The sequence below is a fragment of the Peribacillus sp. R9-11 genome, assembly GCF_031345095.1.
Classification (GTDB): Bacteria; Bacillota; Bacilli; order Bacillales; family DSM-1321; genus Peribacillus; species Peribacillus butanolivorans.
Genome location: NZ_CP133763.1, coordinates 147,843 through 205,513, shown reverse-complemented (window position 1 = coordinate 205,513; position 57,671 = coordinate 147,843). Strand labels below are relative to the sequence as shown.

Annotated in this window: 48 protein-coding genes, 9 tRNA genes, 3 rRNA genes and 1 pseudogene (2 of these 61 cut by a window edge); 3 read left to right on the top strand and 58 right to left on the bottom strand. The window is 39.1% G+C overall.

What is annotated here, in order from left to right:
• From RE409_RS01110 to sigW, 10 genes are all read right to left on the bottom strand, one after another.
• On the bottom strand, nt 1-669 hold the 5' end (the start) of the coding sequence (locus RE409_RS01110; protein WP_309558382.1) for a methyl-accepting chemotaxis protein. Its footprint begins 1,026 nt before the window's first position; the window shows 669 of its 1,695 coding nt (coding positions 1-669); its start codon is at nt 667-669; its stop codon lies beyond the left edge, outside the window.
• A gap of 13 nt (nt 670-682) precedes the next feature.
• Nucleotides 683-1,852: an ATP-grasp domain-containing protein gene (locus tag RE409_RS01105; protein WP_201188252.1), complete on the bottom strand. Its 1,170-nt coding sequence runs from the start codon at nt 1,850-1,852 to the stop codon at nt 683-685.
• Nucleotides 1,853-2,477: 625 nt separating this feature from the next.
• Complete coding sequence (locus RE409_RS01100) at nt 2,478-2,849, bottom strand: iron chaperone (protein ID WP_201222435.1); 372 nt, start codon at nt 2,847-2,849, stop codon at nt 2,478-2,480.
• Nucleotide 2,850: 1 nt separating this feature from the next.
• Complete coding sequence (locus tag RE409_RS01095) at nt 2,851-2,997, bottom strand: hypothetical protein (RefSeq protein WP_201222437.1); 147 nt, start codon at nt 2,995-2,997, stop codon at nt 2,851-2,853.
• A 367-nt stretch (nt 2,998-3,364) separates the two neighbouring features.
• Complete coding sequence (gene glmS / locus RE409_RS01090; RefSeq protein WP_201222439.1) at nt 3,365-5,167, bottom strand: glutamine--fructose-6-phosphate transaminase (isomerizing); 1,803 nt, start codon at nt 5,165-5,167, stop codon at nt 3,365-3,367.
• Between the two features lie 449 nt (nt 5,168-5,616).
• Nucleotides 5,617-6,966, bottom strand: coding sequence for a phosphoglucosamine mutase (gene glmM, locus RE409_RS01085; protein ID WP_056525971.1), 1,350 nt, complete (start codon nt 6,964-6,966; stop codon nt 5,617-5,619).
• A 55-nt stretch (nt 6,967-7,021) separates the two neighbouring features.
• Entirely contained in the window at nt 7,022-8,362 is a 1,341-nt protein-coding gene (locus tag RE409_RS01080; protein WP_201250177.1) for a CdaR family protein, read from the bottom strand.
• Nucleotides 8,355-9,179, bottom strand: a complete 825-nt coding sequence (gene cdaA / locus RE409_RS01075; RefSeq protein WP_056525977.1) for a diadenylate cyclase CdaA — start codon at nt 9,177-9,179, stop codon at nt 8,355-8,357. The genes RE409_RS01080 and cdaA overlap by 8 nt, the downstream gene beginning before the upstream one ends.
• Before the next feature lie 211 nt (nt 9,180-9,390).
• Nucleotides 9,391-10,020 (bottom strand): anti-sigma factor family protein, encoded by a 630-nt coding sequence (locus tag RE409_RS01070; protein ID WP_201188245.1) that lies wholly within the window; start codon nt 10,018-10,020, stop codon nt 9,391-9,393.
• A 16-nt stretch (nt 10,021-10,036) separates the two neighbouring features.
• Complete coding sequence (sigW, locus tag RE409_RS01065; protein ID WP_098176663.1) at nt 10,037-10,600, bottom strand: RNA polymerase sigma factor SigW; 564 nt, start codon at nt 10,598-10,600, stop codon at nt 10,037-10,039.
• 172 nt (nt 10,601-10,772) lie between these two features.
• Here sigW and RE409_RS01060 point away from each other — a divergent pair, with 172 nt between their 5' ends.
• Nucleotides 10,773-10,958 carry an aspartyl-phosphate phosphatase Spo0E family protein gene (locus RE409_RS01060; protein WP_098176662.1) on the top strand — a complete coding sequence of 62 codons (186 nt, stop codon included), beginning with the start codon at nt 10,773-10,775 and terminating at the stop codon, nt 10,956-10,958.
• Nucleotides 10,959-11,090: 132 nt separating this feature from the next.
• Here RE409_RS01060 and rocF read toward each other — a convergent pair whose 3' ends face one another.
• The 14 genes from rocF to RE409_RS00990 all read right to left on the bottom strand — a co-directional run bounded on the left by rocF (nt 11,091) and on the right by RE409_RS00990 (nt 18,541).
• Complete coding sequence (gene rocF, locus RE409_RS01055; protein WP_056525989.1) at nt 11,091-11,993, bottom strand: arginase; 903 nt, start codon at nt 11,991-11,993, stop codon at nt 11,091-11,093.
• A gap of 236 nt (nt 11,994-12,229) precedes the next feature.
• Nucleotides 12,230-12,305: transfer RNA gene (locus RE409_RS01050), tRNA-Ala, on the bottom strand.
• A gap of 21 nt (nt 12,306-12,326) precedes the next feature.
• Nucleotides 12,327-12,398, bottom strand: a tRNA-Gly gene (locus tag RE409_RS01045).
• Between the two features lie 3 nt (nt 12,399-12,401).
• Nucleotides 12,402-12,476 (bottom strand) — tRNA-Gln (locus tag RE409_RS01040).
• 103 nt (nt 12,477-12,579) lie between these two features.
• Nucleotides 12,580-12,663, bottom strand: a tRNA-Tyr gene (locus RE409_RS01035).
• A gap of 18 nt (nt 12,664-12,681) precedes the next feature.
• A tRNA-Thr gene (locus RE409_RS01030) sits at nt 12,682-12,757 on the bottom strand.
• Nucleotides 12,758-12,776: 19 nt separating this feature from the next.
• Nucleotides 12,777-12,852 (bottom strand) — tRNA-Val (locus RE409_RS01025).
• An 18-nt stretch (nt 12,853-12,870) separates the two neighbouring features.
• Nucleotides 12,871-12,945, bottom strand: a tRNA-Glu gene (locus RE409_RS01020).
• A gap of 29 nt (nt 12,946-12,974) precedes the next feature.
• Nucleotides 12,975-13,047: transfer RNA gene (locus tag RE409_RS01015), tRNA-Thr, on the bottom strand.
• 3 nt (nt 13,048-13,050) lie between these two features.
• Nucleotides 13,051-13,125 (bottom strand) — tRNA-Asn (locus RE409_RS01010).
• A 46-nt stretch (nt 13,126-13,171) separates the two neighbouring features.
• Nucleotides 13,172-13,287 (bottom strand): 5S ribosomal RNA (rrf, locus tag RE409_RS01005).
• 74 nt (nt 13,288-13,361) lie between these two features.
• Nucleotides 13,362-16,294 (bottom strand): 23S ribosomal RNA (locus RE409_RS01000).
• Nucleotides 16,295-16,469: 175 nt separating this feature from the next.
• Nucleotides 16,470-18,020, bottom strand: a 16S ribosomal RNA gene (locus RE409_RS00995).
• The 16S, 23S and 5S rRNA genes sit together here with 9 tRNA genes alongside, the layout of an rRNA operon.
• A 290-nt stretch (nt 18,021-18,310) precedes the next feature.
• Nucleotides 18,311-18,541 carry a hypothetical protein gene (locus RE409_RS00990; protein WP_201188239.1) on the bottom strand — a complete coding sequence of 77 codons (231 nt, stop codon included), beginning with the start codon at nt 18,539-18,541 and terminating at the stop codon, nt 18,311-18,313.
• A gap of 132 nt (nt 18,542-18,673) precedes the next feature.
• Between RE409_RS00990 and pdaB the strand changes: the two genes are divergently transcribed.
• A complete protein-coding gene (pdaB, locus tag RE409_RS00985; protein WP_201188237.1) occupies nt 18,674-19,426 on the top strand; it encodes a polysaccharide deacetylase family sporulation protein PdaB in 753 nt (250 codons plus the stop codon).
• 129 nt (nt 19,427-19,555) lie between these two features.
• Here pdaB and RE409_RS00980 read toward each other — a convergent pair whose 3' ends face one another.
• Entirely contained in the window at nt 19,556-20,233 is a 678-nt protein-coding gene (locus tag RE409_RS00980) for a KinB-signaling pathway activation protein (RefSeq protein ID WP_309558380.1), read from the bottom strand.
• A gap of 137 nt (nt 20,234-20,370) precedes the next feature.
• Here RE409_RS00980 and gerD point away from each other — a divergent pair, with 137 nt between their 5' ends.
• Complete coding sequence (gene gerD / locus RE409_RS00975; protein WP_201188235.1) at nt 20,371-20,970, top strand: spore germination lipoprotein GerD; 600 nt, start codon at nt 20,371-20,373, stop codon at nt 20,968-20,970.
• A 36-nt stretch (nt 20,971-21,006) separates the two neighbouring features.
• On the opposite strand, the gene RE409_RS00970 is transcribed toward gerD, so the two are convergent.
• The 33 genes and pseudogenes from RE409_RS00970 to secY all read right to left on the bottom strand — a co-directional run.
• The gene (locus tag RE409_RS00970; protein WP_201188234.1) at nt 21,007-22,065 is read right to left on the bottom strand and encodes an Mrp/NBP35 family ATP-binding protein; all 1,059 of its coding nucleotides are present in this window, start codon (nt 22,063-22,065) and stop codon (nt 21,007-21,009) included.
• Nucleotides 22,066-22,214: 149 nt separating this feature from the next.
• The gene (gene cwlD, locus RE409_RS00965) at nt 22,215-22,931 is read right to left on the bottom strand and encodes an N-acetylmuramoyl-L-alanine amidase CwlD (RefSeq protein WP_201188232.1); all 717 of its coding nucleotides are present in this window, start codon (nt 22,929-22,931) and stop codon (nt 22,215-22,217) included.
• Nucleotides 22,932-23,017: 86 nt separating this feature from the next.
• Nucleotides 23,018-23,443 (bottom strand): DUF2521 family protein, encoded by a 426-nt coding sequence (locus RE409_RS00960; protein WP_201188230.1) that lies wholly within the window; start codon nt 23,441-23,443, stop codon nt 23,018-23,020.
• Between the two features lie 438 nt (nt 23,444-23,881).
• Entirely contained in the window at nt 23,882-24,427 is a 546-nt protein-coding gene (locus tag RE409_RS00955) for a LysR substrate-binding domain-containing protein (RefSeq protein ID WP_242485473.1), read from the bottom strand.
• A gap of 653 nt (nt 24,428-25,080) precedes the next feature.
• Nucleotides 25,081-26,031 (bottom strand): mannose-6-phosphate isomerase, class I, encoded by a 951-nt coding sequence (gene manA, locus RE409_RS00950; RefSeq protein ID WP_201188226.1) that lies wholly within the window; start codon nt 26,029-26,031, stop codon nt 25,081-25,083.
• Between the two features lie 62 nt (nt 26,032-26,093).
• Complete coding sequence (locus RE409_RS00945; protein WP_309558378.1) at nt 26,094-26,987, bottom strand: ROK family protein; 894 nt, start codon at nt 26,985-26,987, stop codon at nt 26,094-26,096.
• Nucleotides 26,988-27,011: 24 nt separating this feature from the next.
• Nucleotides 27,012-27,911 (bottom strand): ROK family protein, encoded by a 900-nt coding sequence (locus RE409_RS00940; RefSeq protein WP_201188223.1) that lies wholly within the window; start codon nt 27,909-27,911, stop codon nt 27,012-27,014.
• A gap of 61 nt (nt 27,912-27,972) precedes the next feature.
• On the bottom strand, nt 27,973-29,379 hold the full coding sequence (locus RE409_RS00935; protein ID WP_309558376.1) for a glycoside hydrolase family 1 protein: 1,407 nt from the start codon (nt 29,377-29,379) through the stop codon (nt 27,973-27,975).
• A 75-nt stretch (nt 29,380-29,454) separates the two neighbouring features.
• Nucleotides 29,455-30,909 carry an ABC transporter substrate-binding protein gene (locus tag RE409_RS00930; protein ID WP_201188219.1) on the bottom strand — a complete coding sequence of 485 codons (1,455 nt, stop codon included), beginning with the start codon at nt 30,907-30,909 and terminating at the stop codon, nt 29,455-29,457.
• A 39-nt stretch (nt 30,910-30,948) separates the two neighbouring features.
• Complete coding sequence (locus RE409_RS00925; protein ID WP_053349095.1) at nt 30,949-31,803, bottom strand: carbohydrate ABC transporter permease; 855 nt, start codon at nt 31,801-31,803, stop codon at nt 30,949-30,951.
• A 189-nt stretch (nt 31,804-31,992) separates the two neighbouring features.
• Nucleotides 31,993-32,877 (bottom strand): ABC transporter permease, encoded by an 885-nt coding sequence (locus tag RE409_RS00920; protein ID WP_053349096.1) that lies wholly within the window; start codon nt 32,875-32,877, stop codon nt 31,993-31,995.
• 255 nt (nt 32,878-33,132) lie between these two features.
• Complete coding sequence (locus RE409_RS00915) at nt 33,133-34,638, bottom strand: response regulator transcription factor (protein ID WP_201188217.1); 1,506 nt, start codon at nt 34,636-34,638, stop codon at nt 33,133-33,135.
• Between the two features lies 1 nt (nt 34,639).
• Nucleotides 34,640-36,460: a sensor histidine kinase gene (locus RE409_RS00910; protein WP_309558374.1), complete on the bottom strand. Its 1,821-nt coding sequence runs from the start codon at nt 36,458-36,460 to the stop codon at nt 34,640-34,642.
• A gap of 154 nt (nt 36,461-36,614) precedes the next feature.
• A complete protein-coding gene (locus RE409_RS00905) occupies nt 36,615-39,749 on the bottom strand; it encodes an alpha-mannosidase (RefSeq protein WP_309558373.1) in 3,135 nt (1,044 codons plus the stop codon).
• A 20-nt stretch (nt 39,750-39,769) separates the two neighbouring features.
• Nucleotides 39,770-40,414, bottom strand: coding sequence for a YesL family protein (locus RE409_RS00900; protein ID WP_201188212.1), 645 nt, complete (start codon nt 40,412-40,414; stop codon nt 39,770-39,772).
• 67 nt (nt 40,415-40,481) lie between these two features.
• Entirely contained in the window at nt 40,482-43,139 is a 2,658-nt protein-coding gene (locus RE409_RS00895; protein WP_309558372.1) for an endo-beta-N-acetylglucosaminidase, read from the bottom strand.
• A gap of 75 nt (nt 43,140-43,214) precedes the next feature.
• Complete coding sequence (locus tag RE409_RS00890) at nt 43,215-44,543, bottom strand: glycoside hydrolase family 125 protein (RefSeq protein ID WP_201188210.1); 1,329 nt, start codon at nt 44,541-44,543, stop codon at nt 43,215-43,217.
• 5 nt (nt 44,544-44,548) lie between these two features.
• Nucleotides 44,549-47,266: an alpha-mannosidase gene (locus RE409_RS00885; RefSeq protein ID WP_309558371.1), complete on the bottom strand. Its 2,718-nt coding sequence runs from the start codon at nt 47,264-47,266 to the stop codon at nt 44,549-44,551.
• A 1,085-nt stretch (nt 47,267-48,351) separates the two neighbouring features.
• Nucleotides 48,352-48,744 carry a 30S ribosomal protein S9 gene (rpsI, locus tag RE409_RS00880; protein ID WP_053349043.1) on the bottom strand — a complete coding sequence of 131 codons (393 nt, stop codon included), beginning with the start codon at nt 48,742-48,744 and terminating at the stop codon, nt 48,352-48,354.
• A 20-nt stretch (nt 48,745-48,764) separates the two neighbouring features.
• Nucleotides 48,765-49,202: a 50S ribosomal protein L13 gene (gene rplM / locus RE409_RS00875; RefSeq protein WP_034304960.1), complete on the bottom strand. Its 438-nt coding sequence runs from the start codon at nt 49,200-49,202 to the stop codon at nt 48,765-48,767.
• A 267-nt stretch (nt 49,203-49,469) separates the two neighbouring features.
• Complete coding sequence (gene truA, locus RE409_RS00870) at nt 49,470-50,210, bottom strand: tRNA pseudouridine(38-40) synthase TruA (RefSeq protein WP_201250180.1); 741 nt, start codon at nt 50,208-50,210, stop codon at nt 49,470-49,472.
• Nucleotides 50,211-50,226: 16 nt separating this feature from the next.
• Nucleotides 50,227-51,024: an energy-coupling factor transporter transmembrane component T family protein gene (locus RE409_RS00865; protein ID WP_056521844.1), complete on the bottom strand. Its 798-nt coding sequence runs from the start codon at nt 51,022-51,024 to the stop codon at nt 50,227-50,229.
• Nucleotides 51,024-51,890: an energy-coupling factor ABC transporter ATP-binding protein gene (locus RE409_RS00860; RefSeq protein WP_056521841.1), complete on the bottom strand. Its 867-nt coding sequence runs from the start codon at nt 51,888-51,890 to the stop codon at nt 51,024-51,026. Before RE409_RS00860 ends, RE409_RS00865 begins: the two co-directional genes overlap by 1 nt.
• A complete protein-coding gene (locus RE409_RS00855; protein ID WP_056521838.1) occupies nt 51,866-52,705 on the bottom strand; it encodes an energy-coupling factor ABC transporter ATP-binding protein in 840 nt (279 codons plus the stop codon). The genes RE409_RS00860 and RE409_RS00855 overlap by 25 nt, the downstream gene beginning before the upstream one ends.
• A 376-nt stretch (nt 52,706-53,081) precedes the next feature.
• Complete coding sequence (gene rplQ, locus RE409_RS00850; RefSeq protein ID WP_056521835.1) at nt 53,082-53,444, bottom strand: 50S ribosomal protein L17; 363 nt, start codon at nt 53,442-53,444, stop codon at nt 53,082-53,084.
• Between the two features lie 82 nt (nt 53,445-53,526).
• Nucleotides 53,527-54,471, bottom strand: a complete 945-nt coding sequence (locus tag RE409_RS00845; RefSeq protein ID WP_053349049.1) for a DNA-directed RNA polymerase subunit alpha — start codon at nt 54,469-54,471, stop codon at nt 53,527-53,529.
• Nucleotides 54,472-54,647: 176 nt separating this feature from the next.
• Nucleotides 54,648-55,037, bottom strand: a complete 390-nt coding sequence (gene rpsK, locus RE409_RS00840; RefSeq protein ID WP_028390438.1) for a 30S ribosomal protein S11 — start codon at nt 55,035-55,037, stop codon at nt 54,648-54,650.
• Between the two features lie 22 nt (nt 55,038-55,059).
• Nucleotides 55,060-55,425, bottom strand: a complete 366-nt coding sequence (gene rpsM, locus RE409_RS00835) for a 30S ribosomal protein S13 (protein ID WP_053349050.1) — start codon at nt 55,423-55,425, stop codon at nt 55,060-55,062.
• Between the two features lie 22 nt (nt 55,426-55,447).
• Nucleotides 55,448-55,561, bottom strand: a complete 114-nt coding sequence (gene rpmJ / locus RE409_RS00830; protein ID WP_003156543.1) for a 50S ribosomal protein L36 — start codon at nt 55,559-55,561, stop codon at nt 55,448-55,450.
• Between the two features lie 40 nt (nt 55,562-55,601).
• Nucleotides 55,602-55,820 carry a translation initiation factor IF-1 gene (infA, locus tag RE409_RS00825; RefSeq protein ID WP_028390440.1) on the bottom strand — a complete coding sequence of 73 codons (219 nt, stop codon included), beginning with the start codon at nt 55,818-55,820 and terminating at the stop codon, nt 55,602-55,604.
• 177 nt (nt 55,821-55,997) lie between these two features.
• Nucleotides 55,998-56,215: pseudogene (locus RE409_RS00820) on the bottom strand (M24 family metallopeptidase); the annotation flags it as partial.
• Between the two features lie 169 nt (nt 56,216-56,384).
• Entirely contained in the window at nt 56,385-57,038 is a 654-nt protein-coding gene (locus tag RE409_RS00815) for an adenylate kinase (protein WP_309558370.1), read from the bottom strand.
• A gap of 58 nt (nt 57,039-57,096) precedes the next feature.
• Nucleotides 57,097-57,671: the end of a preprotein translocase subunit SecY gene (secY, locus tag RE409_RS00810; RefSeq protein ID WP_053349052.1), read on the bottom strand. Its footprint extends 721 nt past the window's final position; the window shows 575 of its 1,296 coding nt (coding positions 722-1,296); its start codon lies off the right edge, out of view; it ends in the stop codon at nt 57,097-57,099.

Here is a 57,671-nt window from a genome sequence, read left to right as displayed (position 1 = left end):
TACTGCCATTTCACTTGTGAAACCAACTAGTTCATTAACAGGACGGGAAATTTGTCTCCCTATAACATAAGCGCTTATAGCACCCAATAATACTGCACTTATTAAAAATAGAATATTAAAGACAATCATTTTGCTTTTCATCTCAGGAATAAACGAAGCATCCATATCAATACCTACAATAGCATCCGTTCCTTCGATAGGTGTAAAGTAAGACTTGTGTGTGCCCCATTTATCGTTATAGATTTCACTTAACACTTCTTCTTTTCCATTTATCGATTTTGCCTGTTCTGGTGTAAACGGGGATTCCACCATGAAATCCTTGCTGCCATTCAAGGCCACAATGACATCTGAATCATTCTCCCGCTTCAGGACATAAACATATTCAATGCCTTTTCTCTTTTCAACGAAGGCATCTAATTTTCCCAAGATAGCTTCTCCCTGATCTGAAGCATTTTCTATCAAATCCGGATCAATGCTTGCAGCCAAACTGCGGGCATTTTCAGATAGCCGCTCATCAAATTGTGGAAGGACATTTTCATTAATCATATTATTAGTAATATATGAAAAACAAAAATCCATAGCACCTGCAAATAGTACGAACGGAATTATGTAGAATACGAATAATTTAGCTAGTAAAGATCGTTTTGGATTTAGCTTTGCAATTTTCAACCTTACATCCTCCTTAGATTAAAGCCAGCTCTTTTATAGTTAGAAAAGGAAATAAATCTAAATGAAGCAATTGAAGATTCTTGTTCAAATCTTCACTTCTATAAAAGATGATTGCCATACTTCGATCATTTTGAAAAGGAAGCTGTCTATATTCCAAAATATGTTCAAACTCATTTTGAAGTCCTATATGATTAATCCGTTCAACATCTTCTAAATTTATTTCCAATGGAACCTCTGCAAAGAAAAAGCTATAAATATTATCGTCCATCTCTTCCAATATTCGATTCCAATCAGGTTTCGTTCCTAAGAAATAGTGTTCATACATATTCATCCCATAGGCATGATACCCTAGATCTGTTGTGCCCGCTCCCGCAAAACGCAAGGGATTAATTTCTATGGGAATAACCCTGTCTCCCTTTTTGCGAATTTCAAAGTGTACAGGGTAATTCCTTAGGGGTAGAACAGTTTGGACTTTCTTCATAAACTGTAGGGCATCATCATAGATTTCATTTACTGCTATCTTCGACGTGTAATAGATTCGATCGGATGTATCATAATCATCCTTAAATAAACGTTTAAACGCGTTCAATATAATTGGTTCACCATCCTGATTAAAATAACCATCAATGGCATATTCCTCTCCCTGAATCCACTCTTCTATTAAAACAGTCTGAGAACCTACTACTGTTGAATCATACAATCCATCGGAATGCAGTAAATCTTCCTTCAAATGGCTTACGGCTATATCCCAATCCTGTTCATTCTTAACTTTGTGTACCCCTACACTTGAGTAGCCAATATTAGGTTTGATAACCACAGGAAACGGAATTTGTTTTTTATCCATATCACTTATTATGGATAGATCAATTTCTTGGAAATAGAAATCAGGATATAATGATTTCGTTAGATTACGAACCTTACTCTTATCTTTTAATAACTTAGACCATATGTATTCATTGCTATTGGGTTGAAAATGACCTAATAATGTAATGCCATTCTCAGAGTTTGTAAGAATCCTTTTGCCCATTTCCATAGACTTAAAAAACTCCGTATCTTTTTGAATGTTTAGCTTTTCTGATGATAGTGTGTTTCTCCATCGCCCATGCTCCAACACTGGAATCTGCTGTTTCTCTAATACCTTTAGAAGAATTGGTGACACAATGGGCTCATTCAAAATAATCATGTTTTCCACCTAACTTATACTGTTTTATGTATCCCCATATTTAATCGGTTAAAAGTGGTAAGTATTTAGCTTATATAGGTATTTATTATTATTTAATTAAACAATAGTCACAATATAAATAACAATACATAATTCTTTTTACCTAATTTTATCCAAAAAAATACAGAAGTATGTCGATCTTCATTACACGTCCCTCTGAACAGAACAGGTAAATGGTATCCAATGATATTTTTTTGACATAACAAAAAGCCCGGATTCTATCCAGGCATTCCTTTTTCCTATTTTTAAAAGTGATAATAATTTCTTTTACCTATAAACAATATTTATATTCCTTTATTGTCGCAATGGCTCAAAAAAGGAATTTTCCAAAAACCTTTAGAGTACCTTTCTCTATAAGTCCCGCCATTGCACAAAACACCCTTAGGATGGTTGATATTTGGATTTCGCATAACAAGTGAATCTATAAAACTATGAAGGAATAGAGATTACCTAATAATTCATGTACTCTCACCGATTCCTAAAAACAAGCATAAAAAAACGTGCCTTAGAATAAATTCTAAGGTGTTGGTTTTTAATAAAGTTTGATTAAAATTAATTGAACTGAACCCAGAATAATCCGATTTTTTTATTTCCGCCAAAAAGTTGAACAGTCCGTCTTATCCAAAATATTAAACTCGATCATTTTCTCAAGTAATGAGAAATCAACCGGACTATCCCACTGGATACGTACCAACTGCTTGGTGTGATCATGGCCAGCCTGCACAATTTCATCAGAAAAATGAATAATCCCTGCCCTTTCAGGGGCAACAGCCAAATGATGTTTGGCTACGCTAAAGCCAATAATAAATGTGCCATGATCGGTAAACATAGGCTGATTCCACGCAATTTTTGGCATTAAATTTGGGAATTTCTTAGTTACCCAAACCAAAACTTCTTCCGTTCGGTCCCGATGTTGCGGGTTATCAATACTCGCTAAATATTCTATAAAAACTTCCATGTCATTCTCTCCTAAAATAAAAAATTATTTTTGAACGATGTAATTTTTCATGCCAATACGCCATGACATCAATTGCACCATTCGCAACCTCATCCGTATCTTTGACAGGATACCTAGACACCTCAAAAGTCGCCTTTTGTTCATCCATAGTTTTTTTACTTCTTCTTCAATTTCGACAATGCACAATCGCTTTGCAATCTAACCTCATTGTGTGTTTATATAATAAAGCTGTTTAATTTTGCTCTTAAAGATGCAGCAATTACCTTCCGATAGATTTGATAGATGGTATTAAATGACTTTATTATTTTTCAAACAAATTTATTGTCACTGCACACCAATTCCTATTCCTCGGCCTTCTTTAATCCACTTATCAACTTTAGATGTTCTCGCTCTTTTAGGCATAAAAAAACACCCCTTTAGATAATCATATCCAAAGGGGTGAAACGGTGCAACTTTTGAAAAAACGGTTAAACTTTATTTCAAAACTACATAAGGCACGTTATATTCATTCCAGCTTACTCAACCGTTACACTTTTCGCAAGATTACGTGGTTTATCCACGTCACATTCGCGGTGCAAGGCAGCGTAGTACGCAATGAGTTGCATCGGGATAACAGAGATAAGGGGTGTTAATAGTTCGTTCACTTCCGGGATGACAAAGCGATCATCTTCTTCTTCCAACCCATTCATAGAAATAATGCATGGGTTAGCACCACGGGCAACGACTTCTTTGACATTACCACGGATGCTTAGGTTGACGCCTGCTTGCGTAGCAAGAGCTATAACAGGTGTACCTTCTTCAATCAAGGCAATTGTTCCATGTTTAAGCTCACCACCAGCAAAGCCTTCTGCCTGGATGTAAGAGATTTCTTTCAGCTTAAGCGCCCCTTCAAGACCAACATAGTAGTCAAGGGACCGGCCGATGAAGAAGCAGTTTCTTGTAACAGACAAATATTCATGGGCAATAGCTTCCATCTCTTCTTTCGAATCGCATAGAGCTTCCATTGCTGTCGCAACAATTCCAAGCTCCTTAACAAGGTCGAAATCAAACTCTAGGTTACGGAATTGTCCAGAAACATTTGCTAATATAGCCAATACAGCTACTTGAGCTGTGTAAGCTTTTGTAGAGGCAACTGCAATTTCAGGGCCAGCATGCAGCAAGAGCGTATAATCCGCTTCACGTGACAATGTAGAGCCCGGTACGTTTGTAATGGTTAATGCTTTATGACCAAGCTCTTTAATTGCCACTAATACCGCACGGCTATCCGCAGTTTCTCCACTTTGGGATATGAAGATGAAAAGCGGTTTTTTCGATAATATCGGCATGTTGTATGTGAATTCCGATGCTACATGGACTTCAACCGGAATTTCAGTCATTTTTTCGATGAATTGCTTACCAATCAAGCCTGCATGATAGCTAGTTCCACAAGCGACGATATAGATACGGTCAGCCTCAGTTACTGCTTCTGCAATACTATAATCGATTGCCAGTTTGCCTTCTTCATTTTGATAAGCTTGAATAATTTTACGTATGACAGCAGGCTGCTCGTCGACTTCTTTAAGCATATAATGAGGATACGTACCTTTTTCAATATCACTCGCATCCAGTTCAGCAGTGAATGGCTCACGAAAAACTTCTTCGTTAGAAAGATTCTTAATCGTTACCTCTTCATTTGTCACTATAACCATTTCTTTATCCATCAGTTCAAGGAATTGATCTGTGACTTGCAACATAGCCATTGCATCAGAAGCGACAACGTTAAAGTCTTTCCCTACACCAATTAGCAGCGGGCTTTTATTTTTTGCGACAAAAATGGTTTCATCATTTTCAGCATCTAAAAGGGCAATGGCATATGAGCCTTCTAAAAGAGTGAGTGTTTGACGGAACGCCTCTTCTACTTCCATACCATCGTTTACAAACTTCTCTATAAGTTGAACGATGACTTCCGTATCTGTCTCACTTTTAAAAGCAACATCCTTCAAATATTCCCGTTTTAGAATCGCATAGTTTTCAATGACCCCATTATGAACTAAAGTCAAGCGACCTGAATTACTTTGGTGAGGATGAGCATTATCACGACTTGGCACACCATGAGTGGCCCAGCGCGTATGACCTATTCCAGTATGTGCAATAGTTTTTTCATCCACAGCTCCACGGAGGTCTGCAATTCGTCCCTTTTCCTTAAAGATTGTCACACCTGAATCATTTTTGACAGCAATCCCTGAAGAATCGTAACCGCGGTATTCAAGCTTTTCAAGACCTTTTAATAGAATTTCTTTCGCATCATTAAGTCCAATATATCCAACAATTCCACACATAATTTCTGTTCCTCCAACCGATTCGAGGGAACAGGAATGCACGGGGGCATCCCTGCCCCCTCATCTCTGATATTTATTTTTATAAAGGAAATGCTTATAGCCTTTTTTCCCTTTGTGCATTTCCAATCCTTTGTGCAGTAAGTTGCCCTACTGTTTTAAGATTGAAATTACTGCGGCTGTGCACTTCAGCCGGGAGGTATCCGCCGATCATTCGATAAACCTCCTCCTCGTCAACTAAGCCATTCTCGACCAAGCTTAGTTCAGGCGCTTTTGTATTTCCTTTTCTCCCTGCCTACCCTCCTTTAAACAAAATATGTTTTAAATCAGGATAATCATACCTTACAAAAGGGACATAGGTCAATTCTTTGTTACCTTAACCAATGAAAAAAACACTTCTTTATAAAAATATGCATAAAAGGATATTCTGTTCCTTTTATGCATATGATTAGTTATTCGTTTATTCCCATTTCCGCTCTCACCACAGAGACGATGCGATCAACATAACGATTGCATTCTTCTACAGTTGGTGCTTCAGCCATAACACGGACAAGAGGTTCAGTTCCAGATGGTCTAACCAATATACGCCCGTTTCCTTCCATTTCTGCCTCAACATCTTTAATGACTTCCTGCACCTTTTCATTATCAGTTACAGCATGCTTGTCAGTCACTTTAACATTGATAAGCGTCTGTGGATATTTTTTCATCTCATTTGCAAGCTCTGATAAGGGTTTTTGTGTTTCACTCATAATGTTTACAAGCTGTAAGCCTGTCAATAAGCCATCCCCTGTCGTATTATAGTCCAGGAAGATAATATGCCCGGATTGCTCACCGCCAAGGTTGTAGCCGCCTTTTCGCATCTCTTCTACAACATAGCGATCGCCCACTGCTGTTTGGGCACTTTGTATTCCGTGCTCCTCAAGACCTTTATAAAAACCTAGGTTACTCATGATTGTAGAAACCACAGTCCCCTGTTTCAAACGATTGTTTTCTTTCAAGTATTTCGCACATATATACATAATTTGATCGCCGTCAACTATATTTCCTTTTTCATCTATGGCAATGATGCGGTCGCCGTCACCATCGAAGGCAAGTCCAACATCGGCCCCTTTTTCTTTTAAGAATTCAGCAAGTGCTTCAGGGTGCGTGGAACCTACCTTATCATTGATGTTCAAGCCATTGGGCGATGCCCCCATTGTAGAGATATCTGCATCTAGATCCGCAAACAAATGCATAGCCAAGGATGAAGTCGCGCCATGTGCACAATCAAGCGCAACATGAATGCCTGTAAAATCTTCATCGACTGATTGCTTTAAGTACTGGAGATACTTTTGTCCACCTTCGAAATAGTCGTTTAGATGGCCTAAATCTCCGCCTACCGGACGTGGAAGTTCATCTTTTTCTAAATCTAACAATGTTTCAATTTCCGCTTCTTGATCATCCGATAGCTTAAAACCATCCGGACCGAAGAATTTAATACCGTTATCTGCAACCGGATTATGTGAAGCAGAAATCATAACGCCTGCTTCAGCACTTAACGCCTTTGTTAAATAAGCAACTCCTGGTGTTGAAATTACACCAAGACGCATAACTTCAGCCCCAATAGATAATAGACCAGCAACTAGTGCACCTTCCAGCATTTCACCTGAAATACGTGTATCGCGTCCTATCAGCACTTTAGGTTTTTCTGTATTTTTAGTAAGAACGTAGCCGCCAAAGCGGCCTAGTTTAAATGCCAACTCAGGTGTTAATTCGCTATTCGCTATACCCCTAACTCCGTCTGTTCCAAAATATTTACCCATCTTTTTATCGCTCCTTCTTCGAATCGTTACTAAATTAAATGATGTTAAAGGAAGGTTATGTTTCTTCTTCGTCTTTTTGAGTAATAGAGACCTTAGCCGTTTTTGAATCTAGTTCCCAATTCACTCCTGCAGGCGCTTTTACTACCAGTTCTACATCATGTATACCTTCATCTAAATTACTCACATCTACTGTAAGAGTAATGTCGTTTTTAGTTATTTCTTTCAAATCATCCGCTTTCCCACGCAAAGTAATGCTTGCTACATCGGATTCCAATTCGGCTTCTTGGTCTTCCTGTATACCTACAGGTTCTATTTTTAAATTGGTGAAAGTTTTAGTCTCGATGGCAGGTGGTTCATCCTCTTCAACTACCTCTTCTTCGACTTTTTCGACTTCTTCGACTGCCTCTACATCCTCTACATTCTCATCTTCTACATCAATTTTTTCTGTATTAATTTTGACCTTTGCCTTACCCAAGGACATTTTTTGTACACTTTCTGGTTTAGTAAGATCCAATTCCAATTCGGCATCTCCATCAATTTTGGAAATATTAACAGGGAGATTTATTTCGCTTATTTGTTCAAGGCTGGCTTCTGACCCATAAAGGATTACCTCTTTTGGATCGACACTTATACTCTTAATACGGATGCCGTCCTTTACTTTTCCAGTTTGCTTAGGTGCAATGGTTACCGTTTTCGACGGGATACTAACTTTTAGTGACACTGCAACTGAAGCAGGTTCAATCGTAACATCCAACTTGTTTAAGTCCCGGTCAAGAGCTTTTACTGTCGCCTTGCCGTTCATCGTTTCGTTAAGACCCTTACTTATTTCAAGATTTGCCTTAACATAGGAAATTTGTTCAATTACATCTTTAGCCCCAGTTATTTTAACAGTTTTAGGGTCGACTGTTGGCTGTCCAGCGGTATAACCCTCTTCAAGTAAAGAATTATTATATTCTGCTTCGACGGAGAATTCCTTCGTCACTCGTTCCTGAACATTGACTTCTGCATATTCAGGCTCGATTGTCGCCACTAACTTTTCGTTTAAATCGCTTATTTTGAAGGTAACAGTTCTGTCTCCCATCGAGATTTCAGGATCAGAAAGGTCTACATATACTTTAAAGTCTCTTTGGTTTTTTGCACTTATCAGTAGGCTTTTAGCTCCCTTTAAAGTAACATCCACCGTTTCTGGTACTCCGCTCACCACCAAATTTTCACGGTCATAGTACACTTCAACCGGTACATTTTCAATGGTTTCCGTACTAATCTCAGGGGCAGTAGATAAACCAAGAGATTTTTTATCTGACTCCATCTCAAAATTAACGGAGATGAATAACAGAGCTGCCAAAGCAAAAGCAACAATTCTCATAAACCATGTACTATTGGTATATTTATCCATTTTTCTTCCCCCTCCAATTCCAGATACTCGAGGAAGTTGTTTTGATATTTTCCACTACCAGTTCACTAGTAAGCATTGCCCTAAATGACTCTTGATTCAAATCTCGGAACAGTTCTCCATTTTTAGTAACAGAGATTCCTCCCGTTTCTTCAGATACAACGATTGTAATACTATCCGTCACTTCACTCATACCAATAGCTGCCCTATGCCGAGTACCAAGTTCTTTTGAAATGAACGGACTTTCTGATAAAGGCAGATAGCAAGCTGCAGCTGCCACCTGGTTATTTTGTAAAATCACTGCACCATCATGGAGCGGCGTATTAGGTATAAAGATATTAATAAGCAACTCTGAAGAAATATAGGACTTTAGAGGAATCCCTGTTTCAACATAATCGCCCAGTGCCGTTCCTTTTTCAATCGTAATCAAGGCTCCAATTCGCCTTTTCGCCATATAAGTGGACGCCTTTAATATTTCTTCTACTAAACGCTCTTGCTGGTTCTCTTCTGGAACGCTACCTCTTGTAAAGAGCTTCCCACGTCCTAATTGTTCAAGCGCTCTCCTCAGTTCAGGTTGAAAAATGACAAGAATCGCCAGTACTCCCCAATTCATGACTTGTGCCATTAACCATCCAAGTGTATTGAAACCAAACAGGTTGCTTAAGCTTTTTACAATGACTATTACAAAAATTCCTTTGAGCAGCTGTATAGCCTTCGTGCCTCGAATAATAGTTAACAATTTATATATCACAAACCAAACAAGGAGAATATCAATGAAATTTACTACATAGTCCCAAACATTCAAATTGGATAAAGACATGTTGTTTCCTCCAGTCAGTATTACTCCAAATAACAATAACAATCGTTATGTAATAACCTTAATAGTATACCATTTTTTAAATAATACTTCTAAAACTAGTGTGATAAAGTTACATGTTAAGGTCTAATGAAGTAAAAAATCCCCTCCTTTTACAAAGTAAAGCTGAGCGATGGCACCGTATATTGAAAACGATGCATTCGCTCAGCTCATCTTACTCCTTATTCCCTTTTTCCTCTTTAATAGGAAGCACAGACGTTGCGGTATCCTTAATTTTGTACCACATCCACTCAAAAGCTTGGTCAATAACATGGATGCTTCCGGTCACATTCCCCGCCTTAGACATATAATTATGTCCATTAATGACCGTCACATCTCCCTTCACTTCACCTTCAATTCGAATGTTACCGTTTTGAACTACCACATTCCCCTCAACGGTCTCACCTGCAGGCACAATCACCGTTTCTCCTTCGACTAATAAATTAGATTGCTTGGAAACTGAAAAATGTTCGTCCTGATTATATGTGGAAAAAAGAGAACCTGTCATCAATACAATGAACACGGCTGCTGCCGTCATAAAAGGATGGCTTTTTAACCAACGTTTGGCACCCGTTGTTTTCGTTTCCTTTGGCAATTGAGCCATTACCCTTGCTGTAAAGTCATCTGGAGCCTTAATATGGGAGGTACTTTGTACAAGAGCGACTGCCTTTTTCATTTCATGAAAATAATCCCGGCATTCAGCACAAGTATGCAAGTGATCACGTAAAGCTTCTTTATGCTCTGGTTTGATGTCCTCATCTAAATAATCATGCATATAATCAATGATTTCCTCATGGTAGTTCATTTTTCTCACCTTCTTTTTATAAATGGCGTAGTTGTTTACGCAAGGCTTCCCGACCACGATGTATTCTCGTCTTAACCGTGCCGACTGGCAAATCAAGTATTTCACTGATTTCCTTTAACGATAATTCTTCAATGTACTTCAATACGATTACCGACCGATATTTCTCCGGCAACTTCATAATTTCTACTTGAATGGTTTCCTGAAGTTCTAAAGATTCAACTTCATCCTCGGGCTTTGCCATATCTGATGCAATTTGGGAATACATATTCAATCCCTCAGTTCCACTAACTTCTGCATCCAAATAGTAATCCGGCTTTTTCTTACGAAGACGGTCAATGCAAAGATTCGTCGCAATACGGTATAACCACGTAGAAAATTTCATTTGTATATTGAAACTACGAATATTCACAAAGGCTCTAACAAAGGCCTCTTGTGCCAAATCTTCTGCTTCTTGCCTGTTTCCGAGCATCCTAAAACATATCTGGAAAACTTTGTCCTTGTATAGTTCGACAATTTCCCCAAATGCATTATGGTCTCCCTTTAATACTTGATTAATTCTCTCTTTAATGAGTGCATCCATTTTCCGGTTTTTACCCCCGCTCATGCGGCTATACGATTATTACGAATCGTAAGCTAAAAGGTTTCAAAATTTATTACTTTAATTTTAACAAAGTTTTACAATTTATGTTTAAGAAAAAAAAAACAAGGCTATATAATTAAAAATTGTAAAACCTAAGGGAGTGAATCGCTGTATGACTGCTGAACAAATTTTAGATCATATTGAACTATACAGACAGAAAATGATAATTTTAGCTTCCCGCTCCTCGATGGTTGATAATGAAGTTATTGAAGTAAGCAGTAAACTAGATGTTTTGATCAATCAATACTTCCATTTAACTAAAAATGGAAGCCAAATCGACCGATGTGCTCTAAAGTGAATATGGAGCTGAGATTACAACCATATAAATATAGATATTATAAAACCATCCTGAAAAATCAACTTACGTCTTCTAGCATATAAAAAACAGTAACCTAACACAAGCTGGTTACTGTTTCTTTTATTTTATCAGTTATACTAGCTTTTCTCCAAATAGCGAGCCCATTAAGGCCACGGCAACGATTGCGGTTTTATTACGTTCATCTAAAATAGGGTTTACCTCAACAAATTCAGCTGATGTAATTAACTCAGACTCCGCCAGCATTTCCATAGCCAAATGACTCTCACGATAACTAATACCACCAATTACCGGTGTTCCTACCCCAGGCGCATCCGCGGGATCTACTCCATCCAGGTCCAAAGAAAGGTGAACACCATCTGTTCTTTCTCTTAAATAATCTATACACTCTTCCATGACTCTAGCCATTCCCATTCGGTCAATTTCATGCATTGTAAACACTTTAATCCCTTTTTCACGTATTAATTCTTTTTCACCTTCATCTAATGAACGTGCCCCGATAATTACGATATTTTCTGGTTTTACTTTAGAAGTTGAACCATGAATATTGACTAGATCGGGATGGCCAAGCCCCATACTGACAGCTAGAGGCATACCATGTATATTCCCTGATGGTGAAGTTTCCTCCGTATTTAAATCTCCATGTGCATCATACCAAATTACACCTACATTTTCATAGTGCTTCGAAACCCCTGCGAGTGTTCCGATGGCTATCGAATGGTCTCCCCCAAGAACGAGCGGGAATGATCCGCCTTGTATAATTTTATCTACTCTTGTTGCTAATTGAATGTTTCCCTTAGCAACTAGCGATAAGTTTTTTAAATTTGTACCAGATTTCTGTGCATTTTCAGGGCGTCCTACTACTATATCTCCTAAATCCTCAACTTCTATTTTTAATCGTTCAAGCCGTTCGACAATCCCTGCACAGCGGATTGCACTCGGTCCCATATCCACCCCTCGTCTCGCCTGACCAAGATCCATAGGTAGACCGATAATGGAAATTTTCTGAATAGACATATAATTCCCCCTTTCTACCATTTTATATCTTATATGCCTAGTGGTTCAACTGAACATTTATATGTATAAAGATGCAGCTAATTAGCTTTTTTACCGTATTTACTCTTTGTCTTAAAATCCCTAATTGAACCGTTCTCTTATTAGAAGGTAAAAGTAATAAAAGTTAGATATTTAAAATAAAAAAAGTCTTAAGCCGTAATCGGCTTAAGACGTAAGTTTTAGTGTATGTAGTTAGATGGTGGAGCCTAGCGGGATCGAACCGCTGACCTCCTGCGTGCAAGGCAGGCGCTCTCCCAGCTGAGCTAAGGCCCCTAAAGGAATAAATATATAGTAAGCGGAAGACGGGATTCGAACCCGCGACCCCAACCTTGGCAAGGTTGTATTCTACCACTGAACTACTTCCGCAAATGGCTGGGCTAGAAGGGATCGAACCTTCGCATGACGGAATCAAAATCCGTTGCCTTACCGCTTGGCTATAGCCCAATATATAATATGTATAATTAATATTCAACAAAATAAAAAGGTGGTAATCATATATTTCCCTTTTACAGAGAATATATAACTGATCCACAGGTTTTTATTAAAATGGTGGAGGGGGGCAGATTCGAACTGCCGAACCCGAAGGAGCGGATTTACAGTCCGCCGCGTTTAGCCACTTCGCTACCCCTCCGCAATATATGGTTGTAAATGGTGCCGGCAAGAGGACTTGAACCCCCAACCTACTGATTACAAGTCAGTTGCTCTACCAGTTGAGCTACACCGGCAAATATTTTTAAAATAAAATGGTGGAGGATGACGGGATCGAACCGCCGACCCTCTGCTTGTAAGGCAGATGCTCTCCCAGCTGAGCTAATCCTCCGGACTAATAAGTATATAATGGTGACCCGTACGGGATTCGAACCCGTGTTACCGCCGTGAAAGGGCGGTGTCTTAACCGCTTGACCAACGGGCCGATATTTTATGATAATAGATAGATTGGGAAGCTCCCAAGCGGATTCGAACCGCTGACCTCTTCCTTACCATGGAAGTGCTCTACCTACTGAGCTATGGAAGCATATGGCTCCGCAGGTAGGACTCGAACCTACGACCGTTCGGTTAACAGCCGAATGCTCTACCACTGAGCTACTGCGGAATAATATAATGTTTCCTAATACTCATTTAAAGATTTTAAATGAATAGCCTGGCAACGTCCTACTCTCACAGGGGGAAACCCCCAACTACCATCGGCGCTGAAGAACTTAACTTCCGTGTTCGGAATGGGAACGGGTGTGACCTCTTCGCCATCATTGCCAGACTATATTCATTTTTTTGAAGAAATTTTCATTCCTTCAAAACTAGATAATAAGAAGGTATTTCATTTTTTAAAGCGTGGTTAAGTCCTCGATCTATTAGTATCAGTCAGCTCCACATGTCGCCACGCTTCCACCTCTGACCTATCAACCTGATCATCTTTCAGGGATCTTACTAGCTTGCGCTATGGGAAATCTCATCTCGAGGGGGGCTTCATGCTTAGATGCTTTCAGCACTTATCCCGTCCGCACGTAGCTACCCAGCTATGCCTTTGGCAAGACAACTGGTACACCAGCGGTGCGTCCATCCCGGTCCTCTCGTACTAAGGACAGCTCCTCTCAAATTTCCTGCGCCCGCGACGGATAGGGACCGAACTGTCTCACGACGTTCTGAACCCAGCTCGCGTACCGCTTTAATGGGCGAACAGCCCAACCCTTGGGACCGACTACAGCCCCAGGATGCGATGAGCCGACATCGAGGTGCCAAACCTCCCCGTCGATGTGGACTCTTGGGGGAGATAAGCCTGTTATCCCCGGGGTAGCTTTTATCCGTTGAGCGATGGCCCTTCCATGCGGAACCACCGGATCACTAAGCCCGACTTTCGTCCCTGCTCGACTTGTAGGTCTCGCAGTCAAGCTCCCTTGTGCCTTTACACTCTACGAATGATTTCCAACCATTCTGAGGGAACCTTTGGGCGCCTCCGTTACTCTTTAGGAGGCGACCGCCCCAGTCAAACTGCCCACCTGACACTGTCTCCCACCCCGATAAGGGGCGCGGGTTAGAATTTCAATACAGCCAGGGTAGTATCCCACCAACGCCTCCACCGAAGCTAGCGCTCCGGCTTCTCAGGCTCCTACCTATCCTGTACAAGCTGTACCAAAATTCAATATCAAGCTGCAGTAAAGCTCCACGGGGTCTTTCCGTCCTGTCGCGGGTAACCTGCATCTTCACAGGTACTATAATTTCACCGAGTCTCTCGTTGAGACAGTGCCCAGATCGTTACACCTTTCGTGCGGGTCGGAACTTACCCGACAAGGAATTTCGCTACCTTAGGACCGTTATAGTTACGGCCGCCGTTTACTGGGGCTTCGGTTCAAAGCTTCGCTTGCGCTAACCTCTCCCCTTAACCTTCCAGCACCGGGCAGGTGTCAGCCCCTATACTTCGCCTTGCGGCTTCGCAGAGACCTGTGTTTTTGCTAAACAGTCGCCTGGGCCTATTCACTGCGGCTTTTCCGGGCTATTCACCCTAAAAAGCACCCCTTCTCCCGAAGTTACGGGGTCATTTTGCCGAGTTCCTTAACGAGAGTTCTCTCGCACACCTTAGGATTCTCTCCTCGCCTACCTGTGTCGGTTTGCGGTACGGGCACCTTACATCTCACTAGAGGCTTTTCTTGGCAGCGTGGAATCAGGAACTTCGGTACTATATTTCCCTCGCCATCACAGCTCCGCCTTAATGGAAACGGGATTTGCCTCGTTTCCGGCCTAACTGCTTGGACGCGCATATCCAACAGCGCGCTTACCCTATCCTTCTGCGTCCCCCCATCGTTCAAACGATGTATAGGTGGTACAGGAATATCAACCTGTTGTCCATCGCCTACGCCTTTCGGCCTCGGCTTAGGTCCCGACTAACCCTGAGCGGACGAGCCTTCCTCAGGAAACCTTAGGCATTCGGTGGAAGGGATTCTCACCCTTCTTTCGCTACTCATACCGGCATTCTCACTTCTAAGCGCTCCACCAGTCCTTCCGGTCTGACTTCAACGCCCTTAGAACGCTCTCCTACCATCGACACCATACGGTGTCAATCCACAGCTTCGGTGATACGTTTAGCCCCGGTACATTTTCGGCGCGGAGTCACTCGACCAGTGAGCTATTACGCACTCTTTAAATGATGGCTGCTTCTGAGCCAACATCCTGGTTGTCTAAGCAACTCCACATCCTTTTCCACTTAACGTATACTTTGGGACCTTAGCTGGTGGTCTGGGCTGTTTCCCTTTCGACTACGGATCTTATCACTCGCAGTCTGACTCCCAAGAATAAGTATTTGGCATTCGGAGTTTGACTGAATTCGGTAACCCGTTGGGGGCCCCTAGTCCAATCAGTGCTCTACCTCCAATACTCTCATCTTGAGGCTAGCCCTAAAGCTATTTCGGAGAGAACCAGCTATCTCCAGGTTCGATTGGAATTTCTCCGCTACCCACACCTCATCCCCGCACTTTTCAACGTGCGTGGGTTCGGGCCTCCATTCAGTGTTACCTGAACTTCACCCTGGACATGGGTAGATCACCTGGTTTCGGGTCTACGACCTCATACTCATTCGCCCTATTCAGACTCGCTTTCGCTGCGGCTCCGTCTTATCAACTTAACCTCGCATGAAATCGTAACTCGCCGGTTCATTCTACAAAAGGCACGCCATTACCCATTAACGGGCTTTGACTACTTGTAGGCACACGGTTTCAGGATCTATTTCACTCCCCTTCCGGGGTGCTTTTCACCTTTCCCTCACGGTACTGGTTCACTATCGGTCACTAGGTAGTATTTAGCCTTGGGAGATGGTCCTCCCTGCTTCCGACGGGATTTCTCGTGTCCCGCCGTACTCAGGATCCACTCAGGAGGGAACGAAGTTTCAACTACAGGGTTTTTACCTTCTTTGACGGACCTTTCCAGATCACTTCATTTACCCCGTTCCTTTGTAACTCCATGTTGAGTGTCCTACAACCCCAAGAGGCAAGCCTCTTGGTTTGGGCTAATTCCGTTTCGCTCGCCGCTACTCAGGAAATCGCATTTGCTTTCTCTTCCTCCGGGTACTTAGATGTTTCAGTTCCCCGGGTCTGCCTTCAGTACCCTATGTATTCAGGTAAAGATACTGTTCCATTACGAACAGTGGGTTTCCCCATTCGGAAATCTCCGGATCAAAGCTTACTTACAGCTCCCCGAAGCATATCGGTGTTAGTCCCGTCCTTCATCGGCTCCTAGTGCCAAGGCATCCACCGTGCGCCCTTTCTAACTTAACCGTTAAAAAAGATCTTACTGATGCTTTGAAAAAATTAATTGCCTTCTATCTATTATCTAGTTTTCAAGGAACAAAGAAGAAAAAATTCCATCACAACGTGATGAGATCTTTCGTATCTGAATGAATTACTCATTCAAAACTGAACAAAACAAAAGCGCTCTCGTATTTATCCTTAGAAAGGAGGTGATCCAGCCGCACCTTCCGATACGGCTACCTTGTTACGACTTCACCCCAATCATCTGTCCCACCTTAGGCGGCTGGCTCCATAAAGGTTACCTCACCGACTTCGGGTGTTACAAACTCTCGTGGTGTGACGGGCGGTGTGTACAAGGCCCGGGAACGTATTCACCGCGGCATGCTGATCCGCGATTACTAGCGATTCCGGCTTCATGTAGGCGAGTTGCAGCCTACAATCCGAACTGAGAATGGCTTTATGGGATTCGCTTACCTTCGCAGGTTTGCAGCCCTTTGTACCATCCATTGTAGCACGTGTGTAGCCCAGGTCATAAGGGGCATGATGATTTGACGTCATCCCCACCTTCCTCCGGTTTGTCACCGGCAGTCACCTTAGAGTGCCCAACTGAATGCTGGCAACTAAGATCAAGGGTTGCGCTCGTTGCGGGACTTAACCCAACATCTCACGACACGAGCTGACGACAACCATGCACCACCTGTCACTCTGTCCCCCGAAGGGGAACGCCCTATCTCTAGGGTTATCAGAGGATGTCAAGACCTGGTAAGGTTCTTCGCGTTGCTTCGAATTAAACCACATGCTCCACCGCTTGTGCGGGCCCCCGTCAATTCCTTTGAGTTTCAGCCTTGCGGCCGTACTCCCCAGGCGGAGTGCTTAATGCGTTAGCTGCAGCACTAAAGGGCGGAAACCCTCTAACACTTAGCACTCATCGTTTACGGCGTGGACTACCAGGGTATCTAATCCTGTTTGCTCCCCACGCTTTCGCGCCTCAGTGTCAGTTACAGACCAGAAAGTCGCCTTCGCCACTGGTGTTCCTCCAAATCTCTACGCATTTCACCGCTACACTTGGAATTCCACTTTCCTCTTCTGCACTCAAGTTCCCCAGTTTCCAATGACCCTCCACGGTTGAGCCGTGGGCTTTCACATCAGACTTAAGGAACCACCTGCGCGCGCTTTACGCCCAATAATTCCGGACAACGCTTGCCACCTACGTATTACCGCGGCTGCTGGCACGTAGTTAGCCGTGGCTTTCTGGTTAGGTACCGTCAAGGTACCAGCAGTTACTCTGGTACTTGTTCTTCCCTAACAACAGAACTTTACGACCCGAAGGCCTTCTTCGTTCACGCGGCGTTGCTCCGTCAGACTTTCGTCCATTGCGGAAGATTCCCTACTGCTGCCTCCCGTAGGAGTCTGGGCCGTGTCTCAGTCCCAGTGTGGCCGATCACCCTCTCAGGTCGGCTACGCATCGTCGCCTTGGTGAGCCATTACCTCACCAACTAGCTAATGCGCCGCGGGCCCATCTATAAGTGACAGCCGAAACCGTCTTTCCATCTTCTCTCATGCGAGAAAAGAACGTATCCGGTATTAGCTCCGGTTTCCCGAAGTTATCCCAGTCTTATAGGCAGGTTGCCCACGTGTTACTCACCCGTCCGCCGCTAATCTCAGGGAGCAAGCTCCCATCGATTCGCTCGACTTGCATGTATTAGGCACGCCGCCAGCGTTCGTCCTGAGCCAGGATCAAACTCTCCGAAGAAATGTTTGACTTGCTCATTTTGCTTTTTTTGATAGTGTGTGCTCACTTAAAAAAATTAACGTTGGCGCTTTGTTTTGTTCAGTTTTCAAAGAGCAATTTGTTTCACTTTATCTCTTAGCGACTTTTAATATCTTAACATCTTATCTCTGCTTCGTCAATAACTTTTTTTAAAAAAGTTTTTTTTGTTCTTTTTTAAAAGCTATTATCTTGCAGCAACTTTTATAATATACCAGCGTATAAATTAATAGTCAATAGATTTTTTAAATTTAATTCACTTTTAAAAATCAGGACTAATTCTTCTCATTAAAGTTTGTTTTTACTTTCATATAAATAAGGCATTCCTTTTCTGTACTTAGCCTTTTAAACAATCTGAAAAGGATATTATATTTTTCATTTATAGCTCTTTTAACTATGCAATCGATTCTATCATCTTGTAAATCAAATAATATTTCATCCATCTCTCTTTTTAAGAGGTACTCTAATTCCTTCTTTTCTTTTTCATTAATCAATAAGCCAAGCATAACTCACACCTCCATCAGTCATTTTTCCCCATTCATCTTAATTTTATGAATTTTTATATTGATTTTTTTGCATAACGGAACAGCCTCTGCATAAATATGAAAACAAGAGCTTTTGGACAAGGGGATGGATTAATGAAATTTTTCATGGTGCTCCAGGCAAAGAACATCAAACATTATTCGTTAATTTTACTTACGGCACTCTTTACCGCTTGGTTCCTTTTTGTACAAAACATTCTTCATTCACCTGTTTTTTCTACCGAAGATGGACCAAAAGCGGTTTATAAAGGGGAAAAGAATGTAGCCGTCACATTCAATATTGGCTGGGGCGATGAAAAAGCAGCCCCGATTTTAGAGACATTGAAAAAAGAAAAGATTAAATCCGCCACCTTCTTCCTTTCCGGATCTTGGGCAGAACGTCACCCTGACATAGTGGATGAAATTGAAAAAGAAGGCTATGAAATCGGAATGCTCGGATACGATTACAAAGATTATTCCGATCTGGATGACCAAGAAATCATCCGTGATATTTCAAAAGCACAGGAAGCTTTTAAAAAACTAAATGTTAAAAATATCGAGCTTTTACGTGCGCCCACCGGACACTTTGATAAGCGCCTCCTGAAAATTAGTGAAAAATTCGGCTATACTGTGGTTCATTGGAGTATCGATTCAAAGGATTGGACTAACCCAGGCGTTGATCGAATTGTTCATAACGTTAACAAGGCTCAAAAGGGTGATATCATCTTATTACACGCTTCAGACTCAGCAAAACAAACTAATAAAGCATTGCCAGAACTAATAGATGAACTTCGCTCCAAAAATTTAAACTTCGTAAACGTTTCTGAGATGATCTCTAATTCATCAGCAAGCAGTGAAGAAATCCGGTAACATCATTTACTAGAACACAAAAACATAAAAAACTGCGTACTAAGGGTCATGCTTAACCTTTAGGACGCAGTTTTTTGTATGTAGAATTTCTTATGTATTCCGCTTTCCAATAAGGTTAGCCACTTTTACCTACTTCCCTAATTCTCCTGCTTTTAATTTCTTTCCCTTTGCTTTAGTTTGCATCCGTGTTTTTTTACTGGCTAATTCTTTTTGTGAACGATCGATTAATTTGCTTAAAACCAATAATTGATAAGCATTGCATACTAGTAATGGAAACAGCATGAAGTAGAGCCAGCCTTCATCATTAGAACTTAGTACAGGTACCCACTCTAATACTGTGGCCACAACCATAAAAAACATCGCCGGAATAAATGACTGTTTATTTGTTTGTTTCATTTTAAAATAGGCCGTAATCAACGCTGCGGCTAATACAACCAAAGCTAACACAATGTAGGAACTAATCCCCTCACCTGAACCAAAATTAAGATATCGTAAATAGACTAGATCAAATACAACGAAAAGAATAAGTACGAGTTGTACTGCATTCCATAAGGAAGCACTTTTAAATATCCCTAGACCGAAACGATGTATCGTTAAATAGGCAAAAAAACCAGCTTGGCTTATGACACTAAAAATTAATCCGACACCGAATAACCATAAAAACGTTGAAAGAATGGCACTGATTTCAAAAGAAGAAAAATAAGGCTTAAACTCATACCAACGAGCTAAGAACCCTACAACTCCGCCCGTTACACCACCGATAAGCAATGTTGTTAAAAACAATTTAACTAAATTACGGCTGTTCATTGTTTTCCTCCATACATTTCTATTTCATTTCCTTAATTGTACCAACCAAATTTGGAAAAATCCACTTATTCTACAAGGGAATAATATCGTCGATTGGAACCATATTAACAATAAGAAGGATGAAAGGGGCCCTGCGTATGAGAGTGGGAGTTGCTTTGCTTTTCACGTCATTCTTACTCGTTTGTTCCGGTTGTGCGCAGAATGGAGCAAGCGCAGATAAAAATGAGTATGAAGAGACAAAGAAAATGGTCGTCGATATTTTAAAAACAGACGATGGTAAAAAGGCCATCCAGGATATCATTTCTGATGAGAAAACAAAAACTGAACTTATTATGGACTCAGAGATCATTAAGAAATCCATTGAAGATACGGTCACTTCAGATAAAGGGAAGGAATTTTGGAAAAAGACCTTTAAAGATCCTGAATTTACCTCTGCCTATGCTAAAGCTTTAAAAGACGAACACAAAAAGGTATTGAAAGAATTAACCAATGACCCTCAGTATCGCGGAATGCTTATTGAAATTTTAAAAGACCCAGATTTGGAAAAAGAAATGAATAAGTTACTGAAGACTAAAGACATGCGGGCCATTTATAAAGAAGTTATCATAGAAACTATGGATAGTCCTTTAGTTCAAGCGAAGATCCAAGAAAGATTGGATCAAGCTGTAACAAAAGCAGCTGAAAAGGCAACAAAGGCGGAATCAGGTGATAAAACTGAGAAAAAAGACAAAGAATAACAAAAGGCTGATTCCAATTGGAATCAGCCTTTATTTTTATTGCAACTTTTCAATGACTTTTTTAGCAATATCTTCATAAATTCTGCCTAATCTATGGTCTGCTGCGTAAATAGAAGGTGCAAAATCTTCTTCGTTCCAATCTGGCTGTTGCAAAGGAAGCTGCCCTAAGACTTCTGTACGTAGTTCATCTGCAAGCTTCGCACCGCCGCCTTTACCGAATACATATTCTTTTTCACCTGTCGTTTTACTCTCGAAGAACGACATGTTTTCAATGACACCAATGACTTCATGTTCAGTCTTGATGGCCATCGCGCCCGCTCTTGCTGCAACAAAGGCTGCAGTTGGATGCGGTGTCGTTACGATAATTTCCTTACATGAAGGTAGCATTGTATGCACGTCCAACGCAACATCGCCTGTACCCGGTGGTAAATCAAGGACTAAATAATCTAACTCTCCCCATTCTACCTCGTTAAAGAAACTGTTCAGCATCTTTCCTAGCATTGGCCCTCTCCAGATAATAGGCGCGTTATCTTCTACAAAGAATCCCATTGAGATAACCTGAACACCAAAACGTTCCACAGGAATAATTTTCTCCCCACGCACCACCGGCCTTTTTGTAATCCCCATCATATCTGGTACGCTAAAACCATAAATATCAGCGTCCACAAGTCCAACCTTTTTACCAAGTCGTGCAAGTGAAGTAGCAAAGTTCACTGAAATCGTTGATTTACCAACTCCGCCTTTACCACTAGCAATCGCAATAAATTGCGTCTTGCTATTCGGTCCAAGTAAACCTTGATCCACTTCATCCTGTGGTATATTTTCACGATGCTTGGATAACTCTTCTTCAGAAAGTTCTGTGAAACGAATCCCTACAGATTCTGCCCCGCCTTCTTTCAGCAAGTTTACCACTTCTGTTTGCATTTGCATTTGCTCGGCAGTCCCTGTTTTTGCAATGGCAAGCTTAACGCTTACATGATTTTTTTCAGGCTTTATTTTCACTTCAATGATTCCATTTGTTTCTTCAAGGCTTTTATGTAGAAAAGGGTCTTTAAGATCCTTTAATAAATTCAGTACTTTCTCTTCAGTTAACAAGTCGAGCACCCCTTTGAATTCGTTTTATTTTCCCATTTAAGTATACCATATCACTTAAATAAAGCTTATTATCTGCCCTTTAAATGAGCACATGACTTTTATATAAATAATAAAAAGGCCTTGTACCATACAAGACCCGAACTAGAGAATCACTCTTCATCTGAAAGTTTTTCCTCTGTGAAATACCGTAAAATCCCCATATAAATCGAACTTGCAATCTTTTCTTGATACCCATCACTGATAAGGCGTTCCCTTTCCTCCGTATTAGAAAGAAAGCCAATTTCAACAAGCGCCCCTGGTTTCTTCGTATAATTCATCAAATACACATTATTAATCGTTTTTGCATCTCGCTTTGTATTTTCTAGGTTTCTTATGATTTCAGTCTGAATAAACTTTGCCACCTGTTCATTTTCCTCAAACCTTTTCGTATAAAATGTTTGAGCACCTTTTGATGATGCTGACGGAAAAGAATTTAAATGAATACTTAAAAATAAATCCGCTTCTGAATCATTAATCATTTCAACCCGATTTCGCAGGTCTTCCTGTTTTCGCTGACGGATCCCTTTTGTATCCCCCTGTGCCAGATCTTCATCTTTCTCACGAGTCATAATGACAAGGGCACCCTGTTCCTGTAAATAGTCCCTAACCTTTAACGAAACAGAAAGGGCAATTTCTTTTTCCATTACCTTTTGCACATTTGCCCCGCCATCCATTCCTCCATGTCCAGCATCCAAAACGATTACCTTACCTGCCAAGGGAAGGTTCCAGGAGTCCCAAGAATCATCTTCAACAAATTTGAAAGTTACAATTAAAAAAAGGATAAACAATCCCATCGCGATTCCTGTATATTTTAGCTTACTACGCATGAACGTTCTCCTTCCACAAGTCCCTATATCTAAAAGTATGGGACAAACCATGGAATTAGAACAAAGAATGGATACTTCACTCCTTCTTAGTGCAACTTCATTTTATATCGCTTTTCACCCGTCTTAAAGCCGTCCATCCACCATTCACCTACAAACCCTTCACAGCAATAAAACAAACCTTCATTGAAAGCGTTATTTGCCGTTACTTCCCGCCAATACAAAATAAAATTAAAAAGGGTATCAATCAAAAATTTCTCTTCCCTCCAGCACCGAGCCCTTACATCATCCTCCGACTCACCATAATAGCCAAACTTACTATAGTTAGCTCCCAATAAATAGGCCTCAATGGCAACATCAAAATAGCCTTCCTCCAACACCTCCATGAAATCCTGTCCAAAGTAACGCTGAATCCTCACCTTCATATCCTCGATTGAAAGTTCCCTAAGTAACCTTCGCTCAAACTTCAACTGCCTCTCCCTTTGCATCTCCTGTAAACCTAAAATCACAGCCATCATATCACCTCCGGGGTCAGACCCCATTTCCCAAATTATTTCCCAAGTAATATGTAGTTTTTGCGTTCTATCATGAACCATTCATTTATACAGTTGGCAATAATTAATGAGGATAGTTTTAGATATGTTTATAAACGCCAATAATATCAAAATTAACATTTGAAGACTGAAGTGGACGACTTGTACCTCAGACCTTATTTTTACGTTCTTTTGTTTAAAAGAAGCATGTAATAAGACTCCCCTTAGATTAAGGAGGCAATCCTCTACCATCCATGTTGAAAAAGGCAGGCAACACCGTCTTGGATGTAATGCCTGCCACCTTATTTTTATTAAGACTTTATAGATAGAAATATTTACTTACTTCATGTTTAAAAAAGCCAGAGGTGAATTCCCGGAAATCTATTGCAGCTTGAGAGAGATAGTGAGTTTTTTTCCATGCTATCCCAATCGTTCGTTTGCAATTCGGATAGGTGATTGGAATCTGAACGGTTTCGGCATTGATTGGCGTAATAAAGACAATTGAGGCGTGAATGAAACACCCATTCCCATTTCTACAAGTCGGAGTATTGCTCCTGCTTCTTCTAGTTCAATTGGGGTGTAAGGTTCAAAGCCCGCTTCCCTGCAATACTTATCCGTAACGTCCCGGAATCCGTACCCTGACGTTCTGCTGATGAAGGCCTCATTTGCTGCTTCCTGAAGAGCAATGGATTTTTGCTTTGCTAAGTGATGGCTTGGTGGTACCGATAAAAAAATCTCTTCTTCTAATAAGGGCATCCATTCAATGTCGTCTCCATAAATAGGACTCATTGAAATACAAAGGTCGACTTCGACATTCTCTAGTTGTTTTTTCATCCCAGTGGATGAAGCCAAATACTGGCTAATATGTACATTAGGGTTAAGTTTCAAAAATTCAGCGATTAATATAGGAAGAATATGAGGCAACGCAATAGAGACAGAGATCGACCTTTCTATTAATCCAGCCATGTCTTTCAATTGGCGTTCTCCTTCTTCTATATGAAGTATAACTATCCTCCGGTAACTTGCTTCTCGGGTTGCTTCTCGAGGCTATCCTTGCCACCGCGGGTCGCTCACTGCTAGCGTCGCTAAAACTCTTTTATAAGTCCCCTGTACTTCATTCATGCTTTCCACTACCTAACAATAGCTTTGTATTCTTAAAGGATCTTCAACTGGTTAATAAGTAATTCTATGTTTGAAAAATCCAGCATTTACTTTTACATTAAAGTTAACATTGGAATATTATCCCACCCAAGCATCATGATGTAAAGCCATTATATGTATCCCAACTTGAACAATGTCAGAATTTTCAGATTTATTTAATTGCATCATTAACTTCATCCGTTAGAAGTTCGGATAATTTAATATTTTTCCGTCGGTATCTTTTAAATAATGTTGATTCCAGCAGCCGCTTAAAAGAAGGACACAGATGCAAGCAAGATAGCAGAAGAAATTTGAATTTTTCATACTCACACAGCTCTCTGCAATTCTTTTTTCCGTGTATGACAGAAACCAATAAAAAGATAGATGGTAAAACTTACGTCTCTTTTTAAAGCTGGAACGTGGTGCAAAGTGAATCTATGTTTCTATTAATCGTTTTCCGCAACAGAGCCGGATGAGGTCTAAGGGTGTGATACAATAAGCTTCATATTCCCCTTTAAGATAAATTCACCATATTTATACGGCAAAATAAAATGAGCTCCTTTTCTTATTGTGTAACCTTCACTGCCTTTCAACAATCTTCCTTCCCCATCGATGATGCTTACAAGCATAAACGCTTGATTTTGCTGAAATGTCGCTTCTCCATTCACATCCCATTTATTAACAGAGAAAAAGTGATTTTGTACAAACTTTGTAACTTCTACACCTTCTCGCTTTTCTATTTTAGGAGCGATATTGGTATCAATATGAGGTGCATTAATGACGCCCATTGCTTTTTCTAAATGCAGCTCACGTTTACTCCCTTGATTATCTATACGGTCATAATCATAAACTCGGTATGTTGTATCTGAGCTTTGTTGTGTTTCTAACACCAACGTCCCATTACATAAGGCATGAACGGTTCCACTTGGTACGTAGAAAAAATCACCAGGTCTAATGGTAACTTTACGTAAAAACCTCTCCCAATTTCCACTTTGAATCATTTCTCGTACTTCTTCTTTTGTTTTAGCATGATGTCCAAACACTAATTCAGCATCTTGATCACAATCAATGATGTACCAACATTCCGTTTTACCGTACTCGCCATTTTCATGCTCGTTGGCATAATCATCATTTGGATGTACTTGTACAGACAATTCTTCATTCGCATCCAAAATCTTTATAAGAAGCGGAAATTTCTCACTCTTATAGTTTCCAAACAACTCATGGTGATTTTCCCATACTTCTTTTAATGATTTACCTTGAAACTTACCATTTTCAATAAGACTCAGGCCGTTTGGATGGGCAGAAATTGCCCAGCATTCTCCTGTAATTGCTGATGGGATTTCATAGCCAAAACGGTCATAAAGAGCTGTTCCACCCCAAATACGTTCTTGAAAAACCGGTTTTAAAAATAATGGTGTATCATTCATTTTTCTATTCCTTTCTTTATTAGTATAAGTAAAAGAGAATATCATTTTTTGTAAAATACTCCCTATTTCCGATTCAAGAAATGAAATAAGGCTCCAATTAAGTTTGCATCGTTATCAAATTTACAAGCTTCAACCGTAATATCCAATGTAGAGATATCATCCTTCAATTGTGCCAATTCATTATTTATGCCTTCAATTACATCCGGTCGCTTGCTGATTCCCCCGCCAATTAGGATCTTGTTAGGATCTAGTACATACTTCAAATTATAGATTCCTATTGCCAGCTTCTTATATAGGTTGGCAATGCATTCATTCGCAATGGAGTCTCCTGCTTCCGCCAATCGAAATATTTCTTCTCCGTCCAACGTTCCCCTTACTAGAGATTTTCTCATTTCGACTTCTTCTACAAGTGAATTTGTCGATGCAACTTTGCTCCAAGTTGATTGTAGAGGGCTCTTACATGATTCTCCCATTATCATGTACCCAAACTCACCTCCGTGAAGGGTAGCTCCACGTAAAATAGATTGGTTAATCACAATTCCCCCGCCAATTCCTGTACCAATTACAATACAAATGTAGAAATCAGTTTCCTTCGCTGCACCTAACCAACCTTCTGCCAAAGCCGCGCAGTTTGCATCATTTTCAACTGACACCTCCAGACCTGTTCGTTCCTTTAGTAAGCTTGTCATGTTTACTCCATGTATAAAGGGAATTGCACTTGCCCCACCAATAAACCCTGTTTCCACGTCTACGGCACCGGGCGAACTTAAAGCGATACCTTGAATTTCAAATGACTCCGAATAATGTTTAACTATTTCGGTAATGTGATCTAAAAATATATCTAATCCTTCTTTAGGAGTTGGAATCTTCCCGCATTCCAGTTTCTTTGATTTGTCATCCATTACCGCATACTTTATATAAGTTCCGCCAAAATCAAACACCATGTAAGCTTTCATTGTCATCCCCTTCACTTACTGGAACTATGCTTGCTGTGTCAACAGAGCCGCGCCGATAACACCAGCTTTTGTTCCTAACGAGGCACATTCAATTTGTACCCTATTACGTAACTGTGGATATAAGTAATCATTTACTTTTTCAAGAAGAATCGGCATTATATACTCTCTTGATTGCATGACCCCCCCGCCTAACACAATCATGTGCGGGTCAATTGTATGAACAATATTGGAGATTCCTTTTGCCAAATAAGTTAGCATGGTATCAACTATCGCTTCCGCTTCTTGCTGGCCGTTCATCGCCAAAGTAAACACTTCTCCCGCATGTCCTGTTATACCTAACTTTTCTTTTCCGAGACGATGCACAGCTGTACCGCTTGCCAAAGATTCCAAAGAGCCAATATTCAGAATATAATGCGTTGGACCATCTCGATTAACCATCATGTTGCCAACTTCCCCCGCACAGAAATTAGCACCTTGAATCAACTGATTGCGATATACATATCCTCCGCCGATTCCTGTACTGATCGTCATATAAAAAACAGATTCTTTTCCTTTGCCTGCCCCAATCGTTGCTTCCGCTAAAGCAGCTGCGTTGGCATCATTATCGAGCACTACTTTTTTCTCTAAAGCTTTTTCTAACATTAGAGCTAAAGGAACCTCATCCCACCCAGGTAAATTGGGAGGGCTTAAAATAATACCTTGCTTTGAATCTAAAGGACCCGGAGCTCCGATTCCTATTGCTTCAATTTTTCTTTTCTGTAACAGCCCCTCGCATATTTTAATCATGTTATCGATGACATGATGGGGTCCTTTGTCACTTTCCGTTTTTACATTGACCTCTTCTATAAGTTTGCCTTCCAATGTTACAACGGCAATTCTCAAGTTTGTTCCACCCAAATCAATGCCAAGAAGATACTTGTCCATTCCCTTCACTTCCTTCGTGATATTCTGATAGAACAAATACTTAGTAGCGCTCTTCTAATAATCAATAACCGTTGTTTTCAGATAATTCTTTGAACCATTTACCTGATTTCTTGATTGTGCGCTTGAAGTTTCTATTTAAATCTACTTCTACTAGTCCGTATCGGTTCTTATATGAATTTAACCATGACCAGTTATCCATAAATGTCCATACATGATACCCTTTTACATTGGCACCTTCGTTTAGTGCTTTATGTATCCACTTTAAATGATCTTCGTAAAAGGTAATTCGATAATCATCCTGAATCATTCCACTCTCATCCTTAAAGCGTTCTTCTGCTTCAACTCCCATACCGCTTTCCGATATGAAACATTCAATATTCCCATAGTTTTCTTGGATGTTTTTTAAAATATCGTAGACACCCTTTTCATAAATCTCCCAGCCTCTGTATGGGTTCACCTTTTTCCCTGGCATGTCATAATTATCAAAGTACCGTTCTGGCATGAATGGAGCATTTGGATTTGGGATGTTTTCCTTCGCCTTAACTCTTCGTGGTTGGTAGTAATTAATCCCTAAAAGGTCAACTGTATTTTCACGAATAATATCCAAATCTTCAGTTAAATACTTAGGTAAAAAGTTTTCTACCCGCAACATGTCAATTAGCTTCTCAGGAAAAGTTCCTTTGACAGATGGATCTAGAAAGGAACGGTTAAATAGCAAATCCGCTTTTTCAGCAGCATCTAAGTCAGCAGGGTGATTACTCCTTGGATACGAGGGAGTAACATTCAGTATAATTCCAATCTTTCCTCCTAGCTCTTTATCATGGTATGCCTTAATTGCTTTTGCGGAGGCTAATACAGAATGGAACCCAACTTGAACAGCCTTTCCAAAATCACAAAATGCTGGATAATGATGTCCATATAAATAACCGCATTCAACAGGTACGATTGGCTCATTATGTGTGAACCATTTCATCACACGGTCTCCAAAGTTCTCAAAACAAGTAGACGCATATTCCACATACGCATCAACTACTGAGCGGCTTTCCCAACCACCCTCTTCTTGCATAGCCATAGGCATGTCAAAATGATAGAGATTCACAAAAGGCTCAATCTCATTTTCTAGTAAGGTGTTAATGACGGTATTATAAAAGTCAATCGCCTTTGGATTTATTTCTCCACGCCCCTTTGGAAACATGCGGGACCACGAGATAGAAAATCGAAAACTGTTATGTCCCGTTTCTTTCATGAGCTGAATATCGTCAATAAAATTCGTATAAAACAGTGAAGTGTTATTAGGTCCAATACCCTGGTAAAAACGATTCGGTTCTGTTTCATACCAGTAGTCCCATATATTCTTCCCTTTACCACCTGCCCCTGAAAATCCTTCCATTTGTGTTGCAGATGATGCAGATCCCCACCAAAAGTCTTTCGGAAACATGTAAATATTCTTTTCTACTTCTGTACTCATTTTCAATCCTGCCTTCCCTTAAAAGAAAGCAGTCGGAAAATTAAGTTTCCGACTTTGCCTTCTGAATGAGATCTATTAGTTATTTTTCTTCCACTCATCATATTGTTTTTGAATTTCTGCAAGCACTTTATCTAATCCAGCTTCTTTAAACTTCTTATTAGCCTTTGGTAGATATTCCTCAGGGTCAACACTGCCAGTTAATAGCGGAGGTGCATATTCATTCGCAACGTTTGCAATTGCTGCGATCTCTGTACGAACAGGATTTGTATCAAAATAGAAACCTAAGGTTGGTGCTTGAACAGAAGCATCATTGAATTTTTTGAACGCATCCCATTTATCTTCAGGATCATTTTCATATAACTTAAGAATGAAATGGTTTCCTAGAGAGTAACTTGGCATGTTGTAGCTTTCTACACGAGCTGGAAGGTCTTTAATTTTACCGTTATCGACCTCTTCATAATGCACACCTTCAATACCTCTATCAATTAAATTACGAAGGTATGGATCTGTATTTAATAGATTTAAGAACGCCATAGCCTTCTCTGGATGTTTGGAAGTTGCTGAGATAGCTTGAATAGCCCCTGTTACAGAGTTGTTAAATGTAATCGGATCATGCATTGGTTGAACGGCTACATTATAACCTGCAGAACGAGACCATATTAATTCCGCATATGGCTGGTACATTTCTTTACGCACGAACCAGTTTTGTACCTCTAACGGCCATGGATCTGTACTTGTTGCTGCATCCGCTTTTATATAACCAGCTTTATAGAATTCGTGCATTGTTTTTAACGTTTCCATCATAATATCTGATTCAAAGATATTAACTACCTTTCCTTTATCTCCTTCTAGAGGAAACGCAAACGGCAATTCATCTTCTAATACATAATCAAATGGTAAATACGGTTTGAAAGTTGCAATTGGTGTAAAGTCTGGCTCATTTTCTTTAACTGTCTGCAATAAAGGTTTCAAGTCTTCTAAAGAGTTAATGCTTGAAATATCCATATTGTATTTATCGACTATATCCTTATTAAATACGTACACACTTTGCTGACCTACTTCTTTGTTAGAAGGAATACCGTAAAGCTTTCCATCAATTTTAGCCCCTTCTAAGTACGCTGGATCAATTGTTGCTTTTAATTCTTTTCCATGTGTGTCAAGAAGTTCATTTAGGTCTTTAAATGCTCCTTTTTGTGCATTTAACACATAGTTTCCACCTGCAGTATAGGCAATATCAAATGATTCACCTGAAGCAATCATAACTTGCATTTTTTGATCATAATCGCCCCAGTCAATTTGTCTCATTTTAACGGTTGCGTTAATTTTCTCTTTCGTGTATTTACTTACTTCCTCCATTACTTTATCGACATCTTTTTGAGGTGTCCCAATCGTGTACCACGTAATTTCATAAGGTTTTTCTTCACCAGCTTTACTTCCGCTCGTTTTATCTGAATTCCCTCCACTACATGCAGCTAAAAATGTAGATAAACTTAATAAGAGTACTAGAATAATAGCTAACTTCTTATTCATTTTAACTCCCCCCTTTTATTTGTTTATTTCAAAAAGCAATTATTCCTTAACCCCACCGATTGTCAATCCACTAACAAAGTATTTTTGGAAAAATGGATATGCAATTGCTATTGGCAAAGTTGAAATAACAACCATTGCCATTTTTGCAGCATCTTGAGGTATTGCACTTAATAAATCATTTTGTATACCGCCAGCTAACGAATTTTGCCTTAAAAATTCTATGTTGTTTTCAATTTTCATCAGCATTGATTGCAGTGGCACCAAGTGCGGTTCATCAATGAACAACAGTGCATTAAACCAATCATTCCAGTAACCCAATGTACTAAAAAGGGCAATAGTTGCAAGACCTGGTAATGAAAGTGGAGCAACAATTTTGACAAAGATTCGTAATTCACTTGCTCCATCAATTCTAGCCGATTCCAAAATGGATTCAGGTACAGACCTTTGGAAAAAGGTTCTCATAATTAGAATGTAGAATGCATTCATTGCAAGTGGTAATATCAATGCCCAAATAGAGTTACGTAGATGTAAAAACTGTGTTGCTACTATATAGAAAGGAATTAGTCCTCCACTAAAAAGCATTGTAAAGAATGCAATAAAAGTAAAGAAACCGCGATATTTGAATTGCTTTCTAGAAATAGCGTAGGCATATAAAGAAATCATTATTACACTGACAAGTGTACCAAGCACCGTTACTACAATCGTTATAGTATAAGATTGAAGTAATTGATCCTTCATTTGCCACAAGTATCGATATGCTTCAAAACTCCATATTTCAGGTAGAAGCTGATATCCATTTCGCGCTAAGGTTTTTTCATCAGTTAAAGAGATGACGATTACATATAGAAATGGAAAGATACACATTATAGAAAATGACCCTAACAAAATGTTCATTAAAAGATTAGGAAACCCACTTAGACCATGTGGTGTGTACTTTTTCTTACGCTTACTTTTTTTGTTTGGTTGATTCACTTGGTTTTGAGCATTCCCTTTATTTAATGGAGTAGGTTGAGAGCTATTTTGATTTGTTATCATTGTATTTTGCCACAAAACTGCGGCCACCCTCCTTTCTCTCTCGTTTTTTTAAAATAGGGCATATTCTTTATCAACCTTCTGAACAAGATAATTTGTCAGCATTACTAATGCAAATCCAACAATTGATTGGTAAAGACCAGCGGCAGTACTCATACTAATGTCCCCCATTGTCGTTATCCCTCGGTATACATAAGTATCTATAACGTTTGTTACTGAATATAACGGACCTGAATCACGAGGAACCTGAAAAAACAGACCAAAGTCTGCACTAAAAATTCTACCAACGTTTAAAATGGTTAAAATAACAATGAGCGGTGTTATCATCGGAATCGTAATATTACGAATTTGTTGCCACTTATTTGCACCATCTATCATAGCGGCTTCGTAATAGTTTTTATCAATCCCAACTATAGCTGCTAAATAAACAATACTTCCATAACCAACGCCCTTCCACATACTTGTTAGAACGATAATAACAGGCCAATATTTTGCTTCGTTATACCACGATATAGGGTCTTCTACTCCAAACCATAGAAGTATATTATTAAGTAGACCTCTATCCACGCTTAGAAACGTGAATACGAAATAACTAACAACAACCCATGATAAAAAGTGTGGAAACAGCATTCCTGTTTGGTAAATTTTAGACAATCTCTTATTTGCGAGCTCACTTAGAACAATTGCCACAAACACTGCTAATATAAGCCCAACAACGATAAAGACTAAATTATATAGAACCGTATTTCTTGTAATGATCCAGGCGTCATTTGTATTAAATAAAAACTTGAAGTTTTCAAAGGCAACCCACTCACTATTTAGGATACTTGCAAAAAAACCATTCGGATCATATCGGAAATTTTTAAAGGCAATGACAGTTCCAAACATCGGAAGATATGAAAATAACAATAGCCAAATGGTTCCTGGTAAAACCATGAGGAGCCACACACGATTCTTATAAACATCTTGGAAAAAACTCTTGATACGATTCACAAAGCCCCTCCTCCCTTATATTGAAAACCCTTACATCTCTATATTAAGAAAAAGTCAAAAATGTATAAAGTTAACAATATTAAGATTTACTGTACTTATTAAACATTCGATAGTTAATACAGCATTTTTCATCATTTTTTGATTCTTTTAGGATCAGAGACGCTCCTCAAAACAAAAAAAATCCCGAATAACGGGATATCAAGATTTGATATTCATTGTTCTCCATGCTGATGGTGTAATCCCCACCGCCTTCTTAAACTGTTTATAAAAATAAGCAGAATCCGAATAGCCAACTTGTTTTCCAATTATTCCAGCCTTTAAATGTGTCCCTCTCAACAATTGCTTTGCTTTTTCGAGTCTTAAATGATTAATATACTCAGAGAAAACTAAGCCAGTTTCTTTCTGGAAAAGTTGTCCTAAGTAAATCGAATTTATATGAAATTTATAGCTTAATGTTTTCAAAGAAAGTTCCTCATAAAAATGTTCTTGAATATATTGCACCACGCTTTGAATAATAGGACTTCGATGCTCCGGCTTTTGTTCCAATGTTCTAAAAATTCCTTCGATAAAATCAATAAGAATGTCAACTAAAATTCCAATTGAATAGGCCTCTAAGATTCGCTTTACAATACCTACTGTTTGATCATTTGCATGTGACGATACATCTTTTTGGATAGACGTAACTATTTCAATAGCGAACCCTCTAATAATAGTTGGAGCAACCTTTTTAGTAGATTTATTAATCTCATCGAAGGCACCTTTGATCCACAAAAACGCCTTTTCCTGTTCTGAGCCAACAATATATCTCTTTAGATCATCCAATTCATTCGAAGTAGAAAGGCTTGCTTGCGTATACTGCTTTGTTAATTCATCTGTTATGAGTCCACTTTCTTTGAGTACTAATCGATAGCTAGATAACTCTTTTGCACGTTGATAGCTCTTATACAATTCACTTGTGGAGCAAACAAATGATCCAACATTAATATGATACTTTCCAGAAACATATCCAGCAAATAGCATGTTCAATTCATCTAGTTTTTTCTTAAGGCCATCTTCACAATTAAACGAAACTAAAAGGATAAGTTCGCCATCTGGATTAATAATACAGACAGACTGAAATAACTCCTCTACTCTTTTTCTAAAAAAGGAAGAGTTTTCATGTTCGCCATCTGATATTTGCATTAAAACAACAGCTAGATTCTGACCATCGAACTCCAAACTATACAACTCTACTCTTTCACGCCATTCTTTTGCATCGATGTCTTGATTAAGACATCGCCAAATCGTATTATCTCTTAAAATAGTATAGGCTTCCTCATTATTTGTAGATTTCTCAAGTTTCTCTATACTATTTTCCAATGTTGAAATGAGTTCTTGCTCATTGACAGGCTTTAAAAGATAATTTTCGATTCCTAGCTTCATACCCTTTTTCACATATTCAAATTCTTCGTATCCAGATAAAACAATATATTTTGTATTAGGATGACGTTCTTTCAACGTACTAATTAACTCTAATCCATCCATTATGGGCATCATTATATCAGTTAATAATATATCAACATGACACGTTTCTAACTTTTTAATAGCCTCACTACCATTAGAAGCTTCACCAACAACTTTTAGTCCATAATCTTCCCAAGGTACCAATGCTCTCATGCCTTCAATAATAAATGGTTCATCATCTACTAAAAATACGTTATACATGTTATATCTGTTCCCTCCTAGCTGCTGGAATTCTAACTTCTACAATAGTTTCTTCTCCTTCATTACTACTAATCTGAATTCCATAATTTTGTCCGTATTTTAATTGTATTCTTTGATGAACATTACTCAGCCCGATTGAGCCCTCAGAGGTGGTAGTTCCTTCTAATAATTTAGTTTGAATAGCCAATAGTTTATCTATTGGAATACCTCTCCCATTGTCTTTTATTATTATTTCTATTTCCCGATGAATTCTTTGAACTTTTATTAGTAATTCATTATTATTTGTTTCTTTTCGGAAGCCATGAATCAAATAATTTTCAATAAGGGGTTGAAGGGTAAATTTGAGAATTTTTTCGTCTAAACAATTTTCTGGAATCTCGTACGTTACGTGTAAGCGGTTAGAATATCTAATCTGATTTAGACCTATATACTCCTTAACATGTTGGATTTCATCAGAAATTTGAACGATTTCTCTACTACTTAAAGAATAACGAAATAATTGTCCTAAACTATAAATCATATTACTAGTTGGTTTAGATCCGTCAGCTATAGCTTTCATGCGAATAGCTTCCAATGTATTATATAGAAAATGCGGCTGAATTTGTGACTGAAGCGCTTTCATTTCAGCCTCTCTTTGGCGGATATTTAAAACATATACATCTTTAATATACATGTTTAGATCATCTAACATATCATTGAAACTTTCTGATATGGCTGTTAACTCGTCTTTTTCTCTACTATCAGGTATTCTAATTTGCAAGTTTCCATCTCGAACTTCGTGAATGGCAGTTTCTATTTTATTAATTCTTCTAGAATAAGATCTCATCGCAAAATAGGTTACAGCAATTGCTATACAGGAAAGTAAAACTGTAGATAATAACATATACCTATGAACAATCGTTATTTTCTTAATATCATCCTCAGGCATGAAACCTACATATAAGTAGCCCCTGTGGTCATCAGCCAATGTATTAATATAGTAGTTTTTTCCCTTCCACTTTATTTTCTTAAAGCTCGTTTCAAATGATATATCTTTCAATGGTACTGGAATGGTACCATCGTCTGACGAGTAAAGATAATCCCCATTACGTTGAAAAATATGAACTGTTCCTTTAAATTGGGATTTCCTCAAACGAATCAAATCTTGAATTCCCGCTGTATCATAAAAAACCGTCAGATCCCCTAATTTCTTAAGGGTCGCAGGATCATTAATGGAACGAGATATTTGAATATTGTTGAAGATACTCCTTTCTTGCTCCCACTCAACTTGCTTAAGTTGCAAGTCTTGAGGATGAACAGCTATATCTTCCTGAGTCCCTTTCTTTTGCTCTCTCCTATCCATATATTTATTCCATCTATAGTGGCTATTTATATATTCATACTCTGTACCGGGGCTTGCACTTTTTAAACGCACTGCATTGATATCAGGGTCTTGACTAAAATACGCTTGGAAAAATGTATTAAGGTTGTTCGGAATAAATGAAGAGTTTTCACTGTACTTATCTAGTCGATACGCAAGATATGAATCATAATCATGCTGTAATGCAAATGCAATATCATTATAAATCAGATCTGTTTTTAAATATAATTCTTGCATAACATATTGTACATGCTCATCTTTTTGCTGGAGATAAGATTCGACCCTTTCTAGTGTTTCTGTACTTGCGTCCATTTCTTTCTGAATAATAACTTCTGTATAATAGCGTGATAATACAAGTAGTAATAGAAACATTGTAAGAAGGATTGTTACGGAATAAGTGATTAAAATTTTGCTAAACACCTTATTCGTTAGCCGCCGCCTTATTATATTACTCAAGAACATCCTTTATATCCTCCCATGATGACTTACTAACTCAAGAACATCCCTTATATCCTTCCCTGCAGATTTACTAACTCAACTACTATTTTACTGTATTTCCTGCCGGAAAGTGAAGTTGATTCACTGCCCGACAGTGGGATAAATAGTTTATAATGTATTATCTTATTTCATCATGAAAATAGACTAGTATTGTTTTAATTTCATACGGTTTTATTTCTAAGTCGATTTGTTCGGTTTGTTTCTTGCTATCAACTTGTTCCATCAAGTTTGTTTCATACCATTCTTTAACGTTTCTTGGGAATTCAATCAAGACATTTCCGCGTCGCCCTTCATACTCATGAAGGCGAATAATTACTGCGTCATCACCCTCTTTTTTCTTTATCGCATCGACCTTAACATGATCGTTATTCAGATTCATAAACGAGCTTTCTTCTGGTGAAAATCCACCTTTTACTACTTTCAATTGATTATTTAAAAACCAAGCTTGCTTTACTGTTTGCCCAACTCTCCAATCTCCCTGATGAGGTAGCAGTGAATACGTAAACTCGTGTTCTCCTTGATCTGCGGTTGGATCAGGGTAGATTGCTGCTTTTAGCAAGGATAAGCGAATCGTTTGGTCCTTAATGTCATACCCGTATTTGCAATCATTTAACAAACTCACTCCGTACCCTGTTTCAGAAAGGTCTGCCCACTGATGTCCAACTGTTTCAAATCGTGCCATATCCCAGCTCGTATTCCAATGTGTCGGTCTCTTAACATTACCAAATTGAATATCATAAGTTGCTTCGGTAGAACGAATATCAATTGGGAATGCTACCTTCATTAACTTACGTTGCTCATGCCAATCCACTTTTGTTTTAAAATCAATACGTCTATTTTGAGCATAGAAAATCATATCTTGTTCAACCAAAGAATTTTGATACTTCCATTTCGTCCGGATGACAATACGAAGCGGACCATTTTCAACAACTTCACTTGATACTACATCACGGATTTCCTCCATTTTTTCTTGGTAATACAAATCAATATCCCACGCATCGTGTGCTAATGGTTTATCTTCAAAAATTTGAATGGTGTTTCCTTTTTCCTGTTGTGCTAGTACTTCACGCCTAGCTTCCTTATCAAATATACGAGTCAGTTGCAGGGAGTTATTCCATTCAACTTGATAAAAAGGTGTTTCTAACAACATTCCCTTAATAAGAAATGGTGTTTTATTTTCTACCATAGGATCTTGTTTGAATTGAATTTCTACTGCACCAAATTGTTTGGTCTCCTCTAATTCAACTAACCAACCATTTTCAGTTCGTTGGCTATTTAGAATTTCACCTGAACCTGATGTCCATCCTCCAACCACATCATTCGTTTGATCGTATGGGATGAATACACTTTGTTGATCTTGCCAACTAGTTGCATTGAAGACTGTATACGTTCCATGCTTAGGTTCAATAAACTCATTGAAATTATTCTGATCAATTTCGAGTTGTATATCTTCTGCTTGTTTATATTCCACTTTTGCATCTTCATATACTTCCTTAATGGATGAACCAGGAATAATATCATGGAATTGATTTCGCAAAATAATCTTCCAACCTTCATCAAGCTGTTGCTTAGGATATTTCGCCCATGAAGACATTAGAGAGTTCCACACAGACAACCATTCCGACTCCCTATAACTCAACTCGAGTTTACGATTCATTCGTTTTGTATATGCTTGACTTGTATAGGTCCCCCTGTGGTATTCAAGGTACAATTCACCGTCCCAAGTGTGGACATACTCATTTGAATTCTCAATATTTTCGTGTAACTTTTGGAAGTACTCTCCAGCTTTTGTCGTTTTTACTTTTGGCAGTCCTGGCATATTCTCAAATCTGCGACGAAGCTCTATCATCTCTCGATTGACTCCTCCACCCCCATCACCATACCCATAGGAAAGAAGTAAATCTTGGTTAACATCTTTATTCCGGTATGAATTCCATGTACCGTTTACAGTCTTTGCGGTAATCAGCCCATTATATGTATAAAACCATGAATCTTCCGAATTCCAAGGTTCAGGAGTGGTTACAAAATGAGTTAGGATTTCTGTCCCATCAATTCCACGCCATTTAAAAGTATCATTTGGCATACGATTGTACTGATTCCAACTTATTTTAGTGGTCATAAATGTATCGATTCCTGACTTTTTCAAAATTTGTGGAAGTGCCCAGCAATACCCAAATACATCTGGCAGCCATAGATACTTGCAATCTACCTCAAATTCCCTTTTAAAGAATTCCTTCCCGTACAAAATTTGTCTCACTAGTGATTCCCCGCTTGGAATATTACAATCTGCTTCTAACCACATTGCACCCTCAGTTTCCCAACGACCTTCTTTTACACGCTTTTTAATATTTTCATAGATTTCTGGGTAGTCTTCTTTAATATATTCATATAACTGTGGCTGTGTTTGGAGAAAATAATATTCAGGATATTGTTCCATTAATCTTAAAACAGTAGAAAAAGATCGAGCAGCCTTTTCACGTGTATGTTTTAAACGCCATAGCCATGCAACATCAATATGTGTATGACCAACACAATGAATGGTCACAGGATGATGTTTTTCGATTTCGTTAAGACTTTTATTTAATTCCACACTAGCAATCTCACAACTACTAAAAAATGCTTCATTACCTGGTTTACTCCAATTTATTTTCATAAAAGCTTGATTCAACGCTTTTATAATTGCATGTTTTTCTGGTCGGTCATCACCAAGTTCTTTAATTGTTTGCCACGCTGCTAGGGATGTATAATATAAATCATCTACAGCCTCGTCTAACCAAGCCAATTGGGCCATCTCAAGTGTATAAATTTGCTCCTTTGGCTCTCCACCACCTTCAAGTCCAGACCAAAGTCTGAAATCTAATTGAACAGTGTTTCCTATTTCGGTTGGTGGAAAAAATACTTCCTGATGGTTAGAATCAACACCTTGGTATGGATTCCCATTTAAGAATAATAATGATTCAAATCCAGAATTATTTCCTCCGCCTGTACGTCCAAAGTCAAATAAACCAACTACTTTTCTATTTGCCCATTCCGTCGGAAGTTGAACATCTGCATGTAGCCAAAGATACCGGTCTCGCCCCGTCCATTGGTCTCTTAGTTGTAAAGTCGATTCACCCTTTTCTATAGGAGGATATGTGCCTACTACACCCTCATCCTCAATCGTACTAAACTGACCAATCTCAATTCCATCACGATAGCGGTACTGCGCCAATTCTTGTATTCTTGCTTCTAGCTTTCTTTCTACTAAAAACATATAAATCCCCCATTTTTATATTAATTTATACTTTCCTCGATCTTCATATGTTCATTTACTTGTGATTGCTGTTGTTCTAGAGTTTTAAACCTTTTTATACAAACATTCATAATCCAATATGCAGGTAGTACACCTGAAATAAATGGTATAAGTCCCGGCATATTCGTGATTAAATAGCCAATAAAAAACAAACCAATACAAATCATTAATGTAGAAAAAGGACTAATAAGTGAAATAATAAATGATTGTTTTATGTAATCCTTTATTGAGTAATGATAATGTACATACAGAGGGAAAAAGTGAACAATAGCATTCAAATATAAAAGAATGATAAAGCTAATAAAGACATAAAGAATAACGGAAAACGTTCCTTCCATGCTTTCAGCAATTCTTAAATCGACATATAAAAAAAAGCCAATTACTGCATAAATCAGCCCAATACAATTTGAACGGACAAACTCTTTTTTAAAGGTTTCTTTAAATGTTTTCAATAAGGAAACATCCAGGTCCTTCATCTTCCACTTTCGTGTAACAGCAAATAAAGCAACAGTCGCCGGCATAATCCCAAAAACACCTAATCCAGCTACAATAAATACAAACCAAAGAATATTCGTCCATACTAACCTAACGATCCATTCACTTACTTCTTGTAACATTCTCCCCATGTTTTTCATCCCCTACCAATATGATAAAAGGAAAGGGGGAAAAACCCCTTTCCGATTATCATATTACTTAATATCCATATGCTTCGACTTCAAATATTCTAATTGCTTGATCTCCACCTTGAGTTGGTTGTTGGACAGAAAAGCGAATATATCGAGCTTCTGTCGTTGTAATGGCATGTTCTGAGATAGCATCTGTATTATTTGTGACAGTTACTGCGTTCGTCCAATTTTCACCGTCAAGACTTACCTCGATCGTGAATGCCCTCGTATTAAAGGCGGCTGGCTCTCCACCCGCTTCAGCATGTTTGACAACAAACTTTGATAGATGAAACGCCTCACCGAAATCGACTTCTAACCAATGATTTGCACCAATTGCACACCATTTACTATTATTCGTCACGATTCCATCAATCGCGTACTTTGGTCCTTCAGAAGGGGCGCATTGTCCACTAGCAGTTGCAGTTTTGTCCAGTGCAACGTTAGTAATGTTTTTTGCATCCTTTGAAATTGTAATAAATCCCTCTTTTGTAAGGACATCCTCCCCTTCGCTATTTTTAGCGATTAGGGTAACTGAGTACACTCCTTCTTCTTCATACCTTACAACTGGATTTTTCTCAGTACTTACTAAAGGTGTACCACCTTCAATCTGCCATTCAACTTCTTCTGTCGCTTCAGATGAATTGTTGAAAAATTGGATTTCTTCACCTGGTGCTGCGACTGTTTGACTTACGCTAAAGTCTGCCTTTGGTTGTGGGTATGCAGGCCATTTAAACATTACCTTCGCAGCTTTACCTCGAACAAAATCAGTAGTTACAGCTACGATTTCTAGGGTAGTTGCTGTTTCCTTACCACTTCTTCGTAAATTCGAAATGTAGTATGCATCGTTTGGAACTGCTCCGATAAATTCTTTTTTACCTTTAGGAAGGTCGCGATAAATTTCATAATGCTGAATATCACCTTCCACTGACTCCCATGATAAATCTAAATCAGCATATAGTCCCTTCGAGAAAGTTGGATTTTTCACCTTAGCTTTCGTTGGTATAGCTGGGACCTCTTTATCGTTATGTTTATTTGTAACTTTAATTTCTCCGATGTTGATTTGATAATCTTTTATTGCATCATCACTCTCGAAGAATAGAGAAATAGTTGCAATTTTTTTTCCCTTATATTTGTTTAATTTAAATGTTTCTTCCATCCATTGATCTCGACTCTTTTTCTTCACATCAAAAAACACAAAATCATCGGGTTGATCCACAAAGCTTACACCAAGCTTCATGTTAGGCTTTTTCACATCAGTTTTGTAAGTTACAGAAATCTCAGTATCCTTTTCAACTGGTAGATTCGTTTTATAAAGCTTCACATGTGTCGCATTTTTTTTCGTTAGGTTACCATAAACCTTCAAAGAGCTACCACCGTAAAATGCTGTATCCCAATCGAAATCAACATTTAGAGGCTCCCCTTTGCTATCCTTTAACCAGCGCCATGTTGGTAAAATATCTTGTAAACTACGGTTATTCCATTCTTTTATACTTTGTGTAGAACCACCTACTGCAAAGAATTTCCCACTACCTGTATTAAAATGTGTTACAAACGGAAGCTCTTGAATTACCGTTTTTGCAGTAAAATAGTGAGCCATCCCTTTCCAGTTTCCATTTTCACCAGTCTTGCGATGATCCCCAGCTTTTCCAGTCCAGAATTCTTGTTCTTTCTGATAGAACGCTTCCATTGTTTCAGTTGTTTTAAAAGCCCAGTCTGGACGGTAAATCCCTAAGGAAGTCAAAGGTTTTTGTCCTTCTGGGAAAATGCCATTCCAAGGAATGTTTGTCTTAGTTCCATTTGCTTCTACATCAATGCCAGTATATAGGTCATATGGACTTCTACCAATTTCCAATGCCTTATCATGAGAAGATTGTTGATTCGTCCACCAGAAATTTAAAAACATACTGTCGGAAATTCTGTCATTACCATCTTGTAAGAACATTTTATTACGATCTGTTAAGTGATTTTGCCAGTTAATTGATCCGTTTTCTACCATTGAGTCATACCACATAATGTGCATGTCTTCTTGCTTATTGCCTTGTAGATATTTTAAAAACTTTTTCGTTTTTTGTGCAGTCTCATTATTTCCACCTGCTGTTTCTTGGTTGATAAACCAGCCGTCAAATCCGTAATATTTAGCAACCTCTAAAAGTTTGTCAGCAGCAGGAAATGACCCATCCTCACGCTGTGTAAGCATTTGGTCTACCCATTTCGCTTGTCCTCCGTACGTTATTGGAGGAAAGAAAATAGTACCTAAGATTGGAACGCCATTTTTATGAGAAGCATCAATCACATCAGCGCTTGGAGGAGTAATAATTCCTTCTCCAGCAGAACCCGCCCAATACACCATTAAATCAACGTACTGCCAGTAGCTAAATGTATTTGCAAAAAATTTATTTCCGCCTTGAGATGGAACCCCGCTTGTGTTGGAATTTAATGCCGATAATGCAACCAATTTAGCTTCTGACTGAGATGTTTCATTCACATTGAAAACAACTTCTCTATCAGCTAATGGAACAGTACTTTTGTTATATACAGCATCAGAATCATTTTCTGGACTCCACTTTAATAATGTTTCAGGATACCAATAAGATGATTCCGGCTGTTTTGCAAAACCCGTAATCGGAAGTACACAAACTAAAAGCAAACCTAAGAACGCAGTGACAAGACCATAGCTTATTTTCAACAAATTCCCACCCCTGTTAGTAAGATCATTTTATCCATCCTCTGTAACAACCAAGATGCGGTACTGTGTCTTAACTTAGATATTGTTTTCTTGTAGCTTTTTATAAAGCGGACTACCTTTAACTGCAAAACCACATAAACTTAATACAAATTCACTAAACATCGAATTCGCCCATGAGAACCACTCTCTCGTAAATTCTTCTGGTTGGTCTGAATTAAAGCCCTCATGCATAAATCCAGTTCCGCCATCCGATTGCTTCATCTCTTCCAAAATTCTCTTTTTATCAGAAGCATCTGTAGATGTCATCCCCTCAATTGCTAATGCAATATGCCATATATAATGATCGGGTGTATGAGGACTCCCAATTCCATTGGCCACTTTTCCTTCATAAAAGTAAGGATTATCTCTACTTAATAAAAAGCCGCGAGTATTCTGATAGGTTTTATCATCAAATTGGCACCAGCCCAGATAGGGAGCCGCTAGTAAACTAGGGATGTTCGCATCATCCATAAGATGATATCTTCCCATTCCATCCGTTTCATAGACATATAAATCTCCATAAATCGGATGTTCTAACACTGCATATTCTTCTATTCCTGCTTTTATCTCAGAAGCTAGTTGCTCACATTGCTTTGCAAGACTTTCATCCTTTAAAACTTCTCTACAAATCTCTGATGCATAACCTAGCACTACTACCGCAAACATATTTGCAGGTACTAAATAACCATATAAACAAGCATCATCACTTGGTCTAAATCCACTCCAAGTCATTCCTGTTCTCACAGTTTTAGATCCTTTCCCATCCCTGTTCAGAGTATCTGATTGTCTTACATCCATTCTTTCAAAGCTATATGGTGATTCATCCTCATGATTTTGTTCCACTTTCCAGACATGCAAAATCTTGTTCAATGCTTTTACAAATGTGTCATCAAAGTAGGACGTTCTTCCAGTTGATTTCCACAAAAGATAAGAAAGCTGAATTGGATAGCAAAGTGAGTCAATTTCATATTTACGTTCCCATGTCATTGGGGACATATCAGTTTTATCATCTTGATGGCCTTTTCCATTAGCGGTTTCATTGAATGCATTTGCATATGGGTCATGAACGATATAGCTCATTTGACGACGAACAACACCTTCAATTAATTTCGCCATTTCTTCGTCCTTTTCAGCAGCAAGTAAATATGGACGTACTTGGGCAGCTGAATCTCTTAACCACATAGCTGGTATATCACCTGTAATGACAAATGTTGTTCCATCTTCTTGTGGCTTTAGTGTTGTTTCATACGTATTAACAAAACATTGTTCAAACATCTCATGAAGCTTTTTATCTTCAGGGAAATTCTTCTTCACCTTTTCGATTAAATAAGATAGTGATTGTGGGATTGTTTTCTCAGTGTTCATTACCTTCACTCCTTCACTTGCCAACCAAGGCTAATAATTTCAAACGGTTTTACTTTTTCTTGAATTTGCGAATTTTCAAACGGCTCTTTCACATTCTCAACGATAGTACTCTTATAGCTATTTGTACCTTGCATTGGTTGAGCAATTACCCTTGTTTCTTTTTCAGATGTGTTAAACCATCGAGCAATTACATCATCTCTTTCCTCCGCTAATTTGATAGAAGAGATTGCTAATGATTTACCTTCCCAAGTAAAAAATGTCTTTTCGGTTGGAAGTAACCCTTCATGTACATCTGTTTGTACAGCAATCACAGGCACTTGGAAGTCATACGCCTCTTTGAATACTTCTGACTCAACCACTGTACCTTTGTGAGGGATAACCATCCATTCTGCTTGGTACGTTCCAATACATTGAGCCTCTGGTGTTGAAAATAGACCCCAATCCCCTAACTCAGAAGTTGAACGGAGAATCGTAACGGCTATTGTTTGTTGTTCCTCAAGGATTTCATACTCATGTAATCCTTTATTCGCAATTGTCATCCCATGCTTTCCATCTGTTACACTTACAAAAGCCTGTTGGTGATGATCGAAACTAGGATTGTCCCACTCTCTTTCAGGTATATTAGGACGTTTTGCCACTTCAAAAATACTGTCTGCATAGTGTTCATTCGTACTTAGATTAGTTGGAAAAAGAACACGTAGACGATGATCCTTTGCTTGGTTTTCAATTGTAACCTTAACAGAAGGCCCCTTCGCTTTTTGATCTAACTGAATATGAGTAGTTAAACGAATTGTTACATTTTCAGAAGATCGACCTGATAGCCGGTCCTTATGCCAAACTAATAGTTCCTTTTCTCGTTGAAATTGTTCATCAGCCTCTTTTGGAATCTTCCACTCATGAACAAGTTCTATAACGGAACGTAATGAATGGTCTTCAACTACTCTTATCTCCGCTTTCAAATCTTTCGTTGTAAGTGGAACCTCACCATTTGGCTTCCTAAACATATATTCGTTACCAATGTCCCCGCTATTTTCATAGATTCCTAGATTTTCGAATACTTTCCCAGTCTGTTTGTCAGTCAATGTATACGAACCATTTTCATGAACAAACAAATGAACAAATTCATTCTCCAATTCACGAGCACATTGATTAATCGATGGCTGTTCATTCAACTTCGTTTCCTTGGCCGGTTTGATATAAAATGTTTTATATCCATAGCCCGGAAGAGATTGAGCTAGGAATGTTAATTTGATAATTCTTGCATAATAGGGACGTCGGAAACCATCTCCTGGTAACTCATATCCAAAACGGGTACCAATGTCCTTTGTTTTACAAACATGTACCTTACCACTTTTATCAACCAAATTAATATCAAGTAAATCCTTCGAACCAAGGAAATCTGGAATCTCTGAAAAAGGCATATCTGAAAAATAGACTTTTTCTAGCTCAACTTCCTTTTCGATAACCACATCTCGTGTATTTCCTGATGTGTTAAAAACAACAACTGGAATCATATCCTCATCAACAACACTTTGTTTCGTTGAAATATGAGATACAACTTCATTGGCCTTCTCCTCGATAATAGTTGATGCAGTCTGCTGAACCTTCTCAAAACGAGTTACCATTTCTCGATGTACTTCATCTACACTACAACCGCAAATACTGTCATGTGGATGGTTTTCCATCAAAGTTTTCCATGCATATCGTAAATAATCACGTGGATATTCATGACCAAGAAAATAGGAAAAAACGGATAGTGGCTCAGCCACTTTTTCTAAAAGTGTTTGACACTTTTGATTCATCTGCTTTAAATAGATGCGGGCAGAGGCTGTATTTACAAGAGTTGACCACCCATCTGTACGTTGATTCCGCAGTTCACCGGTAATCGTCTGGAGTTGTTCTGGTAATGATTCCTGAAGTACTTCCATATAATCATCAAAATTAGAGTGTACAAACGTGATATCTGGAAAAAGTTCTTCAGCCACCTTGATTGCTTCTCCTATATCCACTTGAATTGGCTGATGATCACAACCATTCATGAAAAGAAGATTTGGTGTTGAAGAATATTTCTTAGCATCAGCTAGTTTTGTTTCCCAATATTTTTTCGCACTCTCTCTATCCACTGGTACTTCATTGCCGTTTGAATACCAATTCGCAAACAAAACACCAAGCACCGCCGATCCATCTGGCGACTTCCACTTAAGTTCTGAATATGGCGATTCAAATGTTTTCGCATCGCTCACCATATTATTAAATCCGGTTGGTTTTACACCTCTCCCAAACGCAGCAGTTTTAATATTAGCTTGCTGAAGCAATTGAGGTGCTTGACCGTAAATGCCAAATGTATCTGGGAAGTACCCTACCTTTGACACAACACCGTATTCCTTTGCAGCTTGTAACCCATACAACATATTTCTGACATTCGCTTCCGAGCTTGTTAAAAATGCGTCCTGTAACACATACCAAGGACCGATATGAAGCTTTTTTTCTTGTACTAGCTTCTTAATCAATTCTTTTTTATCAGGACGAATTTGGAAATAATCTTCTAAAATAATCATTTGTCCATCCAAGTGAAAGCTCTGAAAATCTTCCCCCTTTTCAAACAAATCGATAAGTGTATCCATCAACTTCACTAAGTGGTACCGATGCTTTTCAAAAGGCATATACCATTCCCGATCCCAGTGGGAGTGAGAAATAATATGCGCAGTAGTCTTAAATTCCATTTTGTTTCCCTCCTATATCTCAAATCCTTCGACAGGATAGTAGCCGCAGCACCCTTTATTCCCGTCAATGTACCATGACGCTTTTTCTAACTTCAGTAATTAGCTATCTTGGTGTAAAAGGTAATTGGTTATTTTCTACTAGCCATTAATAAAATGCTGGCTGTTCGATGATGGCACCACCACCTAATACGAACAGCTAAGGATTTAATACTTGAATAGCTAGATCGGCATTAGGAAAGCGCTATCAATATTTTGTACTATAGGATAACCATGCCACGATTTAGATTGTGTGGATTTAGTACCTTCACTTGTTTCGAATCTAGCTGACCCGGAGCACCTATACCGATTCCTGTAATGGTTAGGAATTGTTGCATTGAATTCTTTTACACACGATACACTCAAGTTGGTAGCGTATAACCTGGTATTTTACTTGGGTCGGAAATTCATGTGCTGGTAGGACGTCTCCATCCTCTTGTACAAAGTCAATCGCTATATTCGTTGCTCCAATATCATGCCTATACCAGTTTTCATGTACAATCGCCTTCTTCTACTTTTCTTCACATTAACGATATGTTTCAGCAAATCAATAGTCAATCACCACAGAGAAAGTGATAAGCTTTTTCCATATAATCTAAAATTTATCCATATTTTATGAAAGTGCAAATTTTTTTTAGTTTAAGACCTTTAGAAAGACAAAAAGAGCCGAGTAGATCAATGCACCCAAATTTAGAGTAGTGGGGGAGATATCATTTTAAAGTCAAAATTTCAATGCTTGGCTTACTTTTATGATAAGTATCTGTAATTTTTGAAAAGCATAAAGAACTTTACCCCATTACTATACATGCTTCCCTTTTATTTGAAGCTGGTGCAGGTATAAAAGAGGCTCAAGAGCGGTTAGGTCATCTGGATATTCAAATTACAATGAACTCCTATAAACACCTTACAGACTACTTAATAGAGCAGACAGGAGAGCCCCAAAGGTACATTGAGCTATGATAGTGATGAAATACGTGTGGGCAAAAAATTTTATACAAAAAAAAGACCCCCAACCAAAATGGTTGAGAGCCTTTGAAACGGTAATAGAATTAACGTTTTGAGAACTGAGGTGCACGACGTGCGCCTTTAAGACCGTATTTTTTACGTTCTTTCATACGTGGGTCACGAGTTAGTAAACCAGCAGATTTAAGAGCTGGACGGAATTCTGGATCAACTTGAAGCAATGCACGAGCGATACCGTGACGGATTGCTCCAGCTTGACCAGTGTATCCACCACCGCTAACGTTTACAAGAACGTCGTAATTTCCAGTAGTTTCTGTTGCAACTAGTGGTTGGTTAACAACTTCACGTAATGCTGCGAAAGGAATATATTCATTAATGTCACGACCGTTAATAACGATGCGACCTTCGCCTGGTACTAAACGTACACGAGCTACTGAGCTCTTACGGCGACCAGTACCATAATATTGAACTTGTGCCAAGATAGTAACCTCCTTAGTAATTATCCGCGTAATTCGTATACTTCTGGTTGTTGAGCAGCGTGTGGGTGCTCAGCTCCAGCGTATACGTGTAATTTTTTATAGATTTGACGACCAAGAGAATTCTTTGGAAGCATACCTTTGATAGCAAGTTCAAGCATTCTCTCAGGGTAGTTTGTACGCATTTCAAGAGCAGTTCTAGTTTTAAGACCGCCTGGATGCATAGTGTGACGGTAATAAATTTTGTCAGTCAATTTTTTACCAGTCAAATGGATTTTTTCAACATTGATCAAAATTACATGATCACCAGTGTCAATGTTTGGTGTAAAAGTTGGTTTATGTTTACCACGTAAGATGGATGCTACTTCAGTAGAAAGGCGACCCAAAGTTTTGCCTTCAGCGTCAATCACATACCATTTACGTTCTACTTCATTAGCTTTCGCCATAAATGTCGTACGCATGGTTAACCTCCTAAAAAACTTTTTAATTTTTTATATTTATTTTCAATCACAATAAACTTCCGGGGCTTATCGTGGGATTAAAATACATACCATATTATATTAACTTCTCCCAGTTTCATTGTCAAGGGAATGTTACACTAGGATAAGTTGTCTATAAAACACTTTCTACAACTCAGCGAAAAGATCAGTATCGCCTCAACCCGCTTTACTATTGATCTTAACCATTTTGTCACTTGTAAAAAAACTGGTATCACACTTAAAATATTTTTATTTGTAAAATACTTTCCATAAATACAGTCCATGACCTGGTGCTGTTTTCCCAGCAAAACTGCGGTCTTTCTTGTCCAATATCCCAATTATATCTTGAGGTGCTATTTTGCCGCTCCCGACTTCTAGAAGCGTCCCAACTAAGATACGCACCATATTATACAGAAAGCCTTCTCCAACAAAGCGAAAAACCATAAATCCATCAGTCTCATTAAAATCCATTTCTTGAATAGTTCGGACTTTATCGACCACTTCTGTTTTTGCCGAACAAAAACTTGTAAAGTCATGGGTCCCTATTAAATAGGAAACTGCTTCCCTCATTGCCTTTTCATCTAATGAATAAGGATAATGATAGGCGTAATTGCGTTGAAACGGATCCTGCAGTTTTGAACGGGCAATAATATATCGGTACTCCTTGCCAGTCGTATGGAACCTTGCATGAAAATCTGCAGACACAATATCGACTTCCAAAACGACGATATCGCTTGGAAGAAGGGCGCTGAACGCCTTTACCCAATTTTCAGTAGGAAATGTAAGGGGTGATTCAAAATGAATGACCTGACCCTTTGCATGAACCCCTGAATCTGTCCGGCCTGAAGCTGTCACTTTTACAATTTCACCCTTATGCATTTTGGCTAGGACTTCCTCAAATTCACTTTGTATCGTTCGTTTCTCAGGTTGCACCTGATAACCAGCGAAATCTGTGCCATCATAAGCAATCACACATTTATATTTTGGCATATAGTACTCTTCCTTATTATGAACGTAATAAAAATAACATGACCGCAAGAGCACCTAGAGAGACCATCAACAGGCTGTCACTAGTCTTCCAACTTAATTGACGGTATTTTGTACGGCCTTCCCCACCACGGTATCCTCTGGATTCCATGGCTGTTGCCAATTCTTCTGCCCGTTTGAACGAGCTCACAAATAATGGGACAAGCAGCGGTACTATCGATTTAACCCTATCCTTTATTGGACCTGATGAAAAGTCAACTCCCCTTGCTGTTTGTGCCTTCATGATTTTTTCGGTTTCTTCCATTAGCGTTGGAATGAATCGAAGGGCAATGGACATCATCAATGCTAGTTCATGAACCGGCATCTTCCATTTTTTTAAGGGCCCCAACAACTCCTCCATTCCATCAGTAATGGATATCGGGGTTGTCGTCAACGTTAATAGAGACGTAACCAGAATTAGTAAGGTAAACCTTAAGGATATAAATAACCCTTGAATCAAGCCACCTTCGTAAATTTCAAACCAGCCATATTTAAAAAGGACTTCTCCTTCTTTCGTAAACAAGATATGCAGTAAGAATGTAAAGACGATTAAGAAAAAGATAGGTTTTAATCCATTATAAAGATAGCGAAGCGGAATCTTAGAAAGACTAATCAACATTACAGTAAATACAGCAAGCAAAGAGTATGAAACGACATTATTCGCCAAAAAAACGACACAGACAAACAGGAATACCAAGAGTAGCTTAGCCCTCGGGTCCATTTTATGCATCACAGAGTCAGAAGGGACATAACGCCCGATAATCATTTTATCCAGCATTAGCGGTTCCCCCGTTTCATCGCTTTATCGATTTCTATCGCTAAATCCCCGATATTAAGACAAGGGTGATCAAAACGAACACCTAGTTCCTTCTGAAGCTTGAGTTGAAAACGGACCGTATCAGGTACATCCAGACCAAGCTCTAGCAACTGCTCAGGCTGGGAAAAAATCTCCTGAGGAGTTCCTTTTTTGAACACCGTACCCTGGTGCATGATAACAATGTCATCCGCATACTTAGCTGCATCCTCCATGCTATGAGTCACCAGAATCGTTGAAATGCCGCGAACTTTATGCAAATCATAAAACATATCCATAATTTCTTTCCGTCCTCGTGGATCAAGTCCGGCTGTAGGCTCATCTAGTACCAATACTTCCGGTTCCATAGCCAGTACACCTGCTATGGCTACCCGTCGCATTTGACCACCGGATAAGTCGAATGGAGATTTTACCAGAATATCCTCACTTAGTCCAACTTGTACAATGGCTTTCCTTGCTAATTTCTTAGCTTCTACTTCAGAAACCCCAAAATTCATTGGCCCGAAACATATATCCTTTTCAACGGTTTCATCAAATAGCTGGTGTTCCGGAAACTGAAAAACAATACCGACCTTTTGTCTAATCGGCCGTAATAACTTTTCTTTTTTTCCGGCTTCTATCGTCCGGTCTCCAATGAAGACTCGCCCCTTAGTCGGTTTTAAAAGAGCATTTAAATGCTGCAGTAACGTTGATTTACCGGAGCCTGTATGGCCTATTATTGCAGTATAGGTTCCCGATTCCATTGAAATATTAACATCATGAAGGGCTAGATGTTCAAAGGGAGTATTGACCTGATAGCGGTATTCTACATCATCGAGTGTAATTCGCATAAATCCTTCACCAACTCTTCCTCTGTCAAATGCCCATTCACAACACGAACACCATTTTTTTGCAACTCTTTAGTTAGTTTTACCGAAAAGGGAATATCTAGACCAAGAGCTATTAATTCTTCCTCTAATTCAAAAATATCTTGAGGAGGCCCTTCGCGATATAACTGACCTTGATTCATGACTATCATACGATCAGCTTTCGCAGCTTCCTCAAGATCATGGGTAATCGATATAACTGTAATCTCATTTTCCTGTTTTAATTCTCTCACAGTTTCAAGCACTTCTTCACGGCCTCTTGGGTCAAGCATAGAGGTTGCTTCATCTAAGATGATGATATCTGGCTGTAAGGCAATGACACCTGCTATGGCCACTCGTTGCTTTTGACCGCCGGATAGATGGTGCGGCTCTTGATTAAGAAAGGCATTCATTTTAACCTTATTCAGCGCACCATGAACACGCTCCACCATAACCTGCTGAGAAACACCGGCGTTTTCTAAACCAAAAGCCACATCATCCTGAACTGTAGTGCCTACAAATTGATTATCTGGATTTTGAAAAACCATGCCAATTTTCTGGCGTACATCCCAAACGGTTTCTTCCGTCAATATTTGATCATTAATCATAATCGTACCTGAGTGGGCGAACTGAAGACCATTCAATAACTTCGCTAATGTCGACTTGCCGGAACCATTATGGCCAACGATCGCAAGCCACTCCCCTTGATAAATATCAAAAGAAACATCATCTAAGGCGTTTCGAGACTGACCCTCATATCTAAAAATAATATTCTCTAAAGAAACCAGCTTCTTCCCCATGTGGCCCTCCTCATCCTCGACTGCACTCATCTTATCTTAACTCTGCTGAATTAACATAAATAAACAATGAAATATCAGTATTTATTCTTCTGAAAATATAAAAAAACGCTGCACCCCTTCCACCGAAAGAATTTTCGGTAAATTAAGAGCAGCTTACAGCGGGCCTGTTACGAAAAACAGGTTATCTTATAATCGCTTATAAAAAGCGGGAAGGGATGCTTGAGCTAGACGTGAAGGCTCCCTGTAGAACAGGTTCCGCCAGCCATCGTAACACTCAATGCGAATTTCTAAAAAAACAGAATTTCTATAAAAAAAAGAAAAAGGGCAAAGAACAAGTGAGTATATTCATTTGTCCCGCCCTTTTTCATCGTTGTTATTAAACTAATTCAATAACCACGACTGGTGCACCGTCACCGCGGCGTGGACCAACTTTCATGATACGAGTGTATCCGCCTTGACGTTCTTCATAACGTGGAGCAACGTCACTGAATAGCTTTTGAAGGGCATCTGTACCATTCTCAGCGTCAGCGATTTCGTTACGGATGAATGCTGCAGCTTGACGGCGTGCATGCAAGTCACCACGTTTACCAAGAGTGATCATTTTATCTACTACAGAACGTAATTCTTTTGCACGTGCTTCAGTAGTTTCAATGCGCTCATGGATAATAAGATCCGTAGCTAAATCACGAAGTAATGCTTTACGTTGTGCGCTAGTGCGTCCTAACTTTCTGTAACCCATTAGAGATTCCCTCCTTTGTTGAAGTTCTATATTGTGTGTCTATTACAAGGCTCACAACATAATGGATGATTCCGCCATGTTATCAGTCGTCTTTACGAAGACCTAAGCCTAATTCTTCTAGTTTCGCTTTCACTTCTTCAAGTGATTTACGGCCTAGATTACGAACTTTCATCATATCTTCTTCCGTTTTGTGAGCAAGCTCTTGAACGGTATTGATTCCAGCACGCTTCAAGCAGTTATAAGAACGAACAGAAAGGTCTAATTCTTCGATCGTCATCTCAAGAACTTTTTCTTTTTGATCCTCTTCTTTTTCAACCATGATTTCAGCATTTTGAGCTTCGTCAGTTAACCCAACAAAGATATTTAAATGCTCTGTTAAAATCTTAGCTCCAAGTGCTACCGCTTCTTGCGGACCCGTACTGCCATCAGTCCAAACATCGAACGTTAACTTGTCAAAGTTAGACAACTGTCCAACACGTGTATTTTCAACTTGGAAAGATACTCGTGAAACTGGAGTGTAAAGAGCATCGATTGGAATTACACCAATTGGCTGATCTTCTCTCTTGTTTTGAACAGCAGGAGTGTAGCCGCGGCCGCGACGTGCAGATAAACGCATACGCATATGACCGTTTTTACCGATTGTAGCAATATATAAATCCGGATTAAGAATTTCTACATCACTATCATGAGTGATATCAGCAGCCGTAATGACTCCGTCACCTTGAACGTCAATTTCTAGCGTCTTCTCTTCATCAGAGTAAATCTTTAGAGCTAGTTTTTTCACATTAAGAATGATAGATGTAACATCCTCTACGACGCCTTCAATTGTTGAGAACTCATGTAGCACTCCATCAATTTGTATAGCTGTGACAGCAGCACCTGGGAGTGAGGATAAAAGGATACGACGTAAGGAGTTACCCAATGTAGTACCATACCCACGCTCTAGTGGCTCTACGACGAATTTACCGAATTTGGTATCGTCGTTGATTTCAACCGTTTCGATTTTTGGTTTTTCTATTTCGATCATCAATAAACCCTCCTTCAAAACGTCAAAACCCCGGTAAGTAAACATGTCACTTAAACCGAAATTCCCCATGTATACGTTCCCGCTGTGCGCAACAACTGAAAATTAATCTTCTGTAAGAACGCAAACTTAGTATTATATCCCATTATTGACAGGAATACAAAATCTATACAGAAAAATTAAACACGGCGACGTTTTGGTGGACGGCATCCGTTATGTGGAACTGGAGTTACATCTTTAATTGCAGTTACTTCTAGGCCAGCAGCTTGAAGTGCACGAATAGCAGCCTCACGTCCAGCACCAGGTCCTTTAACTGTAACTTCAAGAGTTTTCATACCATGTTCAATTGATGTTTTAGCAGCTGTTTCAGCAGCCATTTGTGCAGCGAATGGCGTAGATTTACGAGATCCACGGAATCCTAAAGCTCCAGCACTTGACCATGAAATAGCATTACCATGAGAGTCAGTGATCGTAACGATTGTGTTATTGAATGTTGAACGAATATGTGCAATACCAGTTTCTATATTCTTTTTCACACGACGTTTACGTGTATTAGTTTTACGTGCCATGAAAAGTAACCTCCTTTACTAATTATTTTTTCTTGTTAGCTACAGTACGACGAGGTCCTTTACGCGTACGAGCATTGTTTTTTGTATTTTGTCCACGAACAGGAAGTCCACGACGGTGACGTAAACCACGGTAAGAACCGATTTCCATTAGACGTTTAATGTTAAGGGAAATTTCACGACGAAGGTCGCCTTCTACTTTTAACTTGTCAATGATATCACGAATTTTGTTCAATTCGTCTTCCGTTAAGTCACGAACGCGAGTTTCTTCAGAAACACCAGCTTCTGCAAGAACTTTAATCGCTGTTTGTTTTCCAATACCATATATATATGTTAATGAGATAACAATACGTTTGTCACGGGGAATATCTACTCCAGCAATACGTGCCATGCTTGAGTGCACCTCCTTCTATTTAGCCTTGTTTTTGTTTATGTTTAGGGTTTTCGCAAATAACCATAACTTTACCTTTTCTGCGGATAACTTTACACTTTTCGCAGATTGGTTTGACTGATGGTCTGACTTTCATTGCTATCTAACCTCCTTATACAGATCGGAGCGTAACCGGATTATTTAAACCGGTATGTGATTCTGCCGCGAGTTAGATCATACGGGGAAAGCTCAACCGTAACTTTATCTCCAGGCAAAATGCGAATAAAGTGCATACGAATTTTACCGGATACATGAGCTAAAACAGTATGACCATTTTCTAATTCTACCTTAAACATTGCATTTGGCAAAGTCTCTTGTACTGTGCCTTCTACTTCAATTACATCATCTTTCGCCATTAAAGTGATTCTCCCTTCTCTATGCGTGAACCTATTAAAGGTACACATCTTTCCGTCAACATTACTCCAGTCCAATTATCCTCAAAAGTCATACAATTCTGCATCAAGTATTCACCATTTTGTAGAACCAGGCTTTAACTGAGGACCTTTATCAGTTGGACCGAAATGAGGAATTTATGGGTCCTCATGTAAGTCTTGACCGATTCCGTGACCGACATACTCTCAAAATAGAGAAGCAATTAGTCTCGACATAGGTTTGAATAGCATGGGAGATGTTTGAAAGGCGCACGCCTGACATAGCTTCTTTCAACCCTCTATATCATGACTCTTTAGGAATCCTAATAGAGTCACTGCATTTCTTCATCAATTTTGCCGACCGGATATGTCCATGAAGATTACTTATAAAGTAATCGCCCAATTCAGGGAATACCAAGTACAAGAACCTGATTAATAAATGTGAGAATGCTCTAGCGAAATCCATTATACCCTTTGTATTAAAGGAATGCACCAAGTTTAACTAGTAAGTTGTAAAAATGGTATGAATTTCATAAATCAATACGATGATTAATTTTGCAAAGCACCAAGTAACACATCAATGTTTTCAAATACCTTATTAATATCTTGCTGTCCGTTAATGTTTACCAAGTATCCTTTTTCTCCGTAGAAATCAAGAAGTGGCTTAGTTTGTTTCAAATTCACATCTAAGCGATTTTGAACCGTTTCTTCATTATCGTCAGCACGTTGATATAATTCTCCGCCACAGCGGTCGCATACATCATCTTTAGCAGGAGGATTGAATACAAGATGATATGTCGCACCACATGATTTGCAAATACGACGTCCTGTCAATCTTTCCATTAAGATGCTTTTATCCACATCGATATTAATGACAAAATTTATTTTGCGATCTAAATCAGTAAGGATGCTTTCAAGTGCTTCTGCTTGTGCCACAGTACGTGGGAATCCATCAAGCAAAAATCCTTTTAGGCAGTCCGCCTTGCTTAAACGCTCACGTACAATGCCGATGGTAACTTCATCAGGTACCAATTCGCCTTTGTCCATGAATGATTTTGCCTTTAGACCTAATTCTGTTCCATCTTTGATAGCTGTTCGGAACATATCTCCAGTAGAAATATGAGGGATATTATATTTTTCTACGATTTGTTCGGCTTGAGTGCCCTTACCAGCACCCGGCAGACCCATTAACACTAGATTCAATTTTCTTCCCCCTCAAACTCTATAATGGGTAAAGGGAACATGTTGTTCCCAAAACTCATTACTTTATAAAACCTTTATAGTGTCTTTTCACAAGTTGTGACTCTAGCTGTTTCATCGTATCAAGGGCTACCCCTACAACGATTAGTAAACTAGTTCCACCAATCTGTGCAGATTGAGGAAGATCAGCAAGCTTTATGAAAAATACCGGTAAAACGGCGATGACTGCTAAGAATATAGAACCAACAAACGTTAGACGGTATAAAACACGTGTTAAATATTCTTGTGTACTCTTACCTGGACGAATCCCTGGCACATAGCCACCTTGCTTTTTCAAATTCTCAGCCATTTGTTCAGGATTAACCTGAATGAATGCATAAAAATACGCAAAAGCAATGATAAGAGCAACATATATGATCATACCAATTGGATTGGTATAAACAAGATGTTCTGTAATCCAACTAGTAACACTGTTCTTTCCAAAAAAAGAAGCGATTGTAGTTGGGGTGATAAGAAATGCCATTGCAAAGATTACCGGAATAACCCCCGCAGCATTTACTTTCAATGGTAAATGTGTAGACTGACCACCCATTTGTGTACGACCTACCGCAGCACGCTTGGCATACTGAATAGGAA

What these genes read in the sequence shown, in the direction of transcription:
- RE409_RS00885 (WP_309558371.1), bottom strand. Translation starts at nt 47,266, where the DNA reads ATGGAATTTAAGACTACTGCGCATATTATTTCTCACTCCCACTGGGAT.
- gerD (WP_201188235.1), top strand. Translation starts at nt 20,371, where the DNA reads ATGAGAGTGGGAGTTGCTTTGCTTTTCACGTCATTCTTACTCGTTTGT.
- manA (WP_201188226.1), bottom strand. Translation starts at nt 26,031, where the DNA reads ATGAATGATACACCATTATTTTTAAAACCGGTTTTTCAAGAACGTATT.
- RE409_RS00980 (WP_309558380.1), bottom strand. Translation starts at nt 20,233, where the DNA reads ATGAACAGCCGTAATTTAGTTAAATTGTTTTTAACAACATTGCTTATC.
- RE409_RS00915 (WP_201188217.1), bottom strand. Translation starts at nt 34,638, where the DNA reads ATGTATAACGTATTTTTAGTAGATGATGAACCATTTATTATTGAAGGC.
- RE409_RS01105 (WP_201188252.1), bottom strand. Translation starts at nt 1,852, where the DNA reads ATGATTATTTTGAATGAGCCCATTGTGTCACCAATTCTTCTAAAGGTA.
- cdaA (WP_056525977.1), bottom strand. Translation starts at nt 9,179, where the DNA reads ATGTCTTTATCCAATTTGAATGTTTGGGACTATGTAGTAAATTTCATT.
- RE409_RS00930 (WP_201188219.1), bottom strand. Translation starts at nt 30,909, where the DNA reads ATGAATAAGAAGTTAGCTATTATTCTAGTACTCTTATTAAGTTTATCT.
- glmM (WP_056525971.1), bottom strand. Translation starts at nt 6,966, where the DNA reads ATGGGTAAATATTTTGGAACAGACGGAGTTAGGGGTATAGCGAATAGC.
- RE409_RS00860 (WP_056521841.1), bottom strand. Translation starts at nt 51,890, where the DNA reads ATGCGAATTACACTCGATGATGTAGAATACCGCTATCAGGTCAATACT.
- cwlD (WP_201188232.1), bottom strand. Translation starts at nt 22,931, where the DNA reads ATGCGTAGTAAGCTAAAATATACAGGAATCGCGATGGGATTGTTTATC.
- RE409_RS00910 (WP_309558374.1), bottom strand. Translation starts at nt 36,460, where the DNA reads ATGTTCTTGAGTAATATAATAAGGCGGCGGCTAACGAATAAGGTGTTT.
- RE409_RS00865 (WP_056521844.1), bottom strand. Translation starts at nt 51,024, where the DNA reads ATGCTGGATAAAATGATTATCGGGCGTTATGTCCCTTCTGACTCTGTG.
- rplM (WP_034304960.1), bottom strand. Translation starts at nt 49,202, where the DNA reads ATGCGTACGACATTTATGGCGAAAGCTAATGAAGTAGAACGTAAATGG.
- RE409_RS00905 (WP_309558373.1), bottom strand. Translation starts at nt 39,749, where the DNA reads ATGTTTTTAGTAGAAAGAAAGCTAGAAGCAAGAATACAAGAATTGGCG.
- RE409_RS00945 (WP_309558378.1), bottom strand. Translation starts at nt 26,987, where the DNA reads ATGAAAGCTTACATGGTGTTTGATTTTGGCGGAACTTATATAAAGTAT.
- truA (WP_201250180.1), bottom strand. Translation starts at nt 50,210, where the DNA reads ATGCCAAAATATAAATGTGTGATTGCTTATGATGGCACAGATTTCGCT.
- infA (WP_028390440.1), bottom strand. Translation starts at nt 55,820, where the DNA reads ATGGCGAAAGATGATGTAATTGAAGTAGAAGGCACAGTACAAGAGACT.
- RE409_RS00900 (WP_201188212.1), bottom strand. Translation starts at nt 40,414, where the DNA reads ATGGGGAGAATGTTACAAGAAGTAAGTGAATGGATCGTTAGGTTAGTA.
- RE409_RS00920 (WP_053349096.1), bottom strand. Translation starts at nt 32,877, where the DNA reads ATGGTTTTACCAGGAACCATTTGGCTATTGTTATTTTCATATCTTCCG.
- rpsM (WP_053349050.1), bottom strand. Translation starts at nt 55,425, where the DNA reads ATGGCACGTATTGCTGGAGTAGATATTCCCCGTGACAAACGTATTGTT.
- RE409_RS00890 (WP_201188210.1), bottom strand. Translation starts at nt 44,543, where the DNA reads ATGAACACTGAGAAAACAATCCCACAATCACTATCTTATTTAATCGAA.
- RE409_RS01080 (WP_201250177.1), bottom strand. Translation starts at nt 8,362, where the DNA reads ATGGATAAATATACCAATAGTACATGGTTTATGAGAATTGTTGCTTTT.
- RE409_RS01095 (WP_201222437.1), bottom strand. Translation starts at nt 2,997, where the DNA reads ATGGATGAACAAAAGGCGACTTTTGAGGTGTCTAGGTATCCTGTCAAA.
- rocF (WP_056525989.1), bottom strand. Translation starts at nt 11,993, where the DNA reads ATGTCTATTCAGAAAATTTCCATTATCGGTCTACCTATGGATCTTGGT.
- RE409_RS00990 (WP_201188239.1), bottom strand. Translation starts at nt 18,541, where the DNA reads ATGCTTGGCTTATTGATTAATGAAAAAGAAAAGAAGGAATTAGAGTAC.
- RE409_RS00960 (WP_201188230.1), bottom strand. Translation starts at nt 23,443, where the DNA reads ATGGCTGTGATTTTAGGTTTACAGGAGATGCAAAGGGAGAGGCAGTTG.
- RE409_RS00940 (WP_201188223.1), bottom strand. Translation starts at nt 27,911, where the DNA reads ATGGACAAGTATCTTCTTGGCATTGATTTGGGTGGAACAAACTTGAGA.
- glmS (WP_201222439.1), bottom strand. Translation starts at nt 5,167, where the DNA reads ATGTGTGGAATTGTTGGATATATTGGACTTAATGATGCGAAAGAAATT.
- rpsK (WP_028390438.1), bottom strand. Translation starts at nt 55,037, where the DNA reads ATGGCACGTAAAACTAATACACGTAAACGTCGTGTGAAAAAGAATATA.
- sigW (WP_098176663.1), bottom strand. Translation starts at nt 10,600, where the DNA reads ATGGATGCACTCATTAAAGAGAGAATTAATCAAGTATTAAAGGGAGAC.
- pdaB (WP_201188237.1), top strand. Translation starts at nt 18,674, where the DNA reads ATGAAATTTTTCATGGTGCTCCAGGCAAAGAACATCAAACATTATTCG.
- RE409_RS00935 (WP_309558376.1), bottom strand. Translation starts at nt 29,379, where the DNA reads ATGAGTACAGAAGTAGAAAAGAATATTTACATGTTTCCGAAAGACTTT.
- RE409_RS00925 (WP_053349095.1), bottom strand. Translation starts at nt 31,803, where the DNA reads ATGAACATTTTGTTAGGGTCATTTTCTATAATGTGTATCTTTCCATTT.
- rpmJ (WP_003156543.1), bottom strand. Translation starts at nt 55,561, where the DNA reads ATGAAAGTCAGACCATCAGTCAAACCAATCTGCGAAAAGTGTAAAGTT.
- RE409_RS01100 (WP_201222435.1), bottom strand. Translation starts at nt 2,849, where the DNA reads ATGGAAGTTTTTATAGAATATTTAGCGAGTATTGATAACCCGCAACAT.
- rplQ (WP_056521835.1), bottom strand. Translation starts at nt 53,444, where the DNA reads ATGGGTTACAGAAAGTTAGGACGCACTAGCGCACAACGTAAAGCATTA.
- RE409_RS01060 (WP_098176662.1), top strand. Translation starts at nt 10,773, where the DNA reads ATGACTGCTGAACAAATTTTAGATCATATTGAACTATACAGACAGAAA.
- RE409_RS00845 (WP_053349049.1), bottom strand. Translation starts at nt 54,471, where the DNA reads ATGATCGAAATAGAAAAACCAAAAATCGAAACGGTTGAAATCAACGAC.
- RE409_RS01070 (WP_201188245.1), bottom strand. Translation starts at nt 10,020, where the DNA reads ATGAACTACCATGAGGAAATCATTGATTATATGCATGATTATTTAGAT.
- RE409_RS00855 (WP_056521838.1), bottom strand. Translation starts at nt 52,705, where the DNA reads ATGGGGAAGAAGCTGGTTTCTTTAGAGAATATTATTTTTAGATATGAG.
- RE409_RS00955 (WP_242485473.1), bottom strand. Translation starts at nt 24,427, where the DNA reads ATGGCTGGATTAATAGAAAGGTCGATCTCTGTCTCTATTGCGTTGCCT.